61 protein-coding genes (2 of these 61 cut by a window edge) are annotated in these 57,671 nt (G+C 40.7%); 28 read left to right on the top strand and 33 right to left on the bottom strand.

All coding sequences use genetic code 11. The features are described 5' to 3' along the window. From F944_RS15290 to F944_RS15300, 3 genes are all read right to left on the bottom strand, one after another. Positions 1 to 1,052 carry the 5' portion of an amino acid permease gene (locus F944_RS15290; RefSeq protein ID WP_004992483.1) on the bottom strand. The gene continues 409 nt to the left of window position 1, outside the view, so 1,052 of the gene's 1,461 nt are visible here — the first part of the coding sequence; its start codon is at positions 1,050 to 1,052; its stop codon lies off the left edge, out of view. Between the two features lie 13 nt (positions 1,053 to 1,065). Next, positions 1,066 to 2,085, bottom strand: coding sequence for a class I SAM-dependent methyltransferase (locus tag F944_RS15295; protein ID WP_010588607.1), 1,020 nt, complete (start codon positions 2,083 to 2,085; stop codon positions 1,066 to 1,068). Between the two features lie 65 nt (positions 2,086 to 2,150). After that, positions 2,151 to 3,554, bottom strand: coding sequence for a uracil-xanthine permease family protein (locus tag F944_RS15300; protein ID WP_004992485.1), 1,404 nt, complete (start codon positions 3,552 to 3,554; stop codon positions 2,151 to 2,153). A 176-nt stretch (positions 3,555 to 3,730) separates the two neighbouring features. On the opposite strand from F944_RS15300, the gene typA reads away from it, so the two are divergent. From typA to F944_RS15315, 3 genes are all read left to right on the top strand, one after another. Then, positions 3,731 to 5,566 (top strand): translational GTPase TypA, encoded by a 1,836-nt coding sequence (gene typA, locus F944_RS15305; protein WP_004992487.1) that lies wholly within the window; start codon positions 3,731 to 3,733, stop codon positions 5,564 to 5,566. A gap of 256 nt (positions 5,567 to 5,822) precedes the next feature. Beyond that, positions 5,823 to 6,260, top strand: a complete 438-nt coding sequence (gene mscL, locus F944_RS15310; RefSeq protein ID WP_004992495.1) for a large conductance mechanosensitive channel protein MscL — start codon at positions 5,823 to 5,825, stop codon at positions 6,258 to 6,260. Positions 6,261 to 6,423: 163 nt separating this feature from the next. Further along, positions 6,424 to 6,786 (top strand): gamma-glutamylcyclotransferase family protein, encoded by a 363-nt coding sequence (locus F944_RS15315; protein ID WP_004992498.1) that lies wholly within the window; start codon positions 6,424 to 6,426, stop codon positions 6,784 to 6,786. 38 nt (positions 6,787 to 6,824) lie between these two features. Here F944_RS15315 and F944_RS17195 read toward each other — a convergent pair whose 3' ends face one another. Next, entirely contained in the window at positions 6,825 to 7,112 is a 288-nt protein-coding gene (locus F944_RS17195; RefSeq protein ID WP_004992500.1) for a peptidylprolyl isomerase, read from the bottom strand. A 33-nt stretch (positions 7,113 to 7,145) separates the two neighbouring features. Beyond that, positions 7,146 to 7,970, bottom strand: coding sequence for a bifunctional DNA-formamidopyrimidine glycosylase/DNA-(apurinic or apyrimidinic site) lyase (mutM, locus tag F944_RS15325; protein WP_004992502.1), 825 nt, complete (start codon positions 7,968 to 7,970; stop codon positions 7,146 to 7,148). A 121-nt stretch (positions 7,971 to 8,091) separates the two neighbouring features. On the opposite strand from mutM, the gene F944_RS15330 reads away from it, so the two are divergent. The 4 genes from F944_RS15330 to F944_RS15345 all read left to right on the top strand — a co-directional run bounded on the left by F944_RS15330 (position 8,092) and on the right by F944_RS15345 (position 13,123). Further along, complete coding sequence (locus F944_RS15330) at positions 8,092 to 8,658, top strand: DNA-3-methyladenine glycosylase (RefSeq protein WP_004992503.1); 567 nt, start codon at positions 8,092 to 8,094, stop codon at positions 8,656 to 8,658. Positions 8,659 to 8,810: 152 nt separating this feature from the next. Then, a complete protein-coding gene (locus F944_RS15335; RefSeq protein ID WP_004992504.1) occupies positions 8,811 to 10,997 on the top strand; it encodes a TonB-dependent receptor family protein in 2,187 nt (728 codons plus the stop codon). 27 nt (positions 10,998 to 11,024) lie between these two features. Further along, complete coding sequence (locus F944_RS15340; protein ID WP_004992506.1) at positions 11,025 to 12,140, top strand: NADH:flavin oxidoreductase/NADH oxidase; 1,116 nt, start codon at positions 11,025 to 11,027, stop codon at positions 12,138 to 12,140. A 59-nt stretch (positions 12,141 to 12,199) separates the two neighbouring features. Next, the gene (locus F944_RS15345; protein WP_004992509.1) at positions 12,200 to 13,123 is read left to right on the top strand and encodes an AEC family transporter; all 924 of its coding nucleotides are present in this window, start codon (positions 12,200 to 12,202) and stop codon (positions 13,121 to 13,123) included. A gap of 45 nt (positions 13,124 to 13,168) precedes the next feature. On the opposite strand, the gene F944_RS15350 is transcribed toward F944_RS15345, so the two are convergent. The 5 genes from F944_RS15350 to F944_RS15370 form a co-directional block, all read right to left on the bottom strand. Then, positions 13,169 to 13,978, bottom strand: coding sequence for a tetratricopeptide repeat protein (locus tag F944_RS15350; protein ID WP_004992511.1), 810 nt, complete (start codon positions 13,976 to 13,978; stop codon positions 13,169 to 13,171). Positions 13,979 to 14,173: 195 nt separating this feature from the next. Beyond that, on the bottom strand, positions 14,174 to 14,881 hold the full coding sequence (locus F944_RS15355; protein ID WP_004992516.1) for a DsbC family protein: 708 nt from the start codon (positions 14,879 to 14,881) through the stop codon (positions 14,174 to 14,176). 75 nt (positions 14,882 to 14,956) lie between these two features. After that, complete coding sequence (locus tag F944_RS15360; protein ID WP_004992517.1) at positions 14,957 to 15,268, bottom strand: low molecular weight protein tyrosine phosphatase family protein; 312 nt, start codon at positions 15,266 to 15,268, stop codon at positions 14,957 to 14,959. A 6-nt stretch (positions 15,269 to 15,274) separates the two neighbouring features. Further along, positions 15,275 to 15,997, bottom strand: coding sequence for a CAF17-like 4Fe-4S cluster assembly/insertion protein YgfZ (ygfZ, locus tag F944_RS15365; RefSeq protein WP_004992521.1), 723 nt, complete (start codon positions 15,995 to 15,997; stop codon positions 15,275 to 15,277). Positions 15,998 to 16,633: 636 nt separating this feature from the next. Then, positions 16,634 to 16,828 (bottom strand): hypothetical protein, encoded by a 195-nt coding sequence (locus F944_RS15370; protein WP_004992522.1) that lies wholly within the window; start codon positions 16,826 to 16,828, stop codon positions 16,634 to 16,636. Between the two features lie 530 nt (positions 16,829 to 17,358). On the opposite strand from F944_RS15370, the gene sbmA reads away from it, so the two are divergent. After that, positions 17,359 to 18,555: a peptide antibiotic transporter SbmA gene (gene sbmA / locus F944_RS15375; protein WP_004992524.1), complete on the top strand. Its 1,197-nt coding sequence runs from the start codon at positions 17,359 to 17,361 to the stop codon at positions 18,553 to 18,555. Positions 18,556 to 18,598: 43 nt separating this feature from the next. Here sbmA and F944_RS15380 read toward each other — a convergent pair whose 3' ends face one another. Both F944_RS15380 and F944_RS15385 read right to left on the bottom strand, forming a co-directional pair. Next, positions 18,599 to 19,114, bottom strand: a complete 516-nt coding sequence (locus F944_RS15380) for a chromate transporter (RefSeq protein ID WP_026039863.1) — start codon at positions 19,112 to 19,114, stop codon at positions 18,599 to 18,601. Positions 19,115 to 19,116: 2 nt separating this feature from the next. Further along, positions 19,117 to 19,686, bottom strand: a complete 570-nt coding sequence (locus F944_RS15385; RefSeq protein ID WP_026039864.1) for a chromate transporter — start codon at positions 19,684 to 19,686, stop codon at positions 19,117 to 19,119. Positions 19,687 to 19,789: 103 nt separating this feature from the next. Here F944_RS15385 and F944_RS15390 point away from each other — a divergent pair, with 103 nt between their 5' ends. Continuing rightward, positions 19,790 to 20,689: a LysR family transcriptional regulator gene (locus tag F944_RS15390; protein WP_004992531.1), complete on the top strand. Its 900-nt coding sequence runs from the start codon at positions 19,790 to 19,792 to the stop codon at positions 20,687 to 20,689. 351 nt (positions 20,690 to 21,040) lie between these two features. Continuing rightward, positions 21,041 to 22,045 (top strand): hypothetical protein, encoded by a 1,005-nt coding sequence (locus F944_RS15395; protein WP_004992532.1) that lies wholly within the window; start codon positions 21,041 to 21,043, stop codon positions 22,043 to 22,045. Positions 22,046 to 22,140: 95 nt separating this feature from the next. On the opposite strand, the gene F944_RS15400 is transcribed toward F944_RS15395, so the two are convergent. Beyond that, positions 22,141 to 22,719, bottom strand: coding sequence for a DJ-1/PfpI family protein (locus tag F944_RS15400; RefSeq protein ID WP_004992534.1), 579 nt, complete (start codon positions 22,717 to 22,719; stop codon positions 22,141 to 22,143). 293 nt (positions 22,720 to 23,012) lie between these two features. On the opposite strand from F944_RS15400, the gene F944_RS15405 reads away from it, so the two are divergent. The 4 genes from F944_RS15405 to F944_RS15420 all read left to right on the top strand — a co-directional run bounded on the left by F944_RS15405 (position 23,013) and on the right by F944_RS15420 (position 25,898). Further along, entirely contained in the window at positions 23,013 to 23,732 is a 720-nt protein-coding gene (locus F944_RS15405) for a hypothetical protein (RefSeq protein ID WP_010588609.1), read from the top strand. Positions 23,733 to 23,812: 80 nt separating this feature from the next. After that, entirely contained in the window at positions 23,813 to 24,331 is a 519-nt protein-coding gene (locus tag F944_RS15410) for a hypothetical protein (protein ID WP_004992540.1), read from the top strand. Positions 24,332 to 24,736: 405 nt separating this feature from the next. Continuing rightward, positions 24,737 to 25,732, top strand: coding sequence for an SDH family Clp fold serine proteinase (locus F944_RS15415; RefSeq protein ID WP_004992542.1), 996 nt, complete (start codon positions 24,737 to 24,739; stop codon positions 25,730 to 25,732). Continuing rightward, positions 25,719 to 25,898 carry a cyclin family protein gene (locus F944_RS15420; protein WP_004992544.1) on the top strand — a complete coding sequence of 60 codons (180 nt, stop codon included), beginning with the start codon at positions 25,719 to 25,721 and terminating at the stop codon, positions 25,896 to 25,898. The genes F944_RS15415 and F944_RS15420 overlap by 14 nt, the downstream gene beginning before the upstream one ends. A 104-nt stretch (positions 25,899 to 26,002) precedes the next feature. Here the strand turns inward: F944_RS15420 and F944_RS15425 are convergent, their stop codons facing one another. From F944_RS15425 to gatC, 4 genes are all read right to left on the bottom strand, one after another. Beyond that, the gene (locus F944_RS15425; RefSeq protein WP_004992546.1) at positions 26,003 to 26,482 is read right to left on the bottom strand and encodes a hypothetical protein; all 480 of its coding nucleotides are present in this window, start codon (positions 26,480 to 26,482) and stop codon (positions 26,003 to 26,005) included. A gap of 96 nt (positions 26,483 to 26,578) precedes the next feature. After that, the gene (gatB, locus tag F944_RS15430; RefSeq protein WP_004992573.1) at positions 26,579 to 28,069 is read right to left on the bottom strand and encodes an Asp-tRNA(Asn)/Glu-tRNA(Gln) amidotransferase subunit GatB; all 1,491 of its coding nucleotides are present in this window, start codon (positions 28,067 to 28,069) and stop codon (positions 26,579 to 26,581) included. Beyond that, positions 28,069 to 29,547: an Asp-tRNA(Asn)/Glu-tRNA(Gln) amidotransferase subunit GatA gene (gene gatA, locus F944_RS15435; RefSeq protein ID WP_004992577.1), complete on the bottom strand. Its 1,479-nt coding sequence runs from the start codon at positions 29,545 to 29,547 to the stop codon at positions 28,069 to 28,071. The genes gatB and gatA overlap by 1 nt, the downstream gene beginning before the upstream one ends. A gap of 71 nt (positions 29,548 to 29,618) precedes the next feature. Further along, the gene (gene gatC / locus F944_RS15440) at positions 29,619 to 29,930 is read right to left on the bottom strand and encodes an Asp-tRNA(Asn)/Glu-tRNA(Gln) amidotransferase subunit GatC (protein WP_004992579.1); all 312 of its coding nucleotides are present in this window, start codon (positions 29,928 to 29,930) and stop codon (positions 29,619 to 29,621) included. A 131-nt stretch (positions 29,931 to 30,061) separates the two neighbouring features. Between gatC and F944_RS15445 the strand changes: the two genes are divergently transcribed. The 6 genes from F944_RS15445 to F944_RS17020 all read left to right on the top strand — a co-directional run bounded on the left by F944_RS15445 (position 30,062) and on the right by F944_RS17020 (position 34,871). After that, positions 30,062 to 31,102, top strand: coding sequence for a rod shape-determining protein (locus tag F944_RS15445; RefSeq protein WP_004992581.1), 1,041 nt, complete (start codon positions 30,062 to 30,064; stop codon positions 31,100 to 31,102). Positions 31,103 to 31,122: 20 nt separating this feature from the next. Beyond that, complete coding sequence (gene mreC / locus F944_RS15450; protein ID WP_004992584.1) at positions 31,123 to 31,980, top strand: rod shape-determining protein MreC; 858 nt, start codon at positions 31,123 to 31,125, stop codon at positions 31,978 to 31,980. Continuing rightward, positions 31,967 to 32,458, top strand: a complete 492-nt coding sequence (mreD, locus tag F944_RS15455; RefSeq protein ID WP_004992586.1) for a rod shape-determining protein MreD — start codon at positions 31,967 to 31,969, stop codon at positions 32,456 to 32,458. The genes mreC and mreD overlap by 14 nt, the downstream gene beginning before the upstream one ends. Beyond that, positions 32,446 to 33,030: a Maf-like protein gene (locus F944_RS15460; RefSeq protein WP_004992589.1), complete on the top strand. Its 585-nt coding sequence runs from the start codon at positions 32,446 to 32,448 to the stop codon at positions 33,028 to 33,030. Before mreD ends, F944_RS15460 begins: the two co-directional genes overlap by 13 nt. 70 nt (positions 33,031 to 33,100) lie before the next feature. After that, on the top strand, positions 33,101 to 34,555 hold the full coding sequence (rng, locus tag F944_RS15465; protein ID WP_004992590.1) for a ribonuclease G: 1,455 nt from the start codon (positions 33,101 to 33,103) through the stop codon (positions 34,553 to 34,555). Positions 34,556 to 34,694: 139 nt separating this feature from the next. Next, positions 34,695 to 34,871 (top strand): PA1571 family protein, encoded by a 177-nt coding sequence (locus tag F944_RS17020; RefSeq protein ID WP_004992592.1) that lies wholly within the window; start codon positions 34,695 to 34,697, stop codon positions 34,869 to 34,871. A gap of 38 nt (positions 34,872 to 34,909) precedes the next feature. On the opposite strand, the gene F944_RS15470 is transcribed toward F944_RS17020, so the two are convergent. Both F944_RS15470 and F944_RS15475 read right to left on the bottom strand, forming a co-directional pair. Beyond that, on the bottom strand, positions 34,910 to 36,307 hold the full coding sequence (locus F944_RS15470) for a WS/DGAT/MGAT family O-acyltransferase (protein WP_004992595.1): 1,398 nt from the start codon (positions 36,305 to 36,307) through the stop codon (positions 34,910 to 34,912). A gap of 377 nt (positions 36,308 to 36,684) precedes the next feature. Beyond that, a complete protein-coding gene (locus tag F944_RS15475; protein ID WP_004992597.1) occupies positions 36,685 to 37,305 on the bottom strand; it encodes a phosphoadenosine phosphosulfate reductase domain-containing protein in 621 nt (206 codons plus the stop codon). Between the two features lie 160 nt (positions 37,306 to 37,465). Between F944_RS15475 and thrH the strand changes: the two genes are divergently transcribed. After that, on the top strand, positions 37,466 to 38,083 hold the full coding sequence (gene thrH / locus F944_RS15480) for a bifunctional phosphoserine phosphatase/homoserine phosphotransferase ThrH (protein ID WP_004992598.1): 618 nt from the start codon (positions 37,466 to 37,468) through the stop codon (positions 38,081 to 38,083). Between the two features lie 96 nt (positions 38,084 to 38,179). Here the strand turns inward: thrH and mnmC are convergent, their stop codons facing one another. Genes mnmC through F944_RS15500 form a run of 4 tightly spaced genes read right to left on the bottom strand, consistent with a single transcriptional unit; the run spans position 38,180 to position 41,530 of the window. After that, the gene (gene mnmC, locus F944_RS15485; protein ID WP_004992602.1) at positions 38,180 to 40,054 is read right to left on the bottom strand and encodes a bifunctional tRNA (5-methylaminomethyl-2-thiouridine)(34)-methyltransferase MnmC2/FAD-dependent 5-carboxymethylaminomethyl-2-thiouridine(34) oxidoreductase MnmC1; all 1,875 of its coding nucleotides are present in this window, start codon (positions 40,052 to 40,054) and stop codon (positions 38,180 to 38,182) included. Between the two features lie 36 nt (positions 40,055 to 40,090). Continuing rightward, positions 40,091 to 40,576, bottom strand: a complete 486-nt coding sequence (locus tag F944_RS15490) for an SH3 domain-containing protein (RefSeq protein WP_004992604.1) — start codon at positions 40,574 to 40,576, stop codon at positions 40,091 to 40,093. Positions 40,577 to 40,580: 4 nt separating this feature from the next. Then, the gene (locus tag F944_RS15495; protein ID WP_004992606.1) at positions 40,581 to 40,883 is read right to left on the bottom strand and encodes a YciI family protein; all 303 of its coding nucleotides are present in this window, start codon (positions 40,881 to 40,883) and stop codon (positions 40,581 to 40,583) included. Positions 40,884 to 40,915: 32 nt separating this feature from the next. Further along, complete coding sequence (locus tag F944_RS15500; protein ID WP_004992608.1) at positions 40,916 to 41,530, bottom strand: septation protein IspZ; 615 nt, start codon at positions 41,528 to 41,530, stop codon at positions 40,916 to 40,918. A gap of 44 nt (positions 41,531 to 41,574) precedes the next feature. On the opposite strand from F944_RS15500, the gene F944_RS15505 reads away from it, so the two are divergent. Then, entirely contained in the window at positions 41,575 to 42,426 is an 852-nt protein-coding gene (locus F944_RS15505; RefSeq protein WP_004992611.1) for a PHP domain-containing protein, read from the top strand. A gap of 4 nt (positions 42,427 to 42,430) precedes the next feature. On the opposite strand, the gene F944_RS15510 is transcribed toward F944_RS15505, so the two are convergent. Continuing rightward, positions 42,431 to 43,348: a LysR family transcriptional regulator gene (locus F944_RS15510; RefSeq protein WP_004992614.1), complete on the bottom strand. Its 918-nt coding sequence runs from the start codon at positions 43,346 to 43,348 to the stop codon at positions 42,431 to 42,433. A 105-nt stretch (positions 43,349 to 43,453) separates the two neighbouring features. On the opposite strand from F944_RS15510, the gene F944_RS15515 reads away from it, so the two are divergent. Next, a complete protein-coding gene (locus F944_RS15515; RefSeq protein ID WP_004992615.1) occupies positions 43,454 to 44,506 on the top strand; it encodes an aldo/keto reductase in 1,053 nt (350 codons plus the stop codon). Between the two features lie 54 nt (positions 44,507 to 44,560). On the opposite strand, the gene F944_RS15520 is transcribed toward F944_RS15515, so the two are convergent. Both F944_RS15520 and radC read right to left on the bottom strand, forming a co-directional pair. Further along, entirely contained in the window at positions 44,561 to 45,472 is a 912-nt protein-coding gene (locus F944_RS15520) for a bestrophin family protein (protein WP_004992618.1), read from the bottom strand. A gap of 74 nt (positions 45,473 to 45,546) precedes the next feature. After that, on the bottom strand, positions 45,547 to 46,248 hold the full coding sequence (gene radC / locus F944_RS15525) for a RadC family protein (RefSeq protein WP_004992620.1): 702 nt from the start codon (positions 46,246 to 46,248) through the stop codon (positions 45,547 to 45,549). Positions 46,249 to 46,361: 113 nt separating this feature from the next. Here radC and coaBC point away from each other — a divergent pair, with 113 nt between their 5' ends. Further along, positions 46,362 to 47,618: a bifunctional phosphopantothenoylcysteine decarboxylase/phosphopantothenate--cysteine ligase CoaBC gene (gene coaBC / locus F944_RS15530; RefSeq protein WP_004992621.1), complete on the top strand. Its 1,257-nt coding sequence runs from the start codon at positions 46,362 to 46,364 to the stop codon at positions 47,616 to 47,618. Between the two features lie 119 nt (positions 47,619 to 47,737). Further along, complete coding sequence (cybC, locus tag F944_RS15535; protein WP_004992623.1) at positions 47,738 to 48,124, top strand: cytochrome b562; 387 nt, start codon at positions 47,738 to 47,740, stop codon at positions 48,122 to 48,124. Positions 48,125 to 48,183: 59 nt separating this feature from the next. Here cybC and secB read toward each other — a convergent pair whose 3' ends face one another. From secB to rsgA, 4 genes are all read right to left on the bottom strand, one after another. Next, entirely contained in the window at positions 48,184 to 48,642 is a 459-nt protein-coding gene (gene secB / locus F944_RS15540; protein WP_004992624.1) for a protein-export chaperone SecB, read from the bottom strand. Positions 48,643 to 48,670: 28 nt separating this feature from the next. Continuing rightward, positions 48,671 to 48,928: a glutaredoxin 3 gene (gene grxC / locus F944_RS15545; protein ID WP_004992626.1), complete on the bottom strand. Its 258-nt coding sequence runs from the start codon at positions 48,926 to 48,928 to the stop codon at positions 48,671 to 48,673. A 10-nt stretch (positions 48,929 to 48,938) separates the two neighbouring features. Next, positions 48,939 to 49,355, bottom strand: coding sequence for a rhodanese-like domain-containing protein (locus tag F944_RS15550; RefSeq protein ID WP_004992628.1), 417 nt, complete (start codon positions 49,353 to 49,355; stop codon positions 48,939 to 48,941). A 92-nt stretch (positions 49,356 to 49,447) separates the two neighbouring features. Then, positions 49,448 to 50,506: a ribosome small subunit-dependent GTPase A gene (rsgA, locus tag F944_RS15555; RefSeq protein WP_004992629.1), complete on the bottom strand. Its 1,059-nt coding sequence runs from the start codon at positions 50,504 to 50,506 to the stop codon at positions 49,448 to 49,450. 121 nt (positions 50,507 to 50,627) lie between these two features. On the opposite strand from rsgA, the gene orn reads away from it, so the two are divergent. Beyond that, a complete protein-coding gene (gene orn, locus F944_RS15560) occupies positions 50,628 to 51,179 on the top strand; it encodes an oligoribonuclease (protein ID WP_004992630.1) in 552 nt (183 codons plus the stop codon). A gap of 100 nt (positions 51,180 to 51,279) precedes the next feature. Here the strand turns inward: orn and F944_RS15565 are convergent, their stop codons facing one another. Continuing rightward, positions 51,280 to 52,434 carry an IS4 family transposase gene (locus F944_RS15565; RefSeq protein WP_004992632.1) on the bottom strand — a complete coding sequence of 385 codons (1,155 nt, stop codon included), beginning with the start codon at positions 52,432 to 52,434 and terminating at the stop codon, positions 51,280 to 51,282. A 134-nt stretch (positions 52,435 to 52,568) separates the two neighbouring features. Then, positions 52,569 to 54,095 carry a fumarate hydratase gene (locus tag F944_RS15570; RefSeq protein WP_004992634.1) on the bottom strand — a complete coding sequence of 509 codons (1,527 nt, stop codon included), beginning with the start codon at positions 54,093 to 54,095 and terminating at the stop codon, positions 52,569 to 52,571. Positions 54,096 to 54,252: 157 nt separating this feature from the next. On the opposite strand from F944_RS15570, the gene F944_RS15575 reads away from it, so the two are divergent. Then, complete coding sequence (locus F944_RS15575) at positions 54,253 to 54,876, top strand: class I SAM-dependent methyltransferase (protein ID WP_004992637.1); 624 nt, start codon at positions 54,253 to 54,255, stop codon at positions 54,874 to 54,876. A 161-nt stretch (positions 54,877 to 55,037) separates the two neighbouring features. After that, complete coding sequence (locus tag F944_RS15580; RefSeq protein WP_004992640.1) at positions 55,038 to 55,679, top strand: hydrolase; 642 nt, start codon at positions 55,038 to 55,040, stop codon at positions 55,677 to 55,679. 84 nt (positions 55,680 to 55,763) lie between these two features. Here F944_RS15580 and pta read toward each other — a convergent pair whose 3' ends face one another. Further along, on the bottom strand, positions 55,764 to 57,671 hold the 3' portion of the coding sequence (pta, locus tag F944_RS15585) for a phosphate acetyltransferase (RefSeq protein WP_004992641.1). It continues 255 nt past the right edge of the window; 1,908 of the gene's 2,163 nt are visible here — the last part of the coding sequence; the start codon falls outside the window, past its right edge — the gene reads right to left on this strand; it ends in the stop codon at positions 55,764 to 55,766.

Here is a 57,671-nt window from a genome sequence, read left to right on the forward strand (position 1 = left end):
GTCGTGGCATAAAGTGCATGCATTGGTACGCCACGTTTATCCAGTTTTGAGAACCATTTGGGCGCACGACCTTCACGTGCCATGTCGAACAGCATACGGGTTGAAGAATACATGCCTGAATTTCCTGCCGATAAAATCGCGGTTAAAATCACGGCATTCATCAAACTTGCAGCAAAGGCAAAACCGACTTTTTCATAGAGCAAAGTAAATGGCGAAAGTGCAATATCACCACTAGAAGCTGCTTGTAACAGGCGCGGATCATCATAGGAAATCAGTGTTCCAATGATAAAAATACACACGATATAAAACAGTAGAATCCGCCAGAAAATCTGCTTAATTGCGAGAGGAATTGTTTTCTTTGGATCCTTAGATTCACCTGCGGCAACGCCGACCATTTCAGTGCCCTGAAAAGAGAACCCTGCGATCATAGCCACACCAATCATGGCTTGTAATCCACCAACAAAAGGCGCGTCTTTATAGGTCCAGTTACCAAAAGTCGCTACTCCCGGTGTCATCATGATTTTGATGATCATGGAGAAACCAATAATGATAAAGGCGACAATCGCAACGACCTTGACCATTGAAAACCAGAATTCACTTTCACCAAAACCTTTGACGGTCATGGCATTGATGGCAAAAATGACGACCAGAAAAATCGCACTCCAGTAAAAGCCGGGTAAATCTGGAAACCAGAATTTCATAATCAACTGAACCGCAACCAGTTCAAAAGCCACGGTAATGGCCCAGTTGTACCAATAGTTCCAGCCCAAAGCAAAGCCAAAGCTATCCTCGACATAGCGACTACCATAGGTAAAAAAAGCGCCTGAAGTGGGATTGTGGGTGGCGAGCTCACCCAAACTGGTCATTAGAAAATAAATCATGACGCCAATCAGTGCATAGGCCAATAATGCGCCACCCGGCCCTGCATTGGCGATGGTTGAACCTGAAGCCAGAAATAAACCAGTACCAATCGAACCGCCAATGGCGATCATATTTAAATGACGAGCACCGAGCTTACGCTGAAACTTTTCAGGTTGAATCTTTTCACTCATGAAAATTCCTTAGTCATTGGGACACATGGGCATAAAGCACTTTGAATCCTTGTTGATCGGCAAGGGTATTGCAGCGACCAAATTGTTGCTCAATCAAAAGTGGATAATTTAAAAAACGATTTGCCACTATCCATAATTCACCATTGACAGTTAAATGTCGTTTGGCTTGTTTGCATAGACCCTCACTTGCAGCATAATCCGTATGAATTCCTTGATGAAAAGGCGGATTGCTGACAATTGCGTCTAGTTCAAGTGGTGCATCATGAATCCCAGTAACGGCTTGAATATGAAGCTGTTCTAAATGAAGTCCATTCCGATGAAATGTCATTTCAGTAGAACGTAGTGCAAATGCATCGACATCCAGCGCATAAATTTCGTTGTTACAATTTAATTTTGCCAGATACGCACTAATGACACCTGCACCACAGCCAAAGTCGGCAAGTTTACCCGATTTTATATTATTTAGATAAGGTAAAAGAATGCCTGTGCCGACATCCAAATGATTTTGGCTAAATACCCCAGGGAGTGCACAAATATGAAGTTGAGTTTGATTGACTTCAATGCTGTAGGTTTTTACCCAATTTTCTAGTGGTTTTAAGGTTTCAGTTTTGTGCAAAATACATTGCCAAAGCTGACAGTGACGTGCGCTATCGAGTTTAAGATTTTTACCTAAGACTTGTAATTGTTTAGCCGCACGTTCTACACCACCTTTTTTTTCACCCACCAAAAAGATGGATTGACCTTGCTTAAGATGACTCGCGACAACATGCAAAATATAGCTGAGTAACTCTTTCGATTTTGGTACAAAGATGATGACTTGATCGATATCTTTCTGTGGAAATTCAACTGAAAAATGCGTAGCAAACTGCTGCTGCTCGAAATATTGATGATCAGCAAAGTTCCATGTCCAGATCGAAATATTTAAATCGTTGGGCAATTCGCGGGCAAGTTCATCCGCAGGTGCATTGATGAGCAATACCTTGCCTGATAAAAACTGTTGTTGGCGCAGTACGACTTCACTACGTGGATCCATCATATTTAACTCTCATGAATAAGAAAGCCCAGTCAAACTGGGCAAATTCTTCTTAATTGCCCGATTTAATCTTGATTTCTCTGATCTTGATCTTCAGGATGTTGATGTTCAGGCAATACGATATTTAAGATTAAAGCAGCAATACCACCTGTGGCGACGCCTGAACTAAAGATATTTTTAAACAGTTCAGGTAAATGCTCAAGGATTTGCGGAACTTGTGCAACACCGAGTCCTAAAGCCAATGAAATCGCAATAATCAACAGTGCACGACGATCCAGATGAATACTGGATAAAATATTAATCCCTGATGCAGCTACAGCGCCAAACATGACCATCACTGCACCGCCTAATACCGCTTGCGGTACCGCTTGAATTACGCCAGAAACCATTGGAAACAATCCAAGTAGGATCAATAAAATCGCAATCCAGATACCGACATAGCGACTGGCCACTCCTGTGAGTTGGATCACACCATTATTCTGTGCAAACACCGAACTTGGAAAAGTATTAAATAAACCTGCAAGTAAAGAGTTTGCACCATTCACCAGTACGCCACCTTTAATCCGTTCCATCCATTTTGGACCATTGACAGGTTCATTGGAGAGTTTACTGGTTGCAGTAATATCACCAATCGCTTCCAAAGACGTCACCAGATAAATAAACGCCATAGGGATGAATAAGCTCCAAGAAAAGCTTAAACCAAAGTGCATTGGCGTTGGAATCTGTATGATAGGTGTTTCGTGTAAACCTGAAAAATCCAGATGTCCCATGAAGCCTGCCAGAACATAACCCACAATCAGCGCAATCAAAATGGCAGAACTTTTAATCCAGATGACCTGAATACGATTGAGTAGGATGATAATCGCAAGCACTGTACAAGACATGATCAAATTATCTTGGCTGGCAAAGGTTTGATTTTGCATGGCCTGATAACCACCGCCCATACTGATGAGACCTTCTTTAATCAAGGTTAAACCAATCATCAGTACTACGATTCCTGTGACCAGTGGCGTGATCAGCTTTTTCACCCACGGCAGAATACGGGATACGCCCATTTCAATGAATGATCCTGCAATCACCACCCCAAAAATTGCTGCCATCACTTGATTGACAGGCGTTCCTGCGGCGACCATTGCACTACCAATACCAATAATCGGGCCAATAAAGTTAAAACTTGTCCCTTGGACGATCAGCAAGCCAGCACCAAAAGGTCCGACCTTCTTGCATTGTAAAAAAGTCGCAATCCCTGAAATGACCAATGACATGGACAAAATCATGTTGGTTTCTTCGTGGGAAACCCCCAGTGCCAGACAAATCAAAAGTCCTGGCGTAACAATAGGTACAATAATTGCTAAAAGATGTTGTAGTGCAGCAAGAAATGCAACAAAAGGGGCAGGACGGTCATTTAACCCATAAATCAGATCAAGTTTTTCACCTGATTTTGGCGCAGCGTCTTGTAAATCAGACATGAGAGATTAAATCTTAAGCTTCAAAGTGGCGCTATTCTAATCGAGATAATTGCCTTTACCCAAGAAAAAACGACGAAGACATGAAAAAAACACGGGCATGTCAATAAACTGTCACTACTTTTATGTAGGATTTTTCTGTATAATTTGCCCTCAAGTTTTAGGCTTATCGAATTTTCATGTCAGATATCAAAAATCTCCGCAATATTGCAATTATTGCACACGTCGACCATGGTAAAACCACGCTTGTCGATAAACTTCTACAACAATCAGGTGCTTTGGGTGATCGTGCAGGCGAGATTGAGCGTGTCATGGACTCGAATGCGCTTGAAAGCGAACGTGGTATTACTATTCTTGCAAAGAATACTTCGATCACTTGGTTAGATAAACGTACTGATATTACTTACCGTATCAATATCGTAGATACCCCGGGACACGCCGACTTTGGTGGTGAAGTAGAACGTGTATTGTCTATGGTGGACTGCGTATTACTATTGGTTGATGCTCAAGAAGGCCCAATGCCGCAAACTCGTTTCGTAACGCAAAAAGCGTTTGCGCGTGGTTTGAAGCCAATCGTGATCATTAACAAAGTCGACAAGCCAAGCGCACGTCCAGACTGGGTGATCGATCAAGTATTTGATTTATTTGATAACTTGGGTGCAACTGACGAACAGTTAGATTTCCCAATCGTTTATGCTTCAGGTTTACGTGGTGTTGCAGGTCCAGCGCCAGAAGAATTGGCTGAAGACATGACTCCGTTGTTTGAAACGATTGTTGATATCGTTGAGCCACCAGCAGTTGATGCTGATGGTCCTTTCCAGATGCAAATTTCATCGCTTGACTATAACAGCTTCGTTGGCGTGATCGGTGTTGGTCGTATTCAACGTGGTTCAGTTAAAACCAATACTCCTGTGACTGTGATTGATAAAGAAGGTAAGACACGTAATGGTCGTATCTTAAAAATCATGGGTTACCACGGTTTAGAGCGTATTGATGTTGAAGAAGCATCTGCAGGCGACATCGTATGTATTACAGGTATCGATGCATTAAACATTTCTGACACTATTTGTGATCCGAAAAATGTTGAAGCATTACCTCCATTATCTGTAGATGAACCAACGGTATCGATGACATTCCAAGTCAACAACTCACCGTTTGCAGGTAAAGAAGGTAAATTTGTCACTTCACGTAATATCCGTGAACGTCTTGATCGCGAATTGATCCATAACGTAGCACTTCGTGTAGAAGATACAGACAGTCCAGACCGTTTCAAAGTTTCTGGCCGTGGTGAACTTCACCTTTCTGTTTTGATTGAAAACATGCGTCGTGAAGGCTTTGAAATGGGCGTTTCACGTCCACAAGTGATCATCAAAGAAGTGGATGGTGAAAAACAAGAGCCATACGAAAACGTGACTTTTGATGTTGAAGAACAACATCAAGGTGCGGTGATGGAACAAATGGGTCACCGTAAAGGTGAAATGACCAATATGGAAGTCGACGGTAAAGGCCGTATCCGTATTGAAGCGACTGTTCCTTCACGTGGTCTGATTGGTTTCCGTTCAGAATTCTTAACCATGACTTCTGGTACAGGGATTATGACTTCAAGCTTTTCGCATTATGGCCCTGTGAAACAAGGTACTGTGGCGAAACGTCAAAACGGTGTATTGATCTCAATGGTTCAAGGGACTTGCTTGGGCTATGCATTGTTCAGCTTGCAAGACCGTGGTCGTTTGTTTGCTAAACCACAGTTAGAAGTGTATGAAGGGATGATCGTTGGCATCAACTCACGTTCAGACGACATGGTGGTTAACCCAACTAAAGCAAAACAGCTCACCAACGTTCGTGCCTCTGGTACTGACGATGCGTTAACTTTAACTCCTGCAATTGAATACACGCTTGAACAAGCACTTGAATTCATTGAAGATGATGAGTTAGTTGAAGTAACACCTAAGTCAATTCGTATCCGTAAGCGTTATTTGACTGAAAATGAACGTAAACGTAACCGCGATAAATAATTTGATTTTGATCTAAGATCAGTAAGTAAACCGCTAAATTCGTTTAGCGGTTTTTTATTAGATGATCTTTATCGCTGTAGACCTTTAAGTTCATATTTTTATTCATATAAAATGTTGTTAAAGTGTGAAATAGCTTTCTTTTTTTGAGAAAAATATTAAATTAGCAAACATGAGCCGATCATCCATTAACACTATTGTTAAGCCGTGATTAGAACAAAAACAAGGGAATAGCGGTTCCCGAGTGGAGAAAATTGAGATGAGTATTATTCAAGAATTTAAAGAATTTGCTGTTAAAGGCAATATGATTGATTTGGCTGTCGGTGTCATCATCGGTGGTGCTTTCGGTAAAATTGTAGATTCATTGGTCAAAGACATTATTATGCCGTTGATTACTGTGATTACAGGTGGTGGTGTTGATTTTTCGCAAAAGTATATTGTACTTGGTGCCAATCCGAATAATTTACAATCATTGGATGCTCTGCAAAAAGCAGGCGTAAACGTATTGACTTATGGTAACTTCCTGACCATTTTAATTAACTTCCTGATTTTGGCATGGGTCGTGTTTCTAATGGTGAAATTGATTAATCGTATGCGTCGTAAGGATGAAGCGGAAGCACCAGCACCAGAAACTCCTGAAGAAATTCAATTGCTTCGTGAAATTCGCGATGAACTAAAGCAACATCCACAATCATAATATTGTAGGCTTTCTCAAAACGGCATTTTTAAATGCCGTTTTTTTATGCATTTTGATTGATATTTCTCATCTGAATTTGACACTTAAGCGACTTGAGGTTTTTGTCAGAGTCCTTAAAATATGGCGACTGAAAATACCTGCCAATCATAGGATTTACTCAAACATGAACCGACTTTTTGCTTATGGAACTTTATGTCCAGATCGTGAAAACGCACATATTCTGGGAAATATTGGCGGAGAATGGCAAAAGGCTTCAGTGAATGGCGTGGTGCATACTTTAGACTGGGGACCCGATCAGGGTTTGCCTGCCTTGGTATTGGATGAAAATGCACCTAAAGTGTCTGGTTTAGTGTTTAGTACCGATAAACTGGCTGAACATTGGCCCATGCTTGATGAGTTTGAAGGTTTTCAATATCAGCGAGTTAAGGTGATGGTGGAATTTGAAACAGGTGAAATGATCGAAAGTTGGACTTATCAAATGAATCCTCATGCAAAGACAATGCAACTAGAAAGTGAAAGGACTTAAGTTTTTAAGACTTGCGTCCTTTTATTCACGACCGCAATTTATGCAAATTCAGTTCTAAATTTGACTTCAAGCAAATGAAAACCAAACTGGCTTTTGATTGGACCGTGTAAAATTCGTTCAGCCGCAGTAAATACGAGTTTATCAATAACGGGAACAAGTTGACCTTTTTTCACTTCGCCAAGTTCACCGCCACGTTTGGCAGAATTACAGGTGGAATATTGTTTGGCGATTTTTGAAAAATCAGCGCCCGACAAAATTTTCTTTTTAAGTTGTTCCGCAAGATCTTTGTCTTTAACTAGAATATGACGAACAATGGCAGTTTGCATGGGCAAGCCTCCTGAATCTGTTGAGGACAAATATTAAACTTTGATACGTTTTAAAGGTTGGCATTGGGGACAAAATACACTGGCACGTTGTCCGAGTTTAAGATTTTCCAGTGGCGTTTCACACTGAACACACATTTCACCTGCACGACCATAAGCCAGTAAAGTTTGTTGAAAATAGCCATTTTCACCGACAGCATTGGTGAAATCCCGCAAGGTTGATCCCCCTAAATCAATCGCAGATTTCAAAATACGTTTGATTTCATCCACAAGTTGAACAATCTGCTTTTTACTTAAACTAGAGGCTGGCTGTGCAGGGTGAATGCCTAAGTTAAACAGACTTTCAGTGGCGTAAATATTACCTACGCCGACCACTACGTGATTATCCATCATTGCAATTTTTATGCCGACTTGTTTGTTTTTAAGCTTTTGATAAAGATAATCTGCATTAAACTCGTCACCGAGCGGCTCTGGGCCAAGTGGATTCAGTAGTTTGTTTTGAGATTCTTCATTGAGCCATAAAATACAGCCAAAACGACGCGGATCGTGATAACGTAACTGGGTACCATCTTCAAAACCAATCATCAAATGATCATGTTTACGTAACTCATCCTGAGCTGTAGCCAGACGAAAACTGCCCGACATGCCTAAATGCCACAGCATTTGATCTTGTTCAAATTCAGCCAGAATATATTTAGAGCGTCTTTGTAAACCAATTAAACGCTGTCCATTCAGGCGAGAAATATCCTCTGGAATTGGCCAACGTAATCTGGACTCTCTGACTTCAACGATTTGGACGCGCTGTTGCAGTAAAGGCAATAAACTGGTTTTAGTGGTTTCAACTTCAGGTAATTCTGGCATTGACAGCTCGATAAAATCATGACGATGTTAATATGGGGGTAATCAGCACAATGACAAATTTAAGAAGGCACTTTATCTGTCAATATCGTGTCATTTCCCTTTCTTTACTTATGGTAGCGTGATGTCAGAAATTTTACCATTCACATGGTTTCAACGTGATACATCGACAGTGGCCGAGCAATTGATCGGCTGTCAGCTTTGTGTACGTCAGGACAATGGTGAAATTCTACGTTGTACCATCAGTGAAACAGAAGCGTATTTGGGAATTCGCGATAAAGCCAGTCATAACTACGATGGACGACGTACTGCCCGAACCGAGGTGATGTATAGCGCTGGCGGGCATATTTATGTTTATCTGATTTATGGGATGTATCACATGCTGAATTTGATCACGCAGACAGAACATGAACCTGAAGGCGTGATGCTCAGAGCCGCTTTTTTTGAAGATTCAGTTTCTAAACCTGACTTTAAGCGCTTGTCAGGCCCTGGAAAATTGACCAAACAATTAGGTATTACAGAGCGATTTAAAGGCAAAATGTTGGGGGTAGAAACTGGTTTGTGGATTGAAAATAAAAAAATTCAGCCAGAGATTGTACGGAAAAAAAGAATCGGGGTTGATTATGCTGAGGAAGCAAAAGACTGGCTAGAACGCTATTGCTGGAAAGATCATCCAAGTTTAAGCCGTTAAACCTACAAAGTACTCCAAGAAATAACCAAACTAATATACTGAAAATTGGAATGATTGGCTAAAATCGTTTTTTGTCGATATGTTAAAATTTACAAACTAAATGATATAACAAATATTTTTTGGGCTAATTGTTGATATTAAAGGATAACTGAATGCGCTTCATGCAATTCAATACATTATATTCTTCCATGTTTTTACTTTCTGGGTTCAGTATGAGTGGTGCTGCTTGGGCAGAAGTGCCAGAACCAGTTGCATTGCCGACCATTAAAGTAGAAGCAACTCGTACAGACACTACTTATTTGCAAACTCCTGCTTCGGTTTTTCGCATTGATGCACCCAAGCAGGATCAAAGTTCACAGGTTAATTTGACAGAAGTGGTCAAAGGCATTCCAAGCTTGCAACTGCATAATCGTGAGAATTATGCACAGGATTTACAACTTTCCATGCGTGGTTTTGGTGCGCGTTCAACTTTTGGTGTGCGTGGTATTCGTTTATATGTGGACGGTATTCCTGCCACGATGCCAGATGGTCAGGGGCAAACGTCCAATATCGATTTGAGCAGTTTGGATCATATTGAGGTTTTAACAGGGCCTTTTTCGTCAATATATGGTAATTCATCGGGCGGTACTTTGTTGACCACCACTAAAGAAGGTCAAGGCAAAGATTCTGTTGAACTGAGTTATTCGGGGGGAAGTCATGATAAAAATCGTGCAGGAATTGTGTTGCAGGGCGGTGCAAAACAAGCCAATCAACCGAGCTATGTGATTAGTTCATCATACTTCGATACCGATGGTTATCGTGATCATAGCGCTGCCAATAAGGTTTTGAATAATGCCAAACTCACGTGGAATCTTGAAGATGGGTCTAAAATTAACTGGATTACCAATTATTTAAAAATTAATGCTGATGACCCGCAAGGACTGACACGTGACCAATGGAAAGCCAATCCAAAACAAGTCAATGATGCCAATAATAGCTACGATGTGCGTAAAGACATTGAACAGACGCAAACAGGATTGACTTGGTTAAAGCCATTAAATGATAAAAACGAATTGTATGCGATGGCTTACTTTGGTCATCGTGAGGTGACACAGTATCAATCTATTCCAATGTGTGCTGAAAATAAGGATACAAAAAAATGTATTCCCAACACGTCTCAGCTAAATCCACGTCATGCAGGTGGTGTGATTGATTTTGAACGGAATTATTATGGCGCAGATCTACGCTGGACTGGCAAAGAACTTCTTCCCAATATCACCGTGAGTGCAGGAGTGGCCTTAGATGCGATGGATGAGGATCGTCAAGGTTATGAAAATTTTACCTTAATCAACAATCAGCCGAGTTATGGGGTTAAAGGTACTTTGCGCCGTGATGAAGACAATACTTTGTGGAATATTGATCCTTATTTACAAGCCTCATGGCAGTTTTTACCGACTTGGCGTTTAGATACAGGCGTGCGTTATAGCAATGTTCATTATAAATCAGATGATAATTACATCACTGCAAGCAATCCAGATGACAGTGGCAAGACTGATTATTCCAAAGTTTTACCTTCGGCCGCTTTAAGCTGGCAAATCATGCCTGAACTTTTGGCTTATGTGAGTTACGCCAAAGGCTTTGAAACACCAACCTTTACCGAAATGGCCTATAACACGGATGCAAGCATTTCAGGTTTTAACTTTGATCTAAAACCATCCAATAGTGATACCTACGAGGCAGGCTTAAAGTCACAAAATCTGCTAGGTGATTTTACTTTGGCTGTTTTTCAGACCAAAACCAAAGATGACATTGTTTCAGCGGGTAGTGTTGATGGACGTTCTACTTTTCGTAATGCAGATCAGACCTTACGTGAAGGTGTTGAATTTTCATGGAATAAACAGCTTTGGCGTGATCTGATTGCGACTGCAAGTTATGCCTATCTGGATGCAAAATTTGATAGTAATACCGCAGCAATCTATGACAAAAATGGCAAAGTTGTAGCGAAAGCGATTGATAAAGATGCTTACATTCCAGGGATTGCCAAAAATCAGGCCTATCTCGCATTGTCTTGGAAACCACAAACTGGTTTTTATGGCGGGGTCGATGCCCAATATAACGATAAAATTTACGTCGATGATCAAAATACAGATGCAGCACCAAGTTATACCGTTGTAGCCGCTTATGCAGGTTATGCATGGCAGTTACAGGACTGGAAAGTCAATATTTTCAGCCGTGTAGATAACTTGCTAGATAAAGACTACGTCGGTTCAGTGATTGTCAATGACGGTAATTCACGCTTTTTTGAACCTGCCGATGGACGTAACTGGAGTGCGGGCTTAAGAGTCAGCAAACAATTTTAATGAAAATTAAGAGAGAAGAGGTGACACGTGGCAAAGTTATTTGAAAGCTTGCAATTAGGTTCATTGAACCTGCGTAATAAGATCATCATTGCACCGATGTGCCAATATTCTGCAACGGATGATGGTGAAATTACCTATTGGCATGAACAGCAATGGGCCAATTATGCGCTGTCTGGTGTAGGCCTATGTATTATTGAAGCCTCTGCGGTTCAAGCCCAAGGACGTATCAGTTATGCTGATGTTGGTCTTTGGAATGACACTCAACGAGATAAAATCAAAGCGCTTTTGGATAATATTCAGCAACTTTCGCCAATGCCATTTGCGATACAGCTTGCTCATGCGGGTCGTAAAGCATCCACAGATAAACCATGGTTAGGTAAAGGACAAATCGCTCCAGATCATGTACATAGCTGGCAAACGGTGGCACCAAGTGAAATTGCGTTTGGTGCTCATGACATGCTCCCGCATTCATTAAGTATTGATGAGATCAAACAGATTCAGGCAGACTTTGCTGCTGCGGCAGTTCGTGCTGTGGACGCTGGTTTTCAACTCATCGAAGTTCATGCGGCACATGGTTATTTGTTACATCAGTTTTTATCGCCGTTGTCGAATCAGCGTACGGATGAATATGGCGGTTCATTTGAAAATCGTATTCGGATGACTTTAGAAGTGCTGCAAGCGATTAAAACTGCTGTGCCTCAAAACTTTCCAGTTGGTGTGCGTATTTCTGCAACAGACTGGATGCAGCCAACAGCAAGTTGGGATATCGAGTCGAGTATTGGATTATCGTTGGCATTGCAGCAATTAGGCGCAGCTTATATCCACGTGTCTAGTGGCGGTTTGCATGAGCTTCAGGACATTAAAATTGGTGCGAATTATCAGGTACCTTTTGCCGAGCAGATTAAATCCAAAGTTTCAATTCCTGTAATTGCAGTGGGTTTGATCACAGAGCCAGAACAAGCTGAAGCCATTTTACAAAACGATCAGGCTGATGCGATTGCATTGGCAAGAGCTATTCAGTACGATCCACGCTGGCCTTGGCATGCAGCCGCTGCATTAGGTGCTGAAATTGAGATTTCACCACAATATTTGCGTTGCCAACCGCATGGCTTAAAGCAATTATTTAAACCATTTAACCATTAATTTTTTTAGCAAAAGGCGCACTTGGTTGCGTCTTTTTATTTTGATAAAAGGATGCCAATGTGGTTGTACAGGTCATCGTACCAATTTTTCTATTATTGTTGGCAGGTTACTTGAGTGTTTCAATTCGACTGATTACACCTGATCAGATCAAGGCATTGAGTGCTTTTATTATCAAAATAGCCTTACCCGCATTTTTACTGTATGCCTTATCTAATAAAAGTTTAAATGATATTTGGCATCCGTCTTATTTTATCGCCTATGGTGGCGGTTCTTTAATTATCTTTGCATTGGCGTTTTATTGTTATCGTTATTGCTTTTCATATAGTCTGACTCCAACGGCTGTTCTGGCAATGGGCGCTTCTATGTCCAATACGGGCTTTATTGGAACGGCGGTATTAAGTTTACTGATGGGATCACATGCTGCGATTTATATTTCATTGACATTGATTCTGGAAAATTTATTGATCTTGGCTTTGGTTCTGGCATTAGCAGAAGCAGGGCAGCAAGAACAACAAAAAGTATGGGCGCTATTGCAAAAAACCGCACAAAATTTGCTAAAAAATCCTGTGATTATTGCCATTATTTTGGGGATGAGTTGTATCTTGTTAGATATCCGCTTGCCTACTTTAGTCGATCAATCTTTAGCTTTGTTAGGGAAAACGGCATCGCCTTTAGCATTATTTGTGATTGGTGGAAGTTTGGTTGGAATGGGTATGAGTGCTTTGAATCTGCAAAGTGGCTTGTTAGTGGCTTTTAAAGTTATCCTGATGCCTTTAATGATCTATTGCTTACTGCGGATGTTGCCAGATGTGAGCCAAGAAATGTTATATGCGGGAACCATTTTAGCTGCATTACCAATGCCGATTGCCTTTGGAATTTTTGGGCAGGCTTATGGTTTAAATGAACGTGCTTTAACCCCTTTGATGTTAAGTACGATTTTAGGCTTTGTTGGGATTAGCAGCTTGATCATGTTGTGGTGGTAAATCATTTTGCCTCGATGATAGAGGCAAAATGATTTGTTGTTTCACTTAACTTTTTGCTTTGGTGGCAGGTGCTTTCGCTTTTTCCGCAATCAGCTTATCTACCGTAGCCAGTGATTCTTTGGCTTGAGGAACATTATCCTGAGCTAGAGCAGCAAAAATTTTGCGTGCTTCTGGCAAATTTTGCGGCACAATATTGCCGTTAGTCATCAAGTTTCCAACGGCCATCAGCGCAGGAATATAGCCTTTCTTGGCTAGACTTTCGATACTGGCTAAACCCACTTTAACTGCGGCCTCATTCTTGGTCTTAAAACCATTACTGATGTCATATATCGCTTTTAAGTGTATGGCACGATAATTATTTTTATTGATTAATGGCTGAAGCTTTTGTAGTGCCAGTTTATTCGAAGCATCTTTATTTTCAGCAAATAATAATACGGCAAGTTCTACGGTTGCTTCATCCAAACCTGCATTCGAGGCTTTTTCCAGATATTCACGCCCCTTTTTCTCATCCTTCGTGACACCTAACTCACCCGCCATATAAATTTGAGCAAGGCGATATGTCGCGACTGGATAACCTTTATTGGAGGCTTCCTGATAAGCAGCAAGCGCTTTTTTTGAATCCTGAGCAGTACCTTGTCCCAATTCACTCATAAATCCCTGATTGTAAATCGCTTGCGCATTGCCTGTTTTGGCTAAACGATCCATTTCCTGATAAGCCGCATTATAATTTTTGTCTTTATATAACTGTTCAGCTTTGGCAAAAGGGTTATTGGCTGTACTGGTTTGAGGGGCTGTTTCTGCTGCAAAGGTGGTTGAAGATAAAGCAATAAGACCGACGAGAAGAAGTTTTTTCATTTTAAAAATCCTGTTGTCATACTTACATCATTCCATTGATGCACAATATGGGTATTACATTGTGAATCATCATCATAAAAGTTTTGCGTGGAATGTAAATATAAAAATTGAGAATGAATGTGTCATTTTTTACAGTCGATTGCTTAATCATAGATTAAATTTGGGAAGATCAAAGATTTTAAACTTCCCTAAAATTTATTTGGTTTTATCTAAAAGCTGATTTAATTCATCGGCCTCCACCGCACCTGTAATTCTGTTGCCATTTTTGAGGAACATGGTGGGAGTTCCGCTAATTTTTAAGCGTTTACCGAGTTCCAGATTTTTCTGAATTGGTGTTTGGCAACTTGCAGATTTTGTCGGCTGTTTTTTATTTAAGAGATAATCTTCCCAAGCAGCATATTGGTCTTTGGCACACCAGATTTGCGTGGCCATATTTTCTGCATTCGGATGTAAACCTTTGAGTGGATATAAAAACAAATAAATCGTGACATTATCGACCGATGCCATTTGCTTTTCTAAACGTTGGCAATAAGGACAATCAGGGTCGCTAAAGAGGTATAGAACACGTTGACCATTGCCTTTGACATGTTTAATGGCTTGATCGAGAGGTAGTGTGGAAACATCAATTTTTTCAAGTTTTTGTAAACTATCTTCGGTTAAATTCTTTTGGTTTTTATTGTCAATGAGATTGCCAATAAAAAAGTAATTGGCATCATCATCGGTATAGACAATTTGCCCGCCCATATAGACTTCATAAATGTCTTTTAAAGGCGTGGTTTGTACCGATTGCACTGGAATATCTGGAAAATTCTTCTTTAAATTTTGTTGCACAGTGGCAATATTGGCATGGCTGAGGGAGATACTAAATAAGCTTAGCGTCAATGCGCTGAATAAAAATTTCATGTTGCATTCCACAATAAAAAGCCATTTGATCATGCCAAAAAATGATGAAAAACAATAGTGAAGAAATGTGTTTAGTTATAAATAAGGCTGCATGGCTTGGCTTAACAATTCAACCAAGTCTGGATGCATAAAATGATATTCATCTGGGATTTCTAAGACGGTAATTTTTTTATTTCTCAGATTCTTATTGAATTGTTCAACCAATCTTTGTTTATGGTGATATTCCATCACAAAAATATGATCTGCCCATACGATATCTCGTGCTGAAACCACCCGTTTGGCTTGCTTACTCGTTCCAGCAGAACGCGTATTCATGTGTTTTGAAAATACACGTTCTGCTGTTGGGCTACGCCATTGATTTCTACTACAAATAAATAGAGCATTCATCGCAAGTTATTGCGGTCTTGCCACATCACCACTTAAATATTCGGGTAAATCCAAAATGGTTAAGCTCAATTCTTCAAGCGCAGCAGGTTTGGCTACGACCAAGGCTTTATAACCACCTTCAACCGCAATACTATTGACCACTTCAACGTCGTTACTTAATTTTGTTGCGGGTGCAGGCACTTCACCATTGCCAAGTACCAAATGTAACCAATGTTTTGGTTTAGCTTTAAACCACAATCGCGCGATAATTTCCTGACCTAGATAGCACCCTTTATCGTAATGAACGCCTTCACGTTGATGTAAGCGTAATTCCTGCGGCTGAAACTCATGCTCAGTGCTTTGAGCAATCCATGCCTGACCGGCTTCGATGGCATGTAATTGCCAAGCGGTAATATCTGATTCTGTACTTGAAAATTCACTGCTTTTCTCAACCAGTGATGGAAATACAGGACCCGTATCCTCTAGTTTCATTTTAGAAAAAGCGCCGTATTTACGAATATGTTTGGCAAATTCCTCGCTCTGATCCTGCGTGGTGACAATTTGAAAGCTTTCGGAAGACTGTTTGTTTAACCATAAGCCAAAATGGATGCGACCTTTTAAATCACAAATTGCAGTATAACGGGTCGTATTTTCAGATAAAGCTTCGACATTAATCGTAACTTGACCCTGCAAAAATTTTTGTGCATCAACACCATGTAGTGAAAATGAAGCGAAAGCTAAATTGCTCATAAGCGAATCTTCAACCCATCATTTATTCCCAAAAGTGGGGTCTATTTTGCGCCATTTCTTAAAAAAAATCAGCTTTATTACATTAAGCCTGAAGCATTTGATCAAGGCAAAGTTGATACCCTGCATAAGTTTGCTCAAACGATTATTCCACCTTAGATAAAACCTAATAAATGATTAATAGTATAAAGAGCCAGATGTAAAATTAAAAAATTTCGCTATTGAGGAGAAAGGAGATGTTAAAAATCTGAAAGTGGAAATATAAAGAGAATTTTTTCTAAGAAAATTAATTAATTTGCAATAAATTTTCAATTACGTTTAATAAAGCTAGAAATTCGGAAAACAATCTCTCCGGATTCTCTCTAGACTATTTAGCAAGGTTAGGAACAAAAGTTCCACAGGGGATCGAAAAGAGTAGCATGCACCGAAATGTATCACGTAAGTGTGTACTCACCCAAAAGGTCTCGATTCGGCTTAGGACGCTATAGACCAAAAGTTTATAGGCAAAGGTTATGACTTACAAAGTCATGAGTGTTGAAGTAAACCATCCGTGTTTTCCCTTTAACCCAAAAATTACATCTCCGTGATCTTAGATCAGTCAATACAGCACCAAACATCAAAACGATATAAAGAACACCATTATAATGGGTGCCAAGTTTTGCCTTCCTGATCTAAAGCAATCGTAAACGAAAAGCCTTCATCATCAGAAACCAATAAAGAGGTTGGTGTTGGCATCATGACTTTAAGCACGGTTCCTTTTTCGAAAACTTTAGGTGTAAAATTTTCTTTATGTAAAGTAATCGTTTCGATAAGTTCGATAGCTTTTAGATCCATAAAAATTTACTCCCGTTTGAAGTGCATATATTTTATATATTGTATATCAAACTTAGTCCATTTATGAGACATATCTGACAAACAAAACGCCTATCAAAAATTCTATTTAAAATTTATATCTATATTTTTTAAATAGATATGATGTTGTCGGGTTGATTTTAATAAACTTGGATCAGATATGTTTATTTTGCTCACTGGTGAAAATGACATAGTTAATACGTTCGCTTTCACGCAATGAATCTCTTGAAATTACCTATTTCTTTATATCTTTAAGTCAATTTAAATCATCTATTAAAGTAACTTTAAAAAAACAAAAACGGATATCGGCATTTAAGAAAGCTGAGCTTGGCTGAAGTATAAAAAATGAAAGCAACTATCAATGTATGGGACTTGTATCGTCCATACAAAAAGCGCTATATAGAGCTGTACATAAATAACAAAGAACAGACAGTTATTTAGGCGGAATTTAAGATTTACATCTTAATTTCTATCCCAACGATAGTGCGCAGAAAAAGGAATATCGCAACTTCATGTTCAAGTCATTTTTTCCAAAACCCAAGTGGTTTTTTTTATCACTCATCTTCTGGTTTATTATTAATATTGTGCTTTGGTATTCAGGCGGCAAAGAGTGGGGCGAATTTTTGGGTTTTCCAAAAGGATATGCCGATGCTGAACTTCCTGTCGGTGTAAGCCGTTTTTGGTCGCCTGCTTTTTTATGGTTTTATCTTTGGTTTTTTGTGGCGACAGCCATATTTGCTTTGTTTTGGAAGAAAGTTTCAGATAATCCGTGGCAACGATGGTCAGTTTGGGGTTCCGCTTTTATTTTATTCAATATCTGGTTTGGGGTACAGGTCAGTGTTGCGGTAAATGCTTGGTATGTGCCTTTTTGGGATTTGATTCAAAGCATGCTGACCAATGGCGGTGGAAACATAATGGATTTATATAAAGAAACGATGGTTTTTCTTTATATTGCCATGGTTGGAGTAACGCTTGCGGTGATTAATGCCTTTTTTACCAGCCATTATGTTTTTCGCTGGCGGACGGCAATGAATGATTATTATACGGCAAATTGGGACAAATTAAGGCATGTGGAAGGGGCATCACAGCGTGTGCAGGAAGATACCATGCGTTTTGCTACTATCATGGAAGATTTGGGGGTAGAGCTGATCAAAGCGATGATGACTTTAATCGCGTTTCTTCCACTACTTTTTCAACTTTCAAAATATGTTCCGGTTGTTCCGATCGTGGGTGAGCTCAATCATTCATTGGTTTGGGCTGCGATTGTATGGTCATTATTTGGAACTATCTTATTGATGGTGGTGGGGATTAAATTACCTGGCTTACAATTTAATAATCAAAAAGTTGAAGCAGCATATCGTAAAGAATTGGTCTATGGGGAAGATCATGCGGATCGTGCACAACCTGCGACTTTAAAAGAATTATTTAGTCGGGTACGCAAAAACTATTTTCGACTTTATTTTCATTATGCTTATTTTAATTTAACTGCTACATGGTATGGACAACTGGATATTCTTTACAATCTGGTGGTTTTATTTCCGTCGATTGCCGCAGGAAAACTGACTTTAGGTCTGATTAATCAAATAGGCGGAGTATTCGGTAAAGTCCGTGACTCATTTCAATATTTGATTAATTCTTGGAAAACGATTATTGAATTACTCTCCATTCATAAGCGTTTAAAAGCCTTTGAATCAATCTTAGATAAATAAGTTTAAACCCGCAAGCAGCGGGTTTTTTTATGTCTGTTCCGATTTAGAGCAGCACAATACCCAAACCTGCACCAAGCAACATGACCCAAAGCGGATGAATTTTTTTAAATAAACCTAAAAGTGTAGTTAAGATAATAATCATAACTAGTATGTTATTTTGGGCAGATGCATGGGCAATCATCCATGCGCTGACAAGCACCAAGCCTACGGTAATGGGTTTAAGTGCTTGCTCAAAGCGGCTTCTAAACGGATGATTCTTAAAACGTTGCCAAAATTTGAGTGCGTAGACGGTAATCATCGATGACGGGCCAAATTTAGCGATAGAAGTTACCAACAATCCAGCAGGCCCTGCGACATGCCAGCCAATCAGAGGAACAATCATCATATTTGGCCCTGGTGCAGCCTGTGCCATTGCAAACAATGAGCTAAACTGTTCAGCGCTCATCCAGTGATGAATATTTACCACCTGATGCTGCATTTCGGGAAGAATGGCGTTGCCACCTCCAAAGGCCAAAACAGACAGTTGAGTAAATACTAAGGCTAGAGTTATGAGTACCAAGATCATGATTTTTTTACTCTCAGAATCAAAAAGTTAATGGTGAGTAAAATAACTAGGGTCAACGCCAGTGGTAGCTTAAATAACAGCATAAAGATAAATGTCAGCGTGATCGTCAGAAGGGTGAGCTTGCTTTTTAATATAGGACGAAGCATTTTGAAGCCTGTGGCGAACAAAAGTCCTGCTGCCGCAGCGGCTAATCCTTGAATAAGATGTCTTACTACCGTTAAGTATTGAAAATGTTCATATACCTGATAGATCATTAAGACGATTACAGTTGGAGCAAAAATCAGTCCTAATACCGAACTGATGGCACCTTTAATGCCTTGAAACTGCATGCCAATTGCCACTGACATATTAATGATATTGCCACCGGGTAATAACTGGCAAATGCCCAGTAAGTTGGTAAATTGGCTTTCATCTAGCCATTTTTGTTGCTCTACAATCATACGATGTGCCAGCGGTAACACGCCGCCAAAACCCATCAAACCCAACTTCATAAATCCGCTAAATAAAGCCTTGCAATCAGGAGTTATCGATTGTTCACTCGCTATTGGCATGGCTTGAATCTTCACTGCGTCACCTTTTATCGTCTAAGCTGATAGGCATAGCATGAGCCGATTATGATATATTTACCAATGCTATTTTTGGCATAAAACATACTCAAAAAGTATCGCTATGATTGATATACATAAACTGAATGCTTTTGTTGCTGTGGTTGAAGAAAGTAATATATCTAAAGCTGCGGTTAGGCTGCATATGCAGCAGCCTCCTTTGACCAGATTGATACAAAGTTTGGAACAGGAACTCGATACCCAGCTCTTAAAAAGATTGCCACGTGGGGTGGAGGCAACAGAAGCAGGTAAAGTGCTTTATCAAGAGGCGATTACCATTTTGGCTCATGCACAGTCGATCCCCAGACGCGTTCAAAATATTGCTCAGGGCAAAGAGGGACAATTGAATGTGGGCTTCACTCATTCTGTTGGATTGCATCCCTTTTTGCCTACGGTGTTAAGAGCATTTCGTGATCAATTTCCTCAAGTCTCTATTTATCTGGAAGAAGAAAGTAGCAGTGCCTTAATTGATGCGGTCATTAATGAAAAACTGGATATCGTATTTTTACGTAAACCTGCGCCAAGGCAGCGAAAATTGCGTAGTCAACATGTGTTGAACGAGCCCTTAATGGTGGCTTTACCCAATAATCATTGTTTAGCTCAAACTGATGGCGTGATTCAGTTATCTGACTTGGAACCTTACGAGTTTGTTCTTTATCGGCGTTTAGGCGGGCAGGATTTATTTGATAATATTATGGCAAGTTGTTATCAAGCTGGATTTAGTCCTCACGTGGTACAGGAAGCGCCTCGTTTGACTTCCAGTTTAAACTTGATTGCGGCAGGGATTGGTTTATCAATTGTGCCTGCATCGATTCAAGATTTCTGGAATAAGCAGATTATTTATAAATTACTTGAAGCCAAAAAACCATGTATTGCGCCGATCTATGCTATCTACCGTGCAGACCAGATGAATATTCGGGTTCAGCATATTTTATCCTTACTTCAAGCTTCGTATGGTAAGTAATAATAAGGTTTAAGTTAAAGGATGAAATTAGCCAGTAATTTGATAGAGCTTATGACAGGGCTTAAGTAACTCATCTGTTATGTAGGATTCAAACGATCGAGCATTACAAGTCGCATTAAAGCGAAAAACTTACGCGATCAAACATTTCTATAAAAACCTCATAGATATGAGTGATACATATTTCATTGTTTACGAGATGAAGAGAAAAAAAGTTGGCATTTTAGTCCTATTTTTGAATACGTCATCAAGTTTGGTTTCACTTATATTTTAATAAAAATCAAATCATTAGATTTATTTGATTATATTTTTTGCTATATTTTAGCGATAAAAAAAGGACTGAGAAAAAGTAACGTGAAATCTAAATTATGGCTATGGATTGGGTTGAATGTATTGTTGTTGCACGGATGTGCATCTACACCTAAAAATCATGCTGATTCAATGCAGCTTTTTGCATCTCCTCAGGATTTGATCGACCAAAAACAATTGAATGGTGCAACAGGCATTTCACGTGAATATATCTATGACTGGGGACAACAACAACCCAATATTGAACCAGAATCACTTTATCCACGGAAATATTTAAGTCAATATTGTCATGCCAATGGTGGGAAATTTTCTGTGCTGCGTCATAGCAATCTGAGTTTAATTAAAGATCATTCAACTAAAAAAATATTGGCATCTCATCCAAATGTGAAGCAGGGAATAGGAGCCTATCAATGTGATTATGGGGCTGAAAAAAGCTGGATTGTTTCGATTGAACCGACTGCACAACGTAAAAATCTAGATCAAAATGCAACCAGTGTCGTGAGTTTACAAACTCGAATAATGACGCTTGAAGAAACTAAAACTTTTTATAGTAAAGCCAATCCTGTTTCTGCTATCTCACCTAAAAAAGGAGTAAGTAATCCGTCTTCGACCAAAAATATGAAGCATCAGTCTGACAAAGAGATTGAAACAAAAAAAGAAGCTGATCTTAAAAAAGAATCAGATGCAAAAAAAGAGACGAAGCCTGTACCCATCGCTCCGATCAAGATGCCAGAAAAAGTGACTGAAACACCTCAATCACAACAATTAAAATACTATGTCACTGCACGTAAAGATTTGAGTAAGGGACACAACGAGATTGTTGCCTGCAATAATGCTGAAAAAGCCTATAGTTATGGCAAGTTGTATAATACCAATGGAAGTAATGTATATGCTGAATCTGGCGTATTGGTTGCAAAATGCCTAACCCATGTATCTGCTTATAAGAGCCGCTTTAGCAATCCTAAAGCTCGGGCAGTGGGGATTTTACAAAATCTAGCGACTCATCAAAATCATGCAGGTGCCCAAAATATGTTGAAACAGATTCAATAGTTTTTAAAGAATTAAGATATTTCGTTTGAGCTTGTTGTATTGCCATATGTCAAACTCAAACGAAAAAGCGATATTAAATAATACTCATCGCCGTTCTACAGCGTAATTTGAGCTCCAAGTACTTTGACAAACTGAGAAAGCCATGCAGGATGTGCAGGCCAAGCAGGGGCGGTGACGAAATGTCCATCGGTGACGGCTTCTGTGACCGCAATATCTGCATATTGACCACCCGCCAATTTTACTTCGGCTGCACATGCAGGATAAGCCGAACATAAACGACCACGAATTACATCTGCTGCGGCCAATAACTGAGCACCATGACAAACAGCGGCGATTGGTTTTTGTGCGTTGTCAAATTCACGGACAATGGCGACCACACGTTCATTCATGCGTAAATATTCTGGCGCGCGCCCACCGGGGATCACAAGCCCAACATAATCTTGTGTATTAACGGCATTAAAATCATAATTAATGGCAAAATTATGCCCACGTTTTTCACTATAGGTTTGATCGCCCTCAAAATCATGAATAGCGGTTGCAATCTGATCACCCGCTTTCTTTTCAGGACAAACCGCATGTACGGTATATCCTAAGCCGGTCAGAAATTGAAAAGGAACCATTGTTTCATAATCTTCAGCATAATCGCCGACCAACATTAAAATTTGTTTGGACATGCGTTAATCCTCTTTTGTTGTGTTTATTGCCAAGAAAAAAAGCATAAAAATTGATCTCAAGCATGTATCAACCATAGCATAACCGCCTTGATGCTTTAAGTTATTCCTCTTGTCTCTTTAGTCGAATGCTATTAAGTTATTTTGCATTGCTAAAGTTGCTAAAAAAAGTCATGAACATAAGATGATCGAACTTTACTTAAATTATGAGTCAAGAAAATGTGAACCAAAAGAGTGTATAAAATATGAATCATAATAATAAAACTTCCAGACAATGTATTTGGGCAATATTGCTAATGGCTATCACGATTACAGCCTCAGCAGCTCCATTCAATATTCTTGAGTTTAAGAAAAATCAGTTAAATACAATTGAACAAACGCAAATTTGTACACAACTAAAACTACTTTGTGATCAGACTGAACAATTACGGAGTCTTAAAGCACCCGATCACAAGTTGTGGTTGCTTAAAAATGATCGCATTGCCGTCTTTCAAACATCTCCATCAGGTTTGAAGCTTGATGGTCAATGGCAGCTTCCGCTTGCTGTAGAACATACAAATGATGATGACTCATCCTTTATATTTCCTAAGTTATTTCCAATGACACCAACGCGTTATGCCGTTGCGGTGATTGCACCCTTTTCAGAGATGTATTCAGGTGGAGGTGCGAGCATTGAGCGCGCTAGTTTTTATGAATTGCTTGAGCAGGGAAAAACACAACGCTTTATAACAGATTATCCCTTTAGTTTTACTCGAATGATTCGTGCTTGTTTCTCAGAACAGGATTATGAACAGGCTAAAGATCGATGTCATGATGAGGATGGTCTAAGTCTGGATATTCGCCCGATTAAACCGATGTTGTGGCAATTTCGCTATCACTACCATTTAGATATCTCGTCTGTATCAGATTCGGGTGAGAAGTCTTATAAAGGCAGTCGTAATCTAAATATTGATTTAAATCAGGCTCCACAACAACCAAATATTCCAGATGATTGGAATTATACAGGGCAAGGATAAGCTCTTATTTACAGCCAAGTTACAGATGCAAGGAATCTAACTATGATAGAAATAGGAAATTGTTGATTGGAGTTAGATGAATGTCTCGCCTATATGATGTGATTCGCCGTAAATATTCTATTCTTGGAACTTCACTTGTTCTGTTAAGTAGTTTGGGTGGAACTCAAATCGCGAGTGCTGGCCCCGCTGTCGATCAATTGAGTGATTGTCTGGTCAAATCGACGACTGCTACAGATAAGACTACAGTATTGCAATGGACCTATGCAGCTTTATCGGTACATCCAGACTTAAAAGCGTTTAGTAATATTACGCCTACGCAAAAAGATCAGTTAGATCAAAAACTGGCGCAAGTTTTACAGCGAATTATCGTTGAACAATGTTCGGCGCAGACCAAAGCGGTGATTCAGACTGAAGGATTACACGCGGTTGGACAGAGTTTTCAGCAGTTAGGGCGTGATGCAGGGGAAAGCATTATTAAAGACCCTGCGGTGAATCAGCAGTTACAAGGAACGCTTCGTTATATTGATTTAAATAAGATTGCGATGACGTTTTTGACGCCTGATGTATTGGGTAAGTTGGGTGTGTTAAGAGGGCAGTGATAAGAGTCGAGTACCCTTTTAAGTAATCAGTATAATAAAAGAAGTTGTTACTTGGATGTATTGGTGATGGCTTCTAAATATTAATAACTGTTAAGAAAAATCTAGTTGTGAGATTTAACTATATTTGATATTAAATAAATTATTTTTATGAAATTACAGCTATTTGTTTGATAGTTAGTTTTTTTATTTGAAATATGTGGCTATTGCTCAAGGGTTTTTAAATTAAAATTCATTTTTTATTTTTATTTTTATTTAATTGTTTTTTTATTTGTTTTTAATAATTGTGATCGTTGGGACTTAAATGTTTTTCTGAAAAATCTCTTATTTTTTGATTTTAGTGTAATTATTATTTTTCTATTATGATATATACTTTAGTTGGGGTTAATTAAATTTAGAAAATGAAAGATGACATCTATAGCTATACAGAAAAAAATTGATAGGGTTAAAAAAGAGTTTATACAGGAGAATAGTTTTTCTGTAGAAGACATTGATTCAACTGATTCAACTGATTCAACTGATTCAACTGATTCAAATGATTCAAATGATTCAAATGATTTAGTTGATCAGATTATATATATGGGAGAAATCTCTTTTGATGGGTACAATGAAATTACAAAAATTTGTGATCAGTTAAAACTGCTAGGAAATAAAAAAGCAAAACTATACTTGTGTACATATGGTGGTAATCCTCACGCAGGATTTAGAATTGGTAGAGCTTTACAACACCATTATGAAAATGGATTTGAAGTCATTATTGTAAATGATTGTAAGTCAGCAGGTACTTTAATTTGTTTAGGAGCTTCAAGCATTGTGTTGGCGGATAAAGGAGAGCTTGGACCTCTAGATATTCAGCTTAGCAAATCAACAGAACTATTTGAACGTACATCTGGTCTTGATTTACCACAATCTGTTTCGGCATTAACTCAGAATGTAAAATCTATGCTAAAAGACTTATTGATCGAAATGAGAATGGGGGGGCAACTATCTACAAAAATCGCAAGTGAAATGGCCACAAATGTAACAACAGGTGTTTTTGCCCCTATTTTTGCTCAAATTGATCCTTTGAGGTTGGGAGAGCTACATAGGGCAACAATGATTGCGTTTGAATATGGTCGCCGGTTAGCTGAAAAATCACAAAATTTGAAAGAAGGGGCTTTAGTCAAATTGATAAGTGCATATCCTGCACATAGTTTTGTTATTGATCGTAAAGAAGCTAAACAATTATTTAAAAACGTATCCAAACCTACGGCAAATGAAGTAGAATTCATAAAGACGCTAGATAAAATGGCAACAGATCATCTATCAAGCAATAACCCTGTTATATGTTTTTCTTTAAATAAACCTATTGATGTATCTGATGATACTGATAAATTAGAGGCTGTGAGTAATGAAAACTGCTGATATCAAGGAATTCGAAAAGCGGATTCGTGATACATACTCCGCAATTCATAGAGAGCAAGAAGAGTCTAAACGTGTCGCTAATATGCTTAATAAAGAGTGGCATACGCAGCAAAATGCATATTTTAAGGCACAGCAAGTTGTTACACAACAGTTGAAATCTTATTAATTATTATAAGCTTAAAAACGAAACCCGCTCTAATGCGGGTTTTATTTTGAAATGAGATTAGTTAAAATAAATTGTCTTAACTTATTGATTTTATAATTTATTCGTTATAACTCACAAGCCTTGCCTTCATATTCATAGCGGTTAACTTTATAAGCTTGACCATCCCAACGATAGACTGCAAAGCAGAAACCAGGCCCTCCATTTTCAATATCTAGCCAGCCATCAGTTCCTTTCGTTTGAAGAAAATTGGGGATGCCTGAATTACTAAATAATTGCTTCCATTTCCCATTTTTTTGCTGGGCCACAATATAATACCCAACGCCTGTATTGCCATAACACATGGTGCCGTAATCTGAAACAATTGCATCTTTCAGCCCATCACCGTTTAAATCAGCATAAGTCGTAATTTCACCGACTGAACAATCACTTTTCCAGCCTTTTTTGCTTTTTGTAAAACCTGCCGCTTTAAAGATAGTATCAGTATAAGCTTTAGGGACTTGAGGTGTTTGTGCAAAATTAGAATTGCTGATTAAAAGTAAACAAGTACTCAGAAGTAATCTATTTTTCATAAGTTGAATGATCATGTCAGTTTTAGTTTAAAAAATTATTGTGCAGGTATTTTATCCTATAAAACCAAAAAACCCGTTCTAAAACGGGTTTTCTTTTGAGGTTAGCTCAATTTAACCAATCAATTTCTTCATCAATTCATTCACTTGAGCTGGGTTGGCTTTACCTTTTGCCGCTTTCATGACTTGACCAACCAGACCATTAAAAGCTTTTTCCTTACCAGATTTGTACTCTTCAACCATTTTTTCATTGGCTGCAAGTACGTCTTTGATAATCGCTTCAATCGCACCCGTATCGGTTTCTTGCTTTAAGCCTTTTTCGCTAATAATGTCATCGGCAGATTTACCTTCTGCTTCCCACATAAAGCCAAACACTTGCTTAGCAATCTTACCGTTAATGGTGTTATCCACAATACGCGCAATCATACCGCCAAGCTGTTCAGCAGAAACAGGAGAGTCTGCCAATTCCAGACCTGCTTTGTTTAAAGCGCCTGAGAATTCACCCATCACCCAGTTTGCAGAGACTTTACCTTGCTTTGCACCGCCAGAAGCCGCAACCACAGCTTCATAGAAATCTGCCATTTCGCGTGAAAGCGTGAGAACATGCGCATCATATTCAGTCACAGCAAAATCAGCGATAAAACGTTCACGACGGGCAGCAGGTAATTCTGGCATGGTCGCTTTAATGGCTTCAATTTGTTCATCGGCAATAATTACTGGGAGCAAGTCTGGATCAGGGAAGTAGCGGTAATCATTGGCTTCTTCTTTCGAGCGCATGGAACGGGTTTCCATCTTGTTCGGATCAAACAAACGGGTTTCCTGATCAATCGAACCGCCGTATTCCAAAATTTCCATTTGGCGTTCAATTTCAACATTAATCGCTTGTTCAATGAAACGGAATGAATTGAGGTTTTTTAACTCACAACGGGTACCAAATGCATCACCCGGACGACGCAACGACACATTACAGTCCGCACGGAATGAGCCTTCTGCCATGTTGCCATCCGAAATACCTAGCCAGCGAACCAAAGTATGAATCGATTTGATATAGGCAACGGCTTCTTCGACTGAACGCATATCGGGTTCAGATACGATTTCAAGTAAAGGTGTACCCGCACGGTTTAAGTCAATGCCTGACTGACCTTCAAACTGGTCATGTATTGACTTGCCTGCATCTTCTTCAAGATGCGCACGGGTCACGCCAATACGCTTAACTTCACCATCTTCAAGCTGAATGTCGATATGCCCCAAACCAACAATAGGGTTGTCCATCTGGCTAATCTGATAGCCTTTAGGAGAATCTGGGTAGAAATAATTTTTACGCGCAAACACCGATGCTTGATCGATATACGCATCAATGCCCAAACCAAAACGAATGGCCAAATTTACCACTTCTGCATTTAGCACTGGCAGCACGCCCGGCATAGCCAAATCGATAAGACTCGCTTGTGTATTTGGGTCTTGACCAAATTCAGTCGATGAACCTGAGAAAATTTTAGATTGGGTTGCCAACTGCGTGTGAATCTCAATCCCAATCACCACTTCCCAACCATCAATCAACTTTGATTTTGGCTTTTTCTGAGCTACGTTTGCAGTATTGTTCATTATGCAGTCTCCTCAGCAATTGCCGCACGTTGTGTGTGGAATTGAGTGTCTTGTTGGTATTGATGCACAATTGAAAGTAATTGTGATTCTGACCAGTAATTGCCAATCAATTGTAAGCCCACTGGCAAGTTGTTACTGTCCAAGCCCACAGGTGCATTAATTGCAGGTAAGCCCGCAAGGTTGACTGCAAGGGTATAAATATCGCCCAAGTACATTTCAACAGGGGTTAAATCAGCTCCAATCTTGTACGCAGTGGTTGGCGCCGAAGGTGCTGCAATCACATCAACAGTTTCAAATGCTTTTAAGAAATCTTGTTGGATCAAACGACGTACTTTTTGTGCCTTCACGTAATAGGCATCGTAATAACCCGCAGAGAGGGCATAAGTTCCAATCAGGATACGACGTTGTACTTCAGCACCAAAACCTTCAGAGCGTGAACGCTTGTATAAATCCATCAAGTCGACTGGATTTTCACAGCGATAACCATAACGCACGCCATCATAACGTGACAGGTTCGAAGATGCTTCAGCAGGGGCAATCAAGTAATAAGTTGGCACATAGCTTTCAGTCATGCTGAGATCAATCTCAACCAAGATCGCCCCCATGTCTTCAAGCTTTTTCAAAGATTCTTCAACACGTGCTTTAACGTCAGCATCTAAACCTGCCACATTGAAGTATTGTTTTGGAATCCCAATACGCAAGCCTTTCAACGAGGTTGCATTTAGATTCGCAACGTAATCATCGACTTCTTTATCGACCGATGTGGAATCTTTGGCATCATGTCCTGCAATCACATTCATCAAATAGGCACAATCTTCAGCCGAACGTGCCATTGGCCCGCCTTGATCCAGTGAAGATGCATAGGCGATCATACCGAAGCGAGAGACACGACCATAAGTCGGTTTTAAGCCTGTTAAGCCGCAGAATGAAGCAGGTTGACGAATCGACCCGCCTGTATCTGTCCCTGTAGCAAAAGGTGCAAGATCAGCCGCCACTGCTGCTGCTGAACCGCCAGACGAACCACCAGGAACTCGATCCACCGCCCACGGGTTTTTGGTCGCACCGAAATAGGAGCTTTCTGAGGTTGAGCCCATGGCAAACTCATCCATATTCACTTTACCCAAAGTGACCAGACCTGCTGCTTTGGCTTTGGCAACCACAGTAGCATCATAAGGAGAGATAAAGTTATCCAGCATTTTTGAACCCGCAGTGGTTTTAATGCCTTGGGTACAGAAAATATCTTTATGTGCTAACGGAATGCCTGTTAATACGGTGGCATGACCTGCTTTGAATGCGGCATCCGCGGCATCGGCTTCAGCCAGTGCTTGTTCAGGTGTAACAGTCACATAACTTTGAATCTTTGTGTCAAGCTTGGCAATACGATCCAGATAATGTTGAGTCAATTCGCGTGAGGAAAATTTCGTCTGGCTTAAGCCTTCGGAAAGTTCACGAATAGATAAGCGATGTAAATCTGTCATAAGTAAAAATTCTATATCGTCAAATTCTAAAATTTAGGGAGATAAATCACAAAGAATTTATCTGTTTTTAACTATTCAATGACGCGTGGAACCAGATAAAGTCCGTCCTGCGTTTCAGGTGCAACTGCTTGATATTCATCGCGATGATTGCTTTCAGTGACCACATCGGCACGCAAGGGCTGCGGGTTGTCAAACGGACTTTTCAGAGGTTCAACACCCTCAGTATCAATGCTTTTTAGGCTGTCCATCATGTCTAAAATTTTATTTAGACTTTGAGCATAGTCGCTAGATTGCGTATCATTAAGCGACAATCGAGCAAGATTGGCGATTTGAGATACGGTTTGTGCATTTAAATCTGAATGCTGAGCATCCGATGTAGACATAACATCACCTAAGTCAGTATTAAAAATTTGCAAATAATGTGGCTTATAATAAGCGATTGACTTGTTCAAAGCATCACATTTAGTTAAAGTTGCCAACTTGCGTCCATATAAAGTTTAACTGAGAACGACCCGTGATTCTAAAACGACTAATTGGCTTGTTTTCGCCAGATCTAGCCATTGATTTAGGTACAGCAAATACACTGATTTATGCACCAGGCCGAGGTATTATATTAAATGAGCCGACTGTTGTGGCGATTCGTCACAGTGGTTCGCAGAAAATTGTAGCTGCGGTAGGTCTCGATGCTAAACAAATGTTAGGTCGTACACCAGCCAATATTTCCGCGATTCGTCCAATGAAAGACGGTGTGATTGCTGATTTCGAAGTCACCGAAACCATGTTGAACCAATTTATTGGTAAAGTACATGAAAAACGCTTATTTCCACCCGCACCACGTGTGGTGGTGTGTGTGCCATGCAAATCAACTTTAGTTGAACGCCGTGCCATCCGTGAGGCTGTATTTAATGCAGGTGCGCGTGATGTGCGTTTAATTGAAGAGCCGATGGCCGCTGCGATTGGTGCAGGTATGCCAGTTGAACAAGCGTGTGGTTCGATGGTGGTTGATGTGGGTGGCGGTACCACCGAGATTGCGATTATCTCACTACAAGGCTGTGTATATGCCGATTCACTACGTATTGGTGGTGATGTGTTCGATGAACAGATTATTCATTATGTGCGTAAGGCGCATGGCTGTGTGATTGGTGAAACGACGGCTGAAATTATCAAAAAAGAAGTGGGCATGGCTGTTTCAGATGGTCAGACCTTGGAAATAGAAGTTCGTGGTCGTAATTTGGCAGAAGGTGTACCTCGCTCAATTACCGTGACTTCTGATGAAGTCATGCAAGCGATTTCTGATCCACTTCAAAGCATTGTCAGTGCGGTGAAATCAGCACTTGAACAAACGCCACCTGAACTCTCTTCTGATATCGCAGAGCGCGGAATTGTCTTAACAGGCGGCGGTGCTTTATTGCGTAATCTGGATAAGTTACTTGCTCAGGAAACAGGCTTACCTGTGGTCGTTGCAGAAGATCCTCTGACTTGTGTGACACGTGGTGGCGGTAAAGTACTGGAGTTCTTTGATAACCCAAATCATGACATGCTCTTTGTTGGTTAATACTTTTTAAGGACGAGGCGGTGCAACCGAATCTTTTTTCAAGACAACCGCCATCTTTTCGCTCGTTTGTCATCGCGGTTATTACATGTCTGGTGTTGCTGTTTATTAACTGGCGTATGCCTCATGTTATCAAGCCTGCGAGGGATGTGACCTATGCTGCATATAACCCGATTTATGCACTAGCCAGCTATCCTGTACTGTCGCGAGAATGGCTCAACCAACAAACCAAGTCTGAAACCCAGTTACGTCGTGAAAATACAGCGATGCAGGCTGAGTTGCTTCAGGCACAGGTGCGCCTACAAAAATTATCTGAACTCTCTGCGGAAAATACCCGTTTGCGAGGGTTATTGGATACGCCTTTAATTATTGATGGGCGTATGGAAATTGCAGAAGTGATCGGGACAGATGCAGATCCATTGCGTCATATCATTATTATCAACCGCGGCGAGACCAATCAGATTAAAGTCGGTCAAACAGTTTTGGATGATAAGGGGATTATGGGGCAGGTCATTAATGTCTATCCACATAGTTCACGTATCATGCTGCTTTCAGATAAAGAACATTCACTTTCTGTGCGTCTGGAACGGACTGGGATGCGCGCCATCGTGTCTGGAACTGGCGATCTTGGACGTTTAAAAATGGAATATGTTCCCACAAGTGCCAATGTACAGATTGGGGATAAAGTCTATAGTTCGGGATTGGGCGAACATTTCCCCGCAGGTTATCTGGTGGGAACAGTCTCGTTGGTCCGTCGACATAATTCGGGTGAGTTCTCTGAAATTGATGTGACTCCTGCGGCGCAGTTGGCCAGTGGACATCATGTTGTGGTGTTATTTTCTGAATCCCTAGCGATGGAGCAACCGTATGCCAATCGCTAAGTTAAAATATGAAAAGCGTAAAGATCCTCTGATCATTATTATTATTTCAATAGTCATCAGTTCGATTTTAATGATTTATCCATTGTCCTATGATGTTTCGGGCTGGCGACCATTGGTGATGTTGATGGTCATGCTGTTCTGGGTGCTGTGTCAGCCAACGTGGTGTGGCGTCTGGTTCGCCTTTGCCACTGGATTATTTACCGATTTATTAATCGATTCGCCATTAGGACTCAATGCGCTGAGTTTTGTTCTGATCACGTTTATTGTGCGTTATTTCACTCGTGAAAGACGGATTTTAACGTTTATGAACTTATGGACGATTGTGATTTTAGCCTTGATTGCGCATTTGGTTTTTATGTGGATGGCGCAAATCATGGGAGGCTTCCATTTTTCCATTGCTCGCCATTGGCAACCGTTGATGACCAGTATTTTATGTTGGCCGATCATTTATTATTGTTTACATAAATGGCGCATTTAATTTTGGCGTCAAGCTCGGCCAGACGACAAGAGCTGCTTAGACAACTTGGTTTGAACTTTGATATTGTTCGTCCAGATATTGATGAATCTATACAGGACAATGAATCCGTTTCGAGTTATGTTGAACGTCTGGCACGAGAAAAAGCTCAAGTCATTTTTAGCCAGTGTCCAGATGCAGTGATATTAGCAGCGGATACAAGTTTGGGACTTGATGGTAAGATCATTGGAAAGCCAGAATCTAAAGCGCATGCTTTTGAAATCTGGACCGCATTGTCCGGTCGTCAGCACGATGTTTTTTCTGGAATTTGTGTAGCCACTGCAAGTGATTTTTTGAGTCAAGTTGTACAGACTCGAGTTGAATTTCAGCATTTAACTCAAGCAGATATGGAAAATTATTGGGCAACAGGGGAACCTGTGGGTAAAGCAGGCGCATATGCCATACAGGGAGCAGCTGCCCAATTTATTCCTCGAATTGAAGGCAGTTATAGCAATGTAGTGGGCTTGCCTTTATTCGAGACAATACAGTTATTAAAAAGAGTTAAGTTTATAGGGGAAAACGGCGGCTTTAATTAATCGATTAGATTGGACGCTTGATCTTCTTTAACTCTGGAACAAGAATTTTTATAACATTTTGAGTTTGAGTATGTCAGAAGAACTACTGATTAATGTCACGCCTATGGAGTGTCGGGTGGCATTAATCCAAAACGGAACAGTCAACGAATTATTTGTTGAGCGGACAGTCAAACGTGGCTTGGTCGGCAATATCTATACAGGAAAAGTGGTTCGTGTATTGCCGGGTATGCAGGCGGCTTTTGTCGATATTGGATTATCCCGAACTGCATTTCTACATATCAATGACATGGTTTGGCCACGTTCGCAGCCAATGCCAAATGTTTTTGAGCTTTTACATCCGGGGCAAATTCTCACTGTGCAAGTGATGAAAGATATGCTTGGTACTAAAGGCGCGCGTTTAAGTACTGATCTCTCCATTCCTTCACGCTATCTGGTTCTGATGCCTTATGGTAATCATATTGGGGTGTCACAGCGGATTGAATCGGAAGAAGAACGAGATCGTCTGCGTAGCATGATTGAGCGTATTCAAAAAGAACACAATTTGCCGGGGAGTGTGATTGTTCGAACGGCGGCTGATGGGATTGATGAAGCATCGATTGCGCAGGATATGTGTTATTTGGCGAAGCTATGGGAGTTTATTCAACGTAAGCAAAAAGGTGGTGTCGTTCCAAATCTAATTTTTGAAGAATTACCTTTACCACAGCGGGTAATCCGAGACTTAGCCAATGAAGAAACCTCAAAGGTATATGTAGATTCACGTGAAATTCATGCAAAACTGGTGGAATTTATCGATGAATTTGTCCCCAATATCAAAGATCGATTGATTCATTATCCCGGCGAGCGTCCATTATTCGATTTATATAATGTCGAAGAAGATATTCAAAAGGCTTTACAGACTCGGGTTGCCTTAAAGTCTGGCGGTTATTTGATGATCGATCAAACCGAAGCGATGACCACCATTGATGTTAATACCGGCTCTTATGTAGGCGGTCGTAGTCTCGAAGACACGGTTTTTAAAACCAATATGGAAGCGACACAGGTCATTGCACGTCAGTTACGACTTCGTAATCTGGGCGGTATTATTATCATTGATTTCATCGATATGCAAGAGGCCTTGCATCGTGAAGAAGTGATGCGTCAGCTCGAAAAAATGCTGGAACGTGACCATGCCAAAACCAAAATTACACAAGTGTCTGAGCTTGGTTTGGTAGAAATGACGCGCAAGCGTACGCGCGAATCTTTGGAGCATTTGCTGTGTGAGTCCTGCCCGACTTGTCAGGGGCGGGGTTATGTGAAGACAGCAGAAACAGTGTGTTACGAGATATTTCGAGAAATTTTAAGATATACCCGAGCATTTGAATCCAAGAGTGGCTTTACTGTCGTTGCGCATCCTGCGGTGATCGATCGCTTATTGACTGCGGAAGCTACTGCTGTCGCGGATTTGGAGCATTTTGTGAATCGTGTCATAAAATTTCAGGTCGAAAATTTATACACGCAAGAGCAATATGACATCATTTTAAGCTGAAATTGTAACAGGATTTCGCTTAATCCTTGTTACAACTGAAATTTTACTTTCGCCTGCGAATTTTAAATACTAGACATATCCAGTAGCCAAAGACAAATTCTCCCTTTTTAGACGTCTTAGCAAGTCGAGGTTCTCTAGCATGAATGTAAGTGAAAGATTACTTGGTCAAGGTTTAAAACATGTCATGGACAGCAGCAATGTTGTGAATACATGTTATATGGTGGACGATCAAGGTAAAGAAGTACAAATTACCACCGCGATGATCCGCTCAGTGTGTCATCAATTACTCAAACAATGTCGTACCATTAAAAAATAAGGGGCATATCAAGCCCCTTATTTTATTCTTGTGATGGCTTAACTGACTGCACTGACTTGAGTTTCACGTTGTTGCATACTTTCTTTTTCTGCAATCAACTGTTCAAAACGAAGAATTTCATCTTCCAGATGTGTCAATAAATTTTGCATACGTGGCAACGCATTACGGCAAGCGGTTAAACCCACTTCAAGTTTATCCAGATAACTGGTCATGGTGATGTTTAACGCTTGTCCATCAAGGACAATAGAAGCAGGGTAAAGTGCATCTAGTTTAGCGCCATTCCAGTAAAGCGGCTCACGTGGGCCTGGAACATTGGAAATGACCAGATTAAATGCCTGATGTTTTGGCATCATGCCAGATAAGATATTCAGTCCAGCAGGACCATAGACCACAGCACTATAGTTTAAAATCTGATCACTGGTCATGCGTTTAAAGCGCTGTTTGGCATTTTGTACGCTACGACGAATCGTTTGTAAGCGTTCTAAAGGATCATCTTTATGGGTCGCCAGATTTGCCAGAATCATGGTAATTCGATTACTGACGTCAGAGTCATCACTGCGTAACGAAGCTGGCACCATCGCAATTAATGGTTTATTTGGCAAGCTTTGATGGCTAATTAGATACTCGCGTAATGCACCAGAACACACCGCCAAAACGATATCATTGATGGTGACATCGAGTGCTTTGGCAATATGACGAAAGCGATCTAGTTCAAATGACTGTGCCGCAAAACGGCGTGAAGAACTGACACGTTGATTCAATATTGAACTCGGTGCCTGAAAGCTTGAAACATAATCAGGATTACGCCCAAAGTCTTTTAACAGTGTTTGAGAAAGTTCCTGCATCACGCGTGGTGTAGCTTGCAGTTGATCTTTCAAGCCCATTAACACTTTTTTGATTCGTCCCGGCTTGGACTCTTTTAAACGTTTTGCGCGTTTGCCTTCGACACACCAAGGGGGAACGATACTTTTTTCTGTTGGATCATCTGATAGTGATTTTTCAATCAAACGCATCCCTGCAACGCCATCCACCATGGCATGATGAATTTTGAAGTACATGGCAAAACGGTTGCCTTCAATCCCTTCGATAATATTGCATGTCCAGAGTGGTTTTGCCCGATCAATGAGGGTGCTATGTTCCTGAGAAATATAAATCAGTAACTCGCGAATACGTCCCGGGTGGGGTAAAGAAACATGCCTAAAATGGTGATCCAGATCGAACTCTTCATCTTCATCCCAAAAGAGGCCGCTCAGTCGATTGTTAAATGGCGGGACAGGAATGGTTTTGGATTTGCGAATATCGTTGACCAGATCTTGCATAAATGTATCTGGGGCATTTTCTGGAATTTCAAATAAAAACAGACCGCCTACATGCATAGGTTGTTGTCTTTTTTCTAAGGATAAGAATATAAAGTCAATTGGGTGTAATGGGCGCATAGCTTGGATTGCCTCACTGCAATTATATCAATAACCCTTGATGAGCTACGTTTTTAGAATTATAGAACACGTGTCTATTAGAAGTGTATGACTAGTATATAAGCAAAAATGTACATAAAGCCAATAAAATGTGATGAATGTTGAGATAACACAGAAGCATTGATTTTACTCAATACTTGTTGTTTATAAATTGACTTATTCGTCCATTTGAAAATGAAGTCTCTATGGGACATTGATTCATCGCTGTTTAGGTTTTCTTTCATTATCTCCTTTAATAAAGAGATAAACATGACCTGTGAAAGCCATTGTTTGATTGAATCATTTGATCAATAAAAAAGGTAGCCATTTTCATAAGCTACCTTTTCAAAACTAAGCCATTAATGACTTAAGTGTAAGCCACATTCACGATGTTCTTCACCCTTGGTCGGGTCAAAATAATCTTCATTATCAGGAAGATTATGTTTTTGCATATATTCCCACAGGTCTTTCGATGTCCATTTGAGTAATGGCGCAACCTTAATCAGTCCATCTGGATTAATACTGACCGCGTCCATTTCCGCACGAACTGCGGTATCGGTGGCACGTAAGGCCGTAAACCAGACTTTCGGTGCAGTTTCGCGTAAAGCGCGTTCAAATGGTTCTAGTTTGACTTCTGCGGTGAAAGCTTCATGCTTTGGATCATCTAATGCAGGTACTGGTCCTTCCAAAGCTTCACGATGAGCGCGAGAACGTTTCGGTAGATAGGTGAGTAGATTGAGATTGAGTCGTTTGGTAATTTCGTCCACATATTTATAGGTGGTTTCGGTGTTGTAGCCATTATCCATCCACACGACTTGGATGTCGGGTTTAACACGTGTCAGCATATGCAAAATCACCGCTTCAAACGGACGGAAATTCGTCGTCACAATGGCTTTTTCATTCAGGCGCAGCGCCCATTCAATCAACTTTTCAGCATCATTGCCTAATTCTGCATTGATACGTTCTAAATCTAAACTCATTCCAGTGTGCCTTATTAGATATCAACTGATTTTGCAGATTATTATAATCTAATTTGAAGCGTCAACCTGAATAATCGCTCAATTTGAGTTTAAAAGATTGTGTGTGCAGAAAAGTCTACATGTTAAACTAATGCCATTTTTAAAATCCGCTGGAGTGAGCATGGAAATCGTTTGTTTAGACTTGGAAGGTGTTTTGGTTCCTGAAATCTGGATTAATTTTGCAAAAAAAACAGGCATCAAAGAGCTTGAAGCCACTACGCGCGATATTCCAGACTACGATGTGCTCATGACACAGCGCTTAAATATTTTAAAACAACATGGTTTAGGCTTAAATGACATTCAGGCGGTGATTGCCGATATGGGGCCATTGCCTGGGGCGAAAGAGTTTGTGGAATGGGTACGTACTCATTTTCAATTGATCATTCTTTCCGATACTTTCTATGAGTTTGCACATCCTTTGATGCAACAACTAGGTTGGCCTACGATTTTCTGTCATAAATTAGAGACAGATGATAAAGGTATGATCACGGCTTATAAACTCCGCCAACCAGATCAAAAACGTGAAGCTGTGAAAGCTTTGCATGGTCTGAATTTCCGTGTAATTGCAGCAGGTGATTCGTATAACGATACCACCATGTTAGGCGAAGCAGACCATGGTTTCTTGTTTGATGCGCCAGATAATGTGATTGCTGAATTTCCTCAATTCCCTGCGATTCATGGCTATGATGCGTTAAAAGAAGCGATTCGTTCAGTTTCACAACGTGATATTCCTGCTTAATCGCTAAGTTATTTAAACAAAAGGCGCTGAAAGCGCCTTTTGTTTTTCAATCCAAAATCATCAAGCAGAGTTACACAGTTTACTGGGTAAAATGGATCAAGCATTAAAATAAGGTTTCTTGGTTTTAACTTTTTTGAAGAAACGGCGCGGATTTAATTTTTGTAATAATGATGCTGGCACGGGACAGGCTTCATACAACATCAAGGCTGCCAATATTTCACTACACAATGGCGCAAATAAAAAACCTTTAGAACCTAAACCTGCAAAGGTAAAGATACGCGAGTTTTCCTGAACTTGTCCGAGTAATGGGAAATAATCAGCCGTTTGCGCACGGATAGAGGCGCGTCCTTGCCAAACGGCAGGATCTGGCAAGTGTTGTGCATAAGTTGGATAGATGCTGTGGATTAAATCAAAGTTATGCACATGGTCTTCTAGGAGAACATCTTCATCCTCTCGATTTGGGTAAAACGATGCGCCTAAAATTAAATGTTGAGCATCTAGCTGCATACAATAACCGCCATAGCTATACGCTTGGTCTTGAGCTAAAGGGTGTTCGCTATTGTTTAGCCAACTGACCTGACCACGAATCGGCTTTAGGACAGGGTACTGTTCAAATAAGTCTGAACTGGCTTTAGCGCAACACACGACGACTTGATCTGCCTCTGCTAAAACATGTTGATCTTGTATGAGTTGAACCATCGACCCGATTTCGATCAATTTTGTGACTTTGCCAATTTTCAGGTCAATATTGCGGTGTTTCATGATTTGATCACGAAGCTGATGCGGAGAAACTGCGCCAGCCTGTGTCAGCTTTAAACTGGACAAGGTCGTGGCAATTTGACTCTGTTCAGGCGTTTGCGTTTGTAATAATCCAACTGGATATTGTTCTGCAAGATCGAGTAAGTCTTGTGGGTTTTTTTGTGCCATTTGGTTGACTTGAATGGCACGAAAAGCTTCAAATTTTGGATAAAAATTTAAAGCATATTGCCAGGTCAGCGTCATTAAATGCTCATGCGCTTGTTCAATCGGACAGAGTTTTGGATTAAGCAAGGCCAACGGATTGCCTGATCCACCTGAGAGGGGTTGCTTTTGCTCATAGATGGTGATGTGGTGTCCACGTTGAGCCAATGCCCACGCCACATTTAAACCTGCGATTCCCGCCCCAATAACCGCAATATTTTGTGGTTTAAAGCCTTTCGTAGGCTGATCTATAGCAGATGATTCAGTTTTTTCTTCAGGCTGTTGCCAGATTGCTTTGAGCATTTCACGTTTATGACCAAACCCTTTGGGTCTGGAAATCGTGATGCCATGCTTTTTAAGCCCACGCTTGAGTACACCTGCCACACTAAACGATGCAAAAGTCGTTCCGCTATCAGAAAGCCTGATGATGTGATTGAGCACCTGTTCTTCCCAAAGCTCTGGATTACATGAGGGCGCAAAGCCATCCAGAAACCATGCATCAACCGCTTTAGTTTTTTCAATCATAGGGAAAACATCATGTGCATCACCTAGCCATAGATCCAGACTAAATCGTTCTTCAGGAAAACTTAAACGATGACAGCCTGCGATTGGAAGGGGATACTGTGCAATAAGTTGGTCGGCAAGAGGTTTGAGTTCAGGCCAAGCATTCAATGCACGAATCAAATCGGTTTTGCTTAAAGGATATTTTTCAACGCTGATGGCGTGTAAATGGCTCTGATTAGCTGGACGTACCTGTTGCCAGAGTTGCCACAATGTTAAAATATTTAAGCCTGTACCAAACCCTGTTTCACCGACACAGAAATACTGAAAGGGCTGTAATTGAGCTAATCGTGAACTGAGATCGTTGCCATTTAAAAAGACATGTCGGGTTTCAAGTAAGCCATTGGCTTTAGAGAAATAAACATCGCCAAACTGTCTGGAAATGGGAATATCAATGCCATCGACAGATTCCCAATCCAGTTCAGCCGTTTCAATACCAGAGCTTGTCACTGAAAAAACCTTTAAAATCGTTTTAAAGGATGAATTTTACCACTGACGACGACGTTTGGTGTGAATATAACTGGCAATCAGAAAGCCCAGAAATACACCTACGCCCATGACTGCACCGCCGTACAAAAACATTTGCGCACTGCGTTCACTTTGTAAGACTTGAACTTGAACCAACAGATTATCATTTTTGAGTTGTAACTCTTGATTCTGAGTTAAAGCATCCAGATTGGCTTGTTCCAGTTGTTTGAGTCGTCCTGCCTGATCTTTAACCAATGCCTTGATTTTGTTGTCCTGATCAGCTTTGGCTTTTGCAATTTGTTCGGCTGTTAACGGTTTGGTTTCTGCATTTGGGTCAGCAACAACAGCGCTATTGGCAGGCGCTGGTTTTGCAGTTGTGGTTGCAGTTGTCGTGGCGCTTGCTGCCACTGGTGTTGGAGCTGCTGCGTTGGGTACAGCTTCAACCGCCCATGCCGTTGAATATAATAGTGATAAACCAATAAGCACTTTGGAAATGGTTGACATAATTTTACTCTTTCGGAAATGCTTTATTGAATGGTTTAACTTCAATGTTTGCATAGATCCCTTCAAGCAGGAAAGGCTCATCTTTGAGCCATGTATCCAGTGCTTCGCGACTGTCAAAGTCTACAATAATAGTACTGCCATAAAAACCCGCTTGTGGATTGGTCGGATCTTTAGGCATTGCACCTGCCACAATCAGACGACCTTCATCATCCAGTTTTTGTAATCGTTCAAGATGTTGAGGGCGAACAGCTAAACGTTTTTCTACAGTTCCGTCATTGTCGGTACAGGTGACTACAAATAATGGCATAGGTCAATCTCAGAGTTTGATTTTAAAGCAATTTAAGCATCAGGCGATTTAAAGTATTTACGCAATACAACAAACTGAATAATGATAAAGGAAAACATGACGATCATGTCACCAAAAGCTGTAAATTCACCCCAATATTTGCCATGCATAAAAATAAAGGCAAAAAAGCAATGTAACAGCGACATCACCACAAACATGGCCGCCCAGGCAAAGTTTAAGTTTTTCCAGCCTTGTTCACTCAGTTCAAAAATCGGGCCAAATAAACGTTGAATCAGTGGTTTCTTATCTTTACTGAACATCGGTGAAAGTAAAAATGCCCCTGCAAAAATCAGATTTAAAATCACGGCTTTTAAACGGATATAGAAATCATCACTGAGCATCAAGGTAATACCGCCAAAAATGACGGTCATAAACAGCACAATCCATTGCTGTTTTTCCAGACGGAACTTTTGAGTAATGAACAATCCACCATAAATAATCAACATGGAAATAATCAGACCCGTTGTCGCGACGAGAATATTATTGTTATCAACACCACCTGCTGATCCAATCAATTGTAATAAGGGATGATGCGTATCTTTGGGATCAACGGTTTTGTATAAATAAAAGAAAATAATGAGGGGCACAAAGTCTAAAAGTGCTTTCATGTTAGAGTATCTAAACTGGATCAACGAAGTGGCATAGTATAAAGATGCAAGGCATAGATTTACATACACACAGCAATATTTCTGATGGAACTTTGTCACCAGATGCATTGGTCAAATCGGCAGTTGAATGTGGTATTCATACGCTGGCCTTGACTGATCACGACACGATGGATGGTGTAGAGCTCGTTAGAAAAACTGCTCAACAGTATGATATTCATATCATTTCTGGTGTTGAAGTCTCCAGTCAATGGTCACGCCCAGCCACGAAAAAGAGCTATGGGGTGCATATTGTCGCCTTAGATATGCAACAGCCAGAACCTTTACAAGATGCACTTAAGATACAAAAAAAGATTCGTGCAGAACGTGCCAAACAAATTTGCCATTTACTTAAAAGTTGTATCGGACAGGATATTTATGAAGATGTGCTGACTTTGGTCGATGGAGAAGCAGATCGAATCACGCGAACGCATATTGCCAAAACCCTCGTGAACAAGGGCATTGTTTCACGTCCGCAGCAGGCTTTTGATCGGTTTTTAAAAGAAGGTAAACGCGCTTTTGTGAAGTTTGATGGTTTGAGTCTACAAGAGACTATTCAGATCATTCATCAGAGTGAAGGATATGCTGTATTGGCGCATCCGACGCGCTATGATTTATCGGCGACCAATGTCCGTTACTTGATCGAGCTATTTGCAGAACTCAAAGGTGATGCGGTGGAATTACCATCGAGTGGTGAGCCCTTATCTACTCGTCAAATGGTCGATCGAATGATCGAACAGTTGGAATTAAAAGTTTCAATTGGCAGTGATTTTCATGGCGATAATATGCCGTGGATTAAACTTGGGCATACACCTGTGCCTAAAGCGGATCAACAGGGGATTTGGAATGTGTTTAGATAAAAGTTTAATTGGTTTTATCGTCATACCACGGATATTGATATTGAAAGTAATGGCTTAAGTATTCTAAGAAGAATTGGATTTTGGGTGGAACAAGTTTTCGATTTGGCCATACAGCATAAATCGAAGTAGATTCGACGGGATAATTGTGAAGGATCTGAACAAGTCTACCTGAGGCTAAATCATCAGCGATATGCCAGATCGAATGATTGGATATGCCTAATCCAGATAAGGATGCCTGTCTGATTGCTTCACCAGAGTTCGTTGTAAAATATCCATTGACACGGATAGTTTGATATTCAGCATTTTCATCAAGCAAATACCAATGATCAGTTAAACCATTTTCATGCTGTTGTAACAGACATCGGTGCAATGTCAATTCAGATGGGGTCTGAGGACAACCATATTTTTGCAGATAATCTGGAGATGCACACAATAAGCGTTTATTTAAAGTTAACGGTTTTGCAATTAAGCTCGAATCTCTCAACTGACCAATTCTAATCGCCAAATCCATACCATATTTGATGAGATCAATATTTTGGTCATTTAAATCCAGATAAATTTTTAGCTCAGGATGCAAAAGAGAAAAATCAGCAATAACGGCCGTTAAAATTTTCGTTCCAAAGGTTGAAGATGTTGTAATTCTGAGTGTTCCATTGAGAGTATGGTCTTTGACTTTTAACGACTGTTGTACATTTAAAAAATCAGAAATCCAAGGACGACCGTGCTCAATAAGTATTTTTCCTTCTTCCGTCAGGTTTAATTTTCTTGTGCTTCGGTGAAATAAACGTAACTGTAGATTGTTTTCTAATCGCTGAATCCTTTGGCTGGCAACAGATGCCGAAATATTGACTTCTTGTGCAGCTTTACTGATAGAGCCCAGATCTGCAACCCGAATAAAAAATTGAAAATCTTCTGTATTCATGATCAATAAAATCAGAAAAGTATTTTCTCATTATCATGGTTTTTTTGAAAATGTCATTGCGCTATTGTGAATTTAACAAGATAAAACACGAAGCTGGAGTGAGTAATGAATTATCATTTTTTAGGAAACTCAGGTTTAAAAGTCTCTGAGCTTGGTTTTGGTGCAGGGACTTTAGGCGGCAAAGGTCAACTTTTTTCTGCTTGGGGACAACCGAGTCAAACCGAAGCCAATCGTATGATCCAAATGTGTCTGGATGCTGGAATTAATTTTTTTGATACTGCTGATGTCTATTCCGATGGCGAGTCTGAGACAATGTTGGGCAAGGCTTTAGCCTCAGATAGAAAAGACACGATTATTTCTACTAAAATCGGTATTCGAAGCTCAGATGGGGTAAATGCGGCAGGTTTTAGCCGCAACTATTTGCAATATGCCGTAGAGCAGTCTTTAAAGCGCTTGGGTACAGATTATATTGATGTGTTGCAACTCCATCAGTTTGATAGCTTTACTTCATTGCATCAACTGATGAAAACACTGGATGAATTGGTTCGAAGTGGAAAAGTACGTTATATCGGCGTTTCAAATTTTTCAGGTTGGCAATTAATGAAGGCACAAGCGATTGCCGACCATTATGGTTATGAAAAGTTTGTGGTCAATCAGGTTTACTACTCATTGATCGGTCGGGATTATGAATGGGAGTTAATGCCTTTAAATGATGATCAACAAATTGCTGCTGTGGTCTGGAGTCCATTAGGCTGGGGGCGTTTGACAGGAAAATTTGATCGACAACATCCGATCCCTGCTGAAAGTCGTTTGCATGATACTGCCCAATTTGCTCCTCCTGTCAACGAAGATCATTTATACCAAGTGATTGATGCTTTGAAAGAAATTTCGGAAGAAACAGGCTATACCATTCCTCAAATTTCTTTACAGTGGTTATTACAAAGACCCACTGTGGCGAGTGTGCTGATTGGCGCTCGAAATGAAACACAACTTCAAGATAATCTAAAGGCCAAAGATATTTATTTATCGCATGAACATGTTGAAAAATTGAATCAAGCGAGTGCGATTTATCCAGCTTATCCTTATTATCCGTACTGGAATGGACAATTTACAGAGCGCTTTAAATCAATCGTTGACTCTCAATTTATTCGTCACTGATCTAAAGCATTTTCTATAAGATCTATGCGTGAGATTATAAGAGCAGGCTAGAGGTTATAACAAATTATGATCTTGTGCTTGAATAGGCGGTGGGGTTGGTCTGCCTAAAGTTCCTAATAACTCAATTTCGATGAGCCGCACCATCGAGTCGAGTGGAAGGTCATTACTTTGTGTGCCAAAGGGTTCTTCAATTTCAGAACTTAAAGCATCCAGCCCTAAAAAAGTATAGGTTAAAATCCCGACCAGTAATGGCGTCCCTAAACCCAGAATAGGCCCCACGCTAAAAGGCAACATAAAACAGAAAAAGAACACGGTACGATTCAGCAAAACCGAGTAAGCAAAAGGAATAGGAGTGTTGGCAATACGGTCGCAACCGGTCTGTACTAGACTGAGTTCGGTGACATAGCGATTTAACTGCGTGTAAATAATGTCACTGATCTCACCTTCTTTGAGCGATTGCATTAACTCCCATTGAATCAGGCTTAAAGTGTATTGTGGTGCATTATGTTGTTGATAGAGCTGAGTCAGGGCTTGTTGACTCATTCCTGTGGTTTCTGTCAGCTCAGTCGGATGTGCTGTTTGATGACGCAGGCGATCACGAAGTGTATTGGCAAAAACAATCACATGTTGTATGACTTTTTCACGACGACCTTGTGGCAAAATACGACAGTCCCGATCAAAATGACGCGCATTGGCGATCAAGGCTCCCCAGAGTTTACGGCCTTCCCACCAGCGATCATAACAGGCACTATTTTTAAAGCCTAAAAAAATGGAAAGTACGACCCCAATGAGGGTAAAACCGACAAGGGGAAGTTCTGGGAAATGATAAATCTGAGTATATTCAAGCCCACCGACAATCGCAGAGAGCAGCATCACCACGCCGAGAGCAGGTAAAATTTTGGGTAAAATCGTTCCGCGCCAAGAAAACAGTAACTTTATGAGATCGGTTTGGTCGCGTACAATCATGATTCAACGGGCAAGGATTTTTTTATGATCTTTACCAGTTGATCAGGCTTTGTCAATACAATTGCAACATGATTTTATAAATTGAGCAGTCGCTGTTCAGCAAATGAAAAAGTTGCCTGTTTAGCCACAATAATATGATCAATCAACTTGATCTCGACACATTCACAAGCCTGTTTTAACTGTTGGGTCATTTCAATATCTTCGACCGAAGGCTGTACTTCACCAAAGGGATGGTTATGTGCAATCACGATAAAACTAGCATGTTGTTGAATGGCATAACGCAAGGTTTGTTTGATTGAAACACTGCAAAAATTGGTAGAGCCAAAAAACAGTTTCTTGAAATGTAACTTGCGTAACTGACTGTCCAGACACAGGACAGCAAATACTTCCTGCGTTTCACCTTGTAACTCATAACATAAATAATCGAGTACCAGTTGAGATGAATCCAGATTTAAATGATCTTGATGAAAATGATTATTCAAATAACGCCTGCCTAACTCCTTGACTGCCATTAATTGTGAATATTTGGTCGCGCCCATTCCATGAAACTGACACAGCTCTTCCTGTGAAGCGTCAAATACAGGATTAAGTCCCCCAAAATGCTGAATCAGGAGTCTAGCCAGTTCAACCGCAGAATGCTGTCTGGAGCCTGAACGTAAGAAAATCGCCAGTAATTCTGCATCTGATAAACTGCTTGCGCCTTGTTCTAGCAGGCGTTCACGTGGGCGTTCTTGTTGTGGCCACGCTTTGATCGATTGTTTAATAGAATGATTCATTATAAATATCACTTATTGCCATTATTTTAATTCTGATTTCATAGCCAATCACTTGGGTATGCGCGTATTTAATGCTATTGTGAGCGCCACTGCAACATAAAGGTAAGCTGTTTGTGAGCTTTGATTTAAGTGTTATTCCTCATAAAAACATCATCCTAGCGGTTACTGGCGGCATAGCAGCCTACAAAAGTGCGATTATCGTTCGTCGGCTAAAAGATTATGGATTTAATGTGCGTGTGGTGATGACCCACGGCGCACAAGCATTTATTACCCCCTTAACTTTTCAGGCACTTTCAGGTAATCCTGTACATACCGAATTACTAGATCCTGAAGCAGAAGCGGGCATGGGGCATATCGAGTTGGCGCGTTGGGCCGACTTGGTTTTGGTTGCGCCAGCAAGCTGCGATACTTTGGCAAAATTTGCGCACGGTTTAGCAGACGATTTACTCAGTACCTTGTATTTGGCGACTAAAGCGCCTATTTGGGTCGCGCCTGCCATGAATCAGCAAATGTGGGCAGCAAAAGCCACACAGCGCAATTTACAAACATTGGTGGAAGATGGCATTCATGTGATCATGCCTGATGCAGGTTCGCAAGCTTGTGGGGATGTTGGTCTGGGGCGTATGCCTGAACCTGAACAATTGGCTTATCAGGTGCGCGAATATTTTCATAAAGCCCAACGTGCCATCGCAGAAAAATTTGGATTATTGGCAGGTAAGCATGTGGTGGTGACCGCAGGGCCTACACGTGAAGCGATTGATCCTGTGCGTTATATTTCCAATCATAGTACGGGTAAGATGGGCTTTTCTCTAGCCGCAGCGTGTTATGCAGCAGGTGCGAAGGTGACTTTAATTGCAGGCCCTGTAACGCTGGATACGCCAAATGGTGTGCAACGTGTCAATGTTGCTTCAGCTGTGCAAATGCTGGATGCGAGTATGCAAACGCTAGATGAAGGCTGTGATATTTTTATCGCAACGGCAGCAGTGGCAGATTACCGCGTTGCTCAAGTGGCAGATCAAAAAATTAAAAAAGCAGGCGATGAGTTAGCAGTTTCTCTGATTAAAAATCCAGATATTGTTGCGACCATTGCACAGCAACAACAGCGCCCATTTATGGTGGGTTTTGCCGCAGAAACGCAAAATGTTGAAGAATATGCAGCAGGCAAACTAGTGGCGAAAAAACTGGATATGATCGCTTGTAACGATGTCTCACGTAAAGATATTGGCTTTGCTTCAGATGAAAATGCCATGACGGTATTTTTTGCACAAAGTTATCATATGAAGAAACGTGAGCTAGAAAAAGCCTCTAAACAGGAAATTTCGCAGCAATTGGTCGAAGCCATTGCTGATGCTTTAAAACGCAAAATTTAAATCGCCTGTGTTTATGCAGCTAAATTTAAGACAAAGCTCCAACAAAAGGCGCTTTTTCTTTTTTTGAAACTTGGTTATGTTTGAGCAGTCAAATGATTGACTAAACAGGGAATGCACCGATGAAGACAGTATGGTTCAGTGCATTGTTTCTAAGTTGTTTTGGATTGAGCCACCTTGCGACGGCAGCCACTTTACATGACAACATGGTAACAATTGCAACTGCTTATGCAGATTTTAATAAATCGACTAATGCCAACGATGCCAGTTCTGCGCTGACAAAAATGCGAATGGCTGCGCTTGATTCTAAAACATCGAAACCCAATAAATTAAAAAATCAGCCAGATCATAGCGCTGATGTTAAAGCCTATCAGGCTGGACTTGATCAATTGGTCGCTGAAATTGATAAGACGTCTGGATTGGTCAAAGCCAATCAATTGGCTCAGGCGAAAGTAGAAGGCAAAAACCTGCTTAATATTCGCAATGAAAATCATAAAAAATTTAAATAAAGCCTGACCGAATATTAGGCATAAAAAAACCACCAAACGGTGGTTTTCTATTTGGGCAATTAAGCCTGACCTTCAGCAACGGTTGCCTGAGCACGTTGCATATTGGCTTCAAATTCAGCATCAAAGTTGATAGGAGTCAACAGTAATTGAGGGAAACTGCCTTTTGTCACCATATCATTGACTGCTTCACGCAAGAACGGGAACAGAATGTTCGGGCAGTAAGCACCTAGAATGTATGGAAGGCGTTCTTCTTCAATATTTTCAATCAGGAAAATACCTGCTTGAGTGACATCTACAATAAACGCTGTCTCGCCATCATTATTGGCCTGAACCACTACTTTTAATGACACTTCAAAATGCGTTGGATCAACTTTTTCAGCAGCAGATGAAAGGTTGATATTCAACTCTGGTTGCCATTGTTTAGTAAAAACTTGCGCCCCAGGAACTTCAAATGAAATGTCTTTGGTATAAAGACGTTCTAAAGCGAGTTGTGGTTGAGTTTGTTGTTCTTCACTCATTCTTTTTTCCTTTACAATTTAAGCGAGTTTAGGCCAGTAACGGGTCGAGTTTACCATCACGCTCTAAAGCATAAAGCTGGTCAAAACCACCAATAAACTGATCATTAATAAAAATTTGAGGCACAGTGCGATGATTGGTGCGTTGCATCAATTCAACACGTACTTCTGGTGCTTCATTGGATAAATTAATTTCTTTATACTCAACGCCTTTACGCTCAAGAAGCTGTTTTGCACGCACACAATACGGACACATTGTGGTCGAGTAAATCGTGATATTTGCAGACATAAAGTTCTCCTTAAGCTTTGGTTTTGCTTTTCACCAGTGGCAGGTTTTGTGCTTTCCAGTTACTAATTCCGCCATCAAGACGATAACTGTCAGCATGACCAACTTTTTGCAGGGCACTACCTGCAACCTGACCTAAATTACAAATGAACACCAATGGGCGGTCACTTGATTTTAACTCATCAATATGGCTAGTCAGTTGGCTGTATGGAATGTTACGACTACCGCTGATATGACCTTCACGAAAATCACCCGCATCACGTAGATCAATCAGTTGAGCATTTTTCGCTTTAACTAAAATACCAAGTGATTGTGGGGAAATCTTACGACCATTACGTTGCCCTTCAAACACAAAGAACAGCACAATTAAAACAGCCAAGATTCCAAACAAAAAGGGGTGATTCCCCATAAACTCTAACCAGCGTTCCACAAGTCACCTAATTCAGCTTAAAATTGACGTAGAGTATAGCTCATATACATGGTGATCAAAATCACCAGTTCAAGGGTAATTTTGATAGAAAATTAACTTTTTTGTTGCGCATCCTGAATTTCTTCATTTAAACGCAAATAACTTTCAAGTCTGCGCGGTAAAATTTCACCCGCGACAACCGCATTTTTGAGTGCGCACTGTTTTTCATGCGTATGCGTACAATTACGGAATTGGCAATGTCCCAAGTGCGCTGCAATTTCTGGGAAGCCTTCACGAATTTTATCGGCATTTAAATGCCAAAGCCCAAATTCACGTATCCCAGGAGAATCAATCAACGCACCATTTTGACCAAAACTGATCAACCGAGTGGACGTGGTGGTGTGTTGTCCCAATGCCGAGTTCTCTGAAATGATATTGGTTTTTTGTTCTGCATCTGGCACGATGGCATTGATGAGTGAACTTTTACCCACACCAGACTGCCCAACAAATGCCACGGTTTCACCATCGAGTCGTTCACGTAACGCTGATAAATCACCTTTGGCCTGACAAATCAGACTTTCATAACCCAGCGCCTTATATTCATCGAGCAAGGTCAAAATTGGATCATGGTCTTGTAGTAAATCAGATTTATTGAGTACCAACAGCGCAGGGATATTGGCGTCTGCACAGGCGACTAAATATCGATCAATCAGACTCGGTGCAGGTTCTGGCAATGGCGCAAAGACAATCACAATCAGACTGATATTGGCCGCCACAGGTTTGACTTTATGGTAGCGATCAGGACGAGTGAGTAAGGATTGGCGTGGATGAATGGCAGTAATAATGCCTAAACCTGTATTGGGATCGGCCTGCCATTTGACTCGATCACCTGTGACCAAGAGTTCAAGATTGGTGCGCGTATGACAACGCCAGACACTGCCGATTTCTATGGGTTTCCAAAAAGGTTCTGGTTCACCCTCAGCAACTACGGGTTTTTCAGGATGAGGCTCGGGTACTGATAAAGCCTGTACTTCAAGTTGGCGACCATAGTGCTGCACAACCAAGCCTTCCAGATCATGAGAAGTCTCGATTTCCTCTTGGCGTGCCTTATGCTGTTTGTCTATGCGGCGTTGCTGTTGTTCAGTTAAACGCCGTTTACGAATTAGAGCCATTCATTCCTAAAACCCACTGTTTGAGGTGGCAAAAATAGCATGAACTGGCTATGGAATTACAGCCAAGATGTAATTAATTTGCTACTATTGATGTTTTTCAAGCCTTTAAGATTCCATATTCATGAGCAGCACATTAGATACACGGTTAATCTGGATTGACCTCGAAATGACTGGTTTAGATACAGACAATGACCAGATTATTGAAGTTGCAACGATTATTACAGATGATCATTTAAATATTTTGGCAGAAGGTCCAGTTTTGGCGGTGCATCAGCCAGATCGTATTTTAAATGCTATGGATGAATGGAATACACGTCAACATGGACAGTCCGGCTTGATTGAACGTGTGCGTCGTAGCAAATTAACCGCTCAGGATGCAGAGCAGCAAACGCTTGAATTTTTAAAAAAATGGGTCAGCCCAAAAAGCTCGCCCATGTGTGGTAATTCGATCTGTCAGGATCGCCGTTTCTTACATCGTTTGATGCCTGAACTCGAACAATTTTTTCATTACCGTAATTTGGACGTGTCGAGTGTGAAAGAACTGGCTAAACGCTGGCGTCCAGAAATCATGAGCGGCTTGAAAAAGAATGCTTCGCATTTAGCGATGGATGATATTCGTGATTCGATCGCCGAGCTGAAATATTATCGTGAATACTTTTTTATTAAGAACTAATCAATTAGAAAATAAAACGATACGTTAATGATTTTGTATAGATTGGATAAAATTTACTGACAAAAAAAGCACCCCGAAAGGCACTGCTGTCCCACAAATATCACAAGAAGAACCTCAATTGAGGTTCTTCTTGTTTTCGCCATTTTTTATCAGGCACAAAGAGTGACCTTAAAAGTTTCCTTTCAAATAAATTAACCTGAATAATTCGCAGTAAACGCTGAACACTCCATTCTTCTTGTGCCATGTGTTTAGCGAAGTTCACAAGCAAATAGGCGATTAATGCAATCCATATTTGCGTTAGTATTGCATTGCGGCTTCGACCTAGAAATGACTTCAGTTTTAAATTCTGCTTGATGGCTTTAAAGAATAACTCAATCTTCCAGCGGTCTTTATAAATTGCAGCAATCGTGGATGCTGCCAGATGAAAGTTGTTGCTCAGAAATTCGAATGTTCTTTTCTTATCTGTATCATAAAATTCTATACGTCTTAATAACTTAGGTGCGCCTCTTTTCTTGGCATGCGCACTGCTTAATTCAATATATTCATCCGCAATAATGCCTTTAGTCGCTAATACGCTGCGGCTTGATTTAACTTGATAAACTGTCTTTGGGCGTAGCCGAGTTACGAAGCTGACTTTCTGATGTGTCAACTGAGCAAACCATTGATAATCAACATATCCTTTATCAAAGACGATAATGCTGCCAGCAGGAAATTTAAATGCTCTGCCTTGCACCATATCATTTTCAATACCATTCCCAAGCGCTACAAATTCAGGAATGGTATTGCTGTGATTTAAGCCAACACTTAGTTTAATACTGGCTTTGGATTCATGCACTTTTGCCCACTCACACAATGACAGTGAAAGATCAATATGACTGGCATCTAGTGAATACAGAGGATTCTTGAATCTAAATTTATGTGCAGTTTTAGAGTTTTCACAGTGCTGAAGCAGCTGCGTGAACAATTGCTGATACAGGCTGGCGGGCTGTTCTTTATTGAGTCTTGCTAAGGTGCTTCGCGCAATTCTTTTCGCGCCAAGATGATAGAGCTTTTCCTGCTGGGATTCGAGATTGGATTGAATATCTCTCAGACTTTGCCTACAGGAAAGTTGGGACATCAAAATAGCAATAAATTGATCCCATCGTGTTGCAGATCTTAATTTTTGTCCTTGATGGTGTTGTTTTGCGAGACGTTCAAAATCTTGTCTTAAAATAGGTTTGAGTAATTGATGAAATACAGTATTCTGATGTGACAAAACCTGAATCCTTGTAGTTGAAGTGTTTGTTCGCACTTATATTTTAACTACTTTGGACTCAGGTTTTTTATTTAACTCTAAGTATGGGACAGCAGTGCCCCGAAAGGTGCTTTCTTTATATCTTAGATAAGTATTTAAACTGCCGCAGCATCAGTAACTGGAATTTTACCAATCTTGGCTTGCCAGATTTTAGGCGCAATCGCATGAATGGATGTACCATTCACATCAACAGCCACTGAAACAGGCATGTCTTCAACCACAAATTTGTAGATCGCTTCCATACCTAAGTCAGCAAAGGCAACCACTTCAGCTTCACGCACCGCTTTAGACACCAGATAAGCTGCACCACCGACTGCCATGAGGTAAGTCGCTTTATTGTCCTTAATGGCTTCAATCGCCGTTGGACCACGATCTGCTTTACCAATCATGCCGAACAGGCCAGTGTGTTCAAGTACTTTACGGGTGAACTTATCCATACGGGTTGCGGTTGTCGGACCAGCAGGGCCAACCACTTCATCGCCTACTGGATCAACTGGACCCACGTAATAGATAAATTTACCTTTAAGATCAACAGGTAATTCTTCGCCGTTGTCGATCATATCGACCATACGTTTATGTGCTGCATCACGACCTGTATACATGGTACCACTCAGCAATAAGGTATCACCCGGCTGCCATGAGTTCATTTCTTCCTGAGTAATGGTATCTAAATTCACACGTTTAGATTTAGATGAATCCCATGTTACAGCAGGATAATCTTCAAGTTTTGGTGCCTGAATATGAGCAACACCAGAACCATCTAGTTGGAAATGTGCATGACGAGTCGCCGCACAATTTGGAATCATACCGACAGGTTTGCTCGCAGCATGGCAAGGATAATCCTTGATTTTAATATCCAGTACTGTGGTTAAACCACCAAGACCTTGCGCGCCAATTCCGAGTGCATTGACTTTCTCAAAGATCTCGATACGAAGTTCTTCCATTTTGCTTTGAGGGCCGCGACGAAGCAATTCGTCCATGTTGATTTCTTCCATCAATGCTTCTTTGGCAAGCATCATGGCTTTTTCAGCAGTACCGCCAATCCCGATCCCGAGCATGCCCGGTGGACACCAGCCTGCACCCATGGTTGGAACAGTTTTCAGTACCCAATCCACAATCGAATCAGATGGATTTAACATCGCAAGTTTCGATTTATTTTCTGAACCGCCACCTTTGGCTGCAACCGTAATATCTACTTTATTACCCGGAACGAGTTTATAGTGGATCACCGCAGGGGTGTTGTCTTTGGTATTTTTACGACCAAAAGCAGGATCAGCTAAAACAGAAGCACGAAGTACATTAGAGTTCTCTAAATAACCCTGACGTACACCTTCATTAATGGCATCATCCAAGCTCATGCTAAGATCAAATTTAACGTCTAAGCCCACTTCAAGGAAAACGTTGACGATCCCCGTATCCTGACAGATTGGGCGATGACCCTCTGCGCACATACGCGAGTTAATCAGGATTTGTGCAATCGCGTCTTTAGCAGCTTGGTTTTCTTCACGATCATAGGCACGACTCATGGCTTGAATAAAGTCTTGCGGGTGATAGTAAGAAATGAATTGAAGGGCATCCTTGACCGAAGTGATCAAGTCATCTTGTTTGATAATTGTGGTCATATCAAAAATCTCTTGAGCGGGCAGTTAGCTAGCGGCAAAGATTATATGACAAAATGACACTGCTGTGGGCGGTTTTGCCGAGATTTTGGTCGAAGGTCTAAGCTTTTAAAATCAGATTAAAATACCCATCAAAATGATGAAAAAAGAGTGAAAATAAATGAATAATGAGCGTTTAGCCCAAAAAATCATTCAAATTTATCAAAAATATGGACGCGACTGGACAGAGCTTCGCGGTGATTATCTCTATGAAAAAGCTTGGCTAGATCGTTTTTTGGCATTATTACCATCCACTGATGCAAACGTATTGGATTTAGGTTGTGGTTCAGGTCAACCGATTGCAGCGTATCTCATCGAAAATGGCTGTCAGGTGACAGGGGTAGATCGCTCAGAGGTGATGTTGGAAATGGCGCGGGAATCTTTTCCTGAACAGACATGGATCAATGCCGATATGCGACATTTTCGTTTTGATCAACAGTTTGATGGCATTTTGGCATGGGATAGTTTTTTCCATCTCACTCCAGATGATCAACGTGAAATGTTTGCACAGTTTTCAGCGCATGCAAAGCACGGAGCCGCCCTGATGTTTACCAGTGGTCCGAGTCATGGTGAGGCGATTGGAGAGATGTTTGGAGAGCCTTTGTACCATGCCAGTTTGGATGCCGAAGAATACCGCGCATTATTGGCTCAATATGGTTTTGATGTAGTTAAAATGGTTGCAGAAGATGCTGAATGCACAGGGCATACCGTTTGGCTGGCAAAAAAAATGAAATATATTCCATGATGAATTAATGACCATGTAGGCGAATATTGCATCCATAAAAATATAGTTTTATCTACATTACAAAATGAAAAACTATGTCCTAAAAATAGTCATATTCTTTACAGGGTTGTCGGCATAAGATGAGAATGATTTCTATCACAAAGATCAAAAAGGAATAAAAAATGACCAGTGAAGCCATTCGTGATCCAAAGCAAGATCATCTATTAACACCTCAAAATTCAGCTTTTATTTGTATCGATTATCAACCAGTACAAGTTAACTCGATTGCTTCGATGGATCGTCAACTTTTAATCAATAATATTGTCGGCAGTGCCAAAGCTGCGATTGTTTATGGCTTACCGATTATTCATTCAACGGTAAATGTCAAAACAGGTTTAAACAAACCACCGATTCCTCAGTTACGTAAAGTGTTGGCAGATTATCCAACTTATGACCGTACTTCTATTAACTCTTGGGAAGATGTCGAGTTTAAAGAAGCTGTTAAGGCTACGGGTCGCAAAAAACTGATTATGACTGCGCTTTGGACAGAAGCTTGTTTAACCTTTCCAGCACTCGATGCGCTACAGGAAGGCTACGAAGTCTATGTGGTTGCTGATGCAGTAGGTGGAACCTCATTGGCTGCTCACGAGGCTGCATTACGCCGTATTGAACAGGCGGGCGGTAAATTAATTAGTGTGGCGCAATTATTCTGTGAATTACAACGTGACTGGCAACGTAAAGAAACAGTGCCTGATTTTATCAAATTATTCATTGAAACTGGCGGTACAGCAGGTATCCAGTTCTCTTATGATGCCAGTGAATAAAGATCAATTAAACTAAAATCATAATTTGGTTTTCATAAAAAAAGTCCCTTGAAATGTCAGGGACTTTTTTTATAGGGTTATCAATTAAGATGCTTTTGTAGCGGTTTTTGCTTCACCCTGTTGTTCAGCCTGAATGGCGGTGAGTGCAATGGTAAACACAATATCATCGACCAACGCACCACGTGACAAATCATTCACTGGTTTATTTAGACCCTGTAACATCGGGCCAACACTGACTACATTGGCAGAGCGTTGAACTGCTTTATAAGTGGTATTTCCTGTATTTAAATCAGGGAAAATAAAGACATTGGCTCGACCTGCAACTTGAGAATCTGGTGCTTTTTGACGTCCGACACTTTCGACCGATGCGGCATCATATTGTAATGGCCCATCAATCAATAAATCTGGACGACGTTGTTTTGCAATTTGAGTCGCTTCAGCTACTTTCTCAACATCTGCGCCTGTTCCAGAAGTGCCTGTTGAGTAACTGATCATGGCAATACGTGGTTCAATACCAAAAGCTTTCGCCGAGTCCGCAGACTGAATCGCAATTTCAGCCAATTGTTGCGCATCGGGATCAGGATTAATCGCGCAGTCACCATACACATAGACTTCATCGGGTAACAACATAAAGAAAATGGATGAAACCAGTGAATATTCGGGCGCAGTTTTAATCAACTGAAATGCAGGACGAACAGTATTGGCTGTGGTGTGAATGGCACCTGAAACCAAACCATCGACTTGATCTAATGCCAGCATCATCGTGCCAAGAACCACCGTATCTTGAAGTTGCTCTTTGGCTTGTAATTCGTTTAGTTTGCCTTTGCGTAATTCGACCATTGGTGTGACATATTGGTCTCGAATGGTATCTGGATCAATAATCTCCAGATCATCTGGAAGCTCAATGCCACGCGCTTTAGCCACATCCACCACAGATTCTGGCTTCGCGAGTAGGATACAATGTGCCAATCCACGTGACTGACAAATGGCAGCGGCCTGTACGGTACGCGGCTCATCGCCTTCGGGGAGTACAATTCGCTTTTTAGCCGCAATCGATTTTTGTACCAATTCATGACGAAAGGCAGAAGGGGATAAGCGAGGTCTGAGGTTACCATTGACTTGAGTTTTGAGCCATTCGGTATCGATATGGCTCGAAACGAAACGAGTGACTTGTTCGGCACGTTCAGTATCATCAACTGGAATTTCATTACCAAAATCTGCCAGACGTTGTGCGGTTTCCAGTGTGTTGAGTTGGGTATGTAAAATAGGTAAGCCGCGTTTAATCGCATGTTGGCAAAAATCCAGAATTTGGGTGGCTGGCGCTGTACGTTCGGTCAGCACCAGACCTGCCAAAGGAATCCCATTACTGGTTGCCAGACTACTTGCCAAAAGAACATCTGTACGTTCGGAAGCACTGATAATCAGTTCGCCGGCGACAAATTTATTGAGTTCATATTCAATGCTTGAAGCAATTAAACTGGAATGCAAAATGCGTCGTTGCTTGGCTTCACCCAAATGAACCCACTCACCATCAATCACCGAAGCAATGTCTAATGTACGTGGCACACTTAAAGTATTGCTAAAAGGCACCATCCCGATAATCGGCAATTCTTTGGTACCTAAATGACGATTGTATTTTTGTAGTTCCAGACTAAATTTTTCAATTTCATCATTCAGGCGCAGCGAAGGATCGATGGTGAGAGGAATTTGAGCTGATTCTTCAGGCAAACCGCGTGTACGCATAAAGAGTACGCCAGCAGTGCGATTTGAATTGACGCCACCAAACTGACGTAAATGTGATTCGATTCTTTCCGCGGTTTTTCGTGGATTTTGAATATCTGCGGTACTAACCAAAATCACTTTGGCATCGAGTGCTTGTGCAAGCGCTGCATTCAATTCACTGGCAAAATGATCTTGTCCGTTGGGCAACAAGCCTTCAACAATAATTACATCCTGTTGAGCTGCAATCGTACGATGCAGGCTAACGGCTTC

It is taken from the genome of Acinetobacter ursingii DSM 16037 = CIP 107286, assembly GCF_000368825.1.
Classification (GTDB): Bacteria; Pseudomonadota; Gammaproteobacteria; order Pseudomonadales; family Moraxellaceae; genus Acinetobacter; species Acinetobacter ursingii.

Bases quoted from the DNA above. Each gene is read 5' to 3' on its own strand.
- F944_RS15295 (WP_010588607.1), bottom strand. From the start codon at position 2,085: ATGGATCCACGTAGTGAAGTCGTACTGCGCCAACAACAGTTTTTATCA.
- F944_RS15300 (WP_004992485.1), bottom strand. From the start codon at position 3,554: ATGTCTGATTTACAAGACGCTGCGCCAAAATCAGGTGAAAAACTTGAT.
- typA (WP_004992487.1), top strand. From the start codon at position 3,731: ATGTCAGATATCAAAAATCTCCGCAATATTGCAATTATTGCACACGTC.
- mscL (WP_004992495.1), top strand. From the start codon at position 5,823: ATGAGTATTATTCAAGAATTTAAAGAATTTGCTGTTAAAGGCAATATG.
- F944_RS15315 (WP_004992498.1), top strand. From the start codon at position 6,424: ATGAACCGACTTTTTGCTTATGGAACTTTATGTCCAGATCGTGAAAAC.
- F944_RS17195 (WP_004992500.1), bottom strand. From the start codon at position 7,112: ATGCAAACTGCCATTGTTCGTCATATTCTAGTTAAAGACAAAGATCTT.
- mutM (WP_004992502.1), bottom strand. From the start codon at position 7,970: ATGCCAGAATTACCTGAAGTTGAAACCACTAAAACCAGTTTATTGCCT.
- F944_RS15330 (WP_004992503.1), top strand. From the start codon at position 8,092: ATGTCAGAAATTTTACCATTCACATGGTTTCAACGTGATACATCGACA.
- F944_RS15335 (WP_004992504.1), top strand. From the start codon at position 8,811: ATGCGCTTCATGCAATTCAATACATTATATTCTTCCATGTTTTTACTT.
- F944_RS15350 (WP_004992511.1), bottom strand. From the start codon at position 13,978: ATGAAAAAACTTCTTCTCGTCGGTCTTATTGCTTTATCTTCAACCACC.
- F944_RS15355 (WP_004992516.1), bottom strand. From the start codon at position 14,881: ATGAAATTTTTATTCAGCGCATTGACGCTAAGCTTATTTAGTATCTCC.
- F944_RS15360 (WP_004992517.1), bottom strand. From the start codon at position 15,268: ATGAATGCTCTATTTATTTGTAGTAGAAATCAATGGCGTAGCCCAACA.
- ygfZ (WP_004992521.1), bottom strand. From the start codon at position 15,997: ATGAGCAATTTAGCTTTCGCTTCATTTTCACTACATGGTGTTGATGCA.
- F944_RS15370 (WP_004992522.1), bottom strand. From the start codon at position 16,828: ATGGATCTAAAAGCTATCGAACTTATCGAAACGATTACTTTACATAAA.
- sbmA (WP_004992524.1), top strand. From the start codon at position 17,359: ATGTTCAAGTCATTTTTTCCAAAACCCAAGTGGTTTTTTTTATCACTC.
- F944_RS15390 (WP_004992531.1), top strand. From the start codon at position 19,790: ATGATTGATATACATAAACTGAATGCTTTTGTTGCTGTGGTTGAAGAA.
- F944_RS15400 (WP_004992534.1), bottom strand. From the start codon at position 22,719: ATGTCCAAACAAATTTTAATGTTGGTCGGCGATTATGCTGAAGATTAT.
- F944_RS15405 (WP_010588609.1), top strand. From the start codon at position 23,013: ATGGCTATCACGATTACAGCCTCAGCAGCTCCATTCAATATTCTTGAG.
- F944_RS15410 (WP_004992540.1), top strand. From the start codon at position 23,813: ATGTCTCGCCTATATGATGTGATTCGCCGTAAATATTCTATTCTTGGA.
- F944_RS15415 (WP_004992542.1), top strand. From the start codon at position 24,737: ATGACATCTATAGCTATACAGAAAAAAATTGATAGGGTTAAAAAAGAG.
- F944_RS15420 (WP_004992544.1), top strand. From the start codon at position 25,719: ATGAAAACTGCTGATATCAAGGAATTCGAAAAGCGGATTCGTGATACA.
- F944_RS15425 (WP_004992546.1), bottom strand. From the start codon at position 26,482: ATGATCATTCAACTTATGAAAAATAGATTACTTCTGAGTACTTGTTTA.
- gatB (WP_004992573.1), bottom strand. From the start codon at position 28,069: ATGAACAATACTGCAAACGTAGCTCAGAAAAAGCCAAAATCAAAGTTG.
- gatA (WP_004992577.1), bottom strand. From the start codon at position 29,547: ATGACAGATTTACATCGCTTATCTATTCGTGAACTTTCCGAAGGCTTA.
- gatC (WP_004992579.1), bottom strand. From the start codon at position 29,930: ATGTCTACATCGGATGCTCAGCATTCAGATTTAAATGCACAAACCGTA.
- mreD (WP_004992586.1), top strand. From the start codon at position 31,967: ATGCCAATCGCTAAGTTAAAATATGAAAAGCGTAAAGATCCTCTGATC.
- F944_RS15460 (WP_004992589.1), top strand. From the start codon at position 32,446: ATGGCGCATTTAATTTTGGCGTCAAGCTCGGCCAGACGACAAGAGCTG.
- rng (WP_004992590.1), top strand. From the start codon at position 33,101: ATGTCAGAAGAACTACTGATTAATGTCACGCCTATGGAGTGTCGGGTG.
- F944_RS17020 (WP_004992592.1), top strand. From the start codon at position 34,695: ATGAATGTAAGTGAAAGATTACTTGGTCAAGGTTTAAAACATGTCATG.
- F944_RS15470 (WP_004992595.1), bottom strand. From the start codon at position 36,307: ATGCGCCCATTACACCCAATTGACTTTATATTCTTATCCTTAGAAAAA.
- F944_RS15475 (WP_004992597.1), bottom strand. From the start codon at position 37,305: ATGAGTTTAGATTTAGAACGTATCAATGCAGAATTAGGCAATGATGCT.
- thrH (WP_004992598.1), top strand. From the start codon at position 37,466: ATGGAAATCGTTTGTTTAGACTTGGAAGGTGTTTTGGTTCCTGAAATC.
- F944_RS15490 (WP_004992604.1), bottom strand. From the start codon at position 40,576: ATGTCAACCATTTCCAAAGTGCTTATTGGTTTATCACTATTATATTCA.
- F944_RS15495 (WP_004992606.1), bottom strand. From the start codon at position 40,883: ATGCCATTATTTGTAGTCACCTGTACCGACAATGACGGAACTGTAGAA.
- F944_RS15500 (WP_004992608.1), bottom strand. From the start codon at position 41,530: ATGAAAGCACTTTTAGACTTTGTGCCCCTCATTATTTTCTTTTATTTA.
- F944_RS15505 (WP_004992611.1), top strand. From the start codon at position 41,575: ATGCAAGGCATAGATTTACATACACACAGCAATATTTCTGATGGAACT.
- F944_RS15510 (WP_004992614.1), bottom strand. From the start codon at position 43,348: ATGAATACAGAAGATTTTCAATTTTTTATTCGGGTTGCAGATCTGGGC.
- F944_RS15515 (WP_004992615.1), top strand. From the start codon at position 43,454: ATGAATTATCATTTTTTAGGAAACTCAGGTTTAAAAGTCTCTGAGCTT.
- F944_RS15520 (WP_004992618.1), bottom strand. From the start codon at position 45,472: ATGATTGTACGCGACCAAACCGATCTCATAAAGTTACTGTTTTCTTGG.
- radC (WP_004992620.1), bottom strand. From the start codon at position 46,248: ATGAATCATTCTATTAAACAATCGATCAAAGCGTGGCCACAACAAGAA.
- cybC (WP_004992623.1), top strand. From the start codon at position 47,738: ATGAAGACAGTATGGTTCAGTGCATTGTTTCTAAGTTGTTTTGGATTG.
- secB (WP_004992624.1), bottom strand. From the start codon at position 48,642: ATGAGTGAAGAACAACAAACTCAACCACAACTCGCTTTAGAACGTCTT.
- grxC (WP_004992626.1), bottom strand. From the start codon at position 48,928: ATGTCTGCAAATATCACGATTTACTCGACCACAATGTGTCCGTATTGT.
- rsgA (WP_004992629.1), bottom strand. From the start codon at position 50,506: ATGGCTCTAATTCGTAAACGGCGTTTAACTGAACAACAGCAACGCCGC.
- orn (WP_004992630.1), top strand. From the start codon at position 50,628: ATGAGCAGCACATTAGATACACGGTTAATCTGGATTGACCTCGAAATG.
- F944_RS15570 (WP_004992634.1), bottom strand. From the start codon at position 54,095: ATGACCACAATTATCAAACAAGATGACTTGATCACTTCGGTCAAGGAT.
- F944_RS15575 (WP_004992637.1), top strand. From the start codon at position 54,253: ATGAATAATGAGCGTTTAGCCCAAAAAATCATTCAAATTTATCAAAAA.
- F944_RS15580 (WP_004992640.1), top strand. From the start codon at position 55,038: ATGACCAGTGAAGCCATTCGTGATCCAAAGCAAGATCATCTATTAACA.